This is a genomic window from Opitutia bacterium, from assembly GCA_016217545.1.
In the GTDB taxonomy this organism is placed as follows: Bacteria; Verrucomicrobiota; Verrucomicrobiia; order Opitutales; family Opitutaceae; genus Didemnitutus.
In genome coordinates this window covers 1-55,352 of the sequence record JACRHT010000011.1, presented here as the reverse complement: position 1 = coordinate 55,352, position 55,352 = coordinate 1, and the positions used below count along the sequence as shown (strand labels likewise).

Below are 55,352 nucleotides of genomic sequence, written 5' to 3'. Positions count from 1 at the left end.
CGCGCTGACGCAGATCGAGTTCAAGTTGATCGAGCAGTTGCGGGCCAGCCACGGCTGCGCGGTGCTGCGCGATGAATTGCTGAAGAAGGTTTGGGGCTACTCGTCCACGGCGGCGACCCGCACGGTCGACACGCACATCTGGCGCCTGCGGCAGAAGATCGGCGACGATTCCGGCAATCCGCGCTGGATCCGCACGGTCCCCGGCGGCTATCGCCTCGTCGACGCGACCGGGGCCGACGCGATCTGAGCGGCCGACGTCGCGGCTTGCGGCGGGGCGTGAGTGGGATTTGTTCAATCTCCACCGCCATGAAAAAATTCCTGCTGATCGCCCTCCTGCTCGTCGTCGTGCTCTATGTCGGCGCGATGTTCTTCCTCGGCTCCATCGTCAAGGCGGGCGTGAACGCCTTCGGGCCGCGGCTCACCCAGACGAAGGTGCAGTTGGCCAGCGCCTCCATCTCGCCCCTCACGGGCTCGGGCACGCTCCACGGCCTCGCGGTCGGCAATCCGAAGGGCTGGTCGGACAGCGATGCCTTCAAGCTCGGCAAGGTGCACGTCGACATCCAGCCGATGTCGCTGTTCGGCGACCACATCATCATCGAGGAAATCACGATCGACGGTCCGGAATTTCTCTACGAGACGAAGATCGTCTCGAGCAACATCAAGGACCTGCTGAAGAACATCGAGCAGTTCTCCGGCCGCAAGGACGCGAAGGAGCCGGTGGCGAAGGACGGCAAACCGATCAAATTTGAGATCAAGAAATTTCGCCTGACGAATGGCGTGGCGCGCCTCGGCGTGGGACCGGCGGCGGTGCCGGTGCCGCTCCCGCCGATCGCGATCGACAATCTCGGCACAGCCGAGGGCGGCATCACGCCGGATCAGGCGGCGGGCGCCGTCATGCGCTCGGTGTTGGGCGGCATCGTGAGCGGCACCGCGCAGGCGCTTGGCAATGTGGCCGGCACGGCGGGCGCGACTTCGTTGGAAAAAACGAAGGAGGCTGCGCAGAAGGCCGGCGAGGGAATCAAGAAACTGCTCGGCGGAAAGCCCTGAGCCGCGAGGGCGGCCTCGCGTGCACCGCAGCGCCGCAGCGTGGCTCAATGCGGCCGGTAGATGACGCGCGCGTAGACGGCTTTCTTCGGGTCGACGTTCTTGGTGCTCGTGGCGTTGAAGCCGGCCGGACAGACCACGGCAACGTGTCCGGCGGGGATGGGCTTGCCGGCGGGAGACGCCGGCTTTGCGTGGGCGGCGTGGGCGTGGGAAGAGTGGGAGAGAGACATTGCAGGCGTGGAGGAAGAGGCGAAGGCGGCGGGAAAACGGATTGGAGATCAGCCGTCGATGAACGCCTCGGCGTGCGCCGGCTCGGTGTGGCGGGTGAGCTTCGCCGCGGTGTGGGCGGGGCGCTGGGCGCGGTGAGGCGCGCCGGCGGGTTTCGCGGCGGCGGAGTGTGAAGTCTGCGACTTCCCGTTGTCGCGAGCCTGGCCGCCGATCAGCTGGAGCAATTCGTGGACGAGGTGCTGGACCTCGGCGGACTGGGCGTTGAGCTCTTCGGCGGCGGCGGCGGATTCCTCGGCGGCGGAGGCGTTGCTTTGGGTGACCTTGTCCATCTGCGACACGGCGTGGTTCACTTGCACGATGCCCTGGCTTTGCTCGGAGGACGCGGAGGCGATCTCGCCGACGAGCGTGTCGACGCGGCGGGCGCGATCGACGATCTGCTGGAGCGAATCGGCGACTTTGCCGGAGATGCGGACGCCGTGTTCGCTCTTGTTGACGGAGTCCTCGATCTTGCCGGCGCTTTCCTTTGCGGCGGTGGCGGAGCGTTGGGCGAGGGCGCGGACTTCCTCGGCGACGACGGCGAAGCCGGCGCCGGCTTCGCCCGCGCGGGCGGCTTCGACGGCGGCGTTGAGCGCGAGGATGTTTGTCTGGAAGGCGATTTCGTCGATCGTCTTCACGATCTTCGCGATTTCGCCGGAGGAGAGTTTGATGGCGTCCATCGCGGACTTCATCTCGGTCATGTCGGCGGCGCCGGTGTCGGCGGCGGCGCGAGTCTGCGAGGAAAGGTCCTTGGCCTGGCCGGCGTTGTCGGCGTTGCGCTTCGTCATCGAGGACATTTCCTCGAGCGAAGCGGAGGTTTCCTCGAGGGAGGCGGCTTGTTCGCTGGCGCCCTCGGCGAGGGATTGGGAGGAGCTGGAGACCTGGCCGGCGGCGGCGGCGGTTTGTTCTGCGCCCGCGGCGAGACGCTCCGCAATGGAGTGCAGCGCGCGGTTGGTGGAGCGGGTGATGAACCACGCGATGCCGATCGCGGCGGCGATCGCGATGAGGATGCCGCCGACGAGGAATTTCTTTCCGCTCGCCGCGGTCTCGGTGATGTTGCGGACGCCGTTCGAGAGATTCGATTCGTTGAACGCGATGAGTTTCGCCAGTTGGGCTTCCATGTGCTCGAAGATCGGCTCAAGGCGTTCGTCGATCGTCTTGAGCGTCTCCTGCGCGCGGCCCGCATCGACCATCGTCATGATTTCGGCGGCGGCGGCGGAGAATTCGCGGTAGTCCTTCGTCAATTCGTCGAACATCGCCCGATCGTCCGCCGCGGTGATGGTGACGTCATAGGCGGCGAGCACCTTCTTCACTCGGCCGACCTGCTCGTTGTATTCCCCGGCGATCTTTGGGCGGTCGGGCGTGAAGATGTATTCGCGCAGCAGGCCGAGTTGGGTTTCGAACTCGGCGTTGATCTTCAAGATGGCGACCGTGCCGGGCACCGGGTCGGTGGCGAGGTAGGTGCCGGCGGACGACACCGCGAAGAAGCGGTTCAGCGAAATGGCGCCGAGAATCAGCGTGACTGCGATGACGGCGGCGAAGCCAAGGGAGATGCGTTGGGCGAGAGACAGAGATTTCATCAGGGATGCGACGGGCCGGCACGAGAACGTGCCCAAGCGTCGCTCCCGATCCTTGCGCGCCTGAAGCGAGCCCGAATCTGGCGGTCGTGCTGGGGCACACCGCAACGCTATCTCTCGGTCATCGGCCGCGCGGTGCGGAGCTTTAGGCGAAAGTCCGCCAGGTCAGACGGTTGGGAGGGCGGCCGGCGAGTGGGGCGAAGTGGCGGCGGACACGGTCGGTTCCGCGTGGGGAGCGTCCGGTTCGTCGGCGGGCTCGGAACGGAAACGCTGCCCGCCCATGAGCACGAAAAGCTGGCTCACGGTTTGGCGCAGAGTGGCCGCTTGGGAGTTGAGCTCCTCGGCACCGGCGGCGTTTTCCTCGGCGGTGGCGGCGTTGGCCTGGGTAACCTTGTCCATGAGCGTGACGGAGCTGTTCACTTCGACGATGCCTCGGCTTTGCTCGCGGGAGGAGGTGGCCATCTCGGCGACGAGTTCGTCGAGGCGGCGGATTTCGTCCTGGATGCGCGAGAAGCTGGTGGCGGCGGAGGTGGAGATGGCGACGCCTTGGTGGCTCTTGCCGCGCGAGGCGTCGATGCGCTCGGCGGTTTCGCGGGCGGCGACGGCGGAGCGTTGGGCGAGGGCGCGGACTTCCTCGGCGACGACGGCGAAGCCGGCGCCGGCTTCGCCCGCGCGGGCGGCTTCGACGGCGGCGTTGAGCGCGAGGATGTTCGTCTGGAAGGCGATCTCGTCGATCGTCTTGAGGATTTTCGTGATTTCGTCGCTCGCGCCCTGAATTTCGAGCATCGCCTCCTGCATGGATTTCATCTGGCCGGCGCCGGTGTCGGCGGCGGCGCGCGCGGCGGTGGCGGCGGCTTGGGCCTGTTGGGCGATCTCGGCGTTGCGCTTGGTGAGACTGGACATCTCCTCGAGGGCGGCGGCGGTTTCCTCGAGGGCGGCGGCTTGGGAGCTGGAGTCCTTGGCGAGCGATTCGGCGGAGCCGGAGAGTTGATGCGCGGCGGACGAGATCTCGGAGGTGCCGCCGCGGATTTGTTCGAGCGCGGCGAGGACGGGACGGCTCAGGGAGCGCGCGATGAGCAGCGCGGCGGCGGCGAGGACGGCGACGCTGATCGCGGCGACGATCCAGAGCGCCCGGCGCGTGGCGGAGATCTCGGCGTCGGCTTCGCTGATTTTGACGGCGGTGATGACGGACCAATGCAGGCCGGGGAAACCTAGGGCGCCGGTGGAGCCAGCGTAGCCGGCGACGTGTTCCTCCTCTTCGCCGGGCGGGACGAAGCGGGTGACGCCAGACTCGCCCTGGCTGGCGCGCCGGGCGGCTTCGATGCCTTGCGCGACGAGATTTTCGCGCAGCACGATCTGGCGATCGCGGCGGAATTCCCTCTCGCCGCTGCCGTGCGGATCGTAGAGGGCGAGGACGCGGCCCTCGCCGTCGAGGAGGCGCAGGTCGGCGGATTGGTAGCCGCGACGCTCGAGCTCGGCGTGGCCGGCGAGCAGGATCTCCTCCACGAAGGAGAAGTTGGCGCGGTTGTGCCAGAGACCGATGACTTTGCCGGTTTCGTCTTTGATCGGCGCGGTGAAGCCGAGCACGAAGCCGTCGTTGCCGTTGAGGCGCGCGACGTCGTCGTCGAACCACGGTCCCATGACGTGCGTGCCGTCGAGGGTGCGGCTCTTGAGAAAATCGCCGCGCAGAGCGGCAGCGAACCAAGGGTCGTCCTTGAAATTACGCTGGTAGAGCGGCGCGGTGTCGATGGGTTTGCCGGCGGGGTCGAGGTCGTTGACCGCGATGACGCGGCCCTCGAGGTCGACGGCGAGCGTGAGGGCGTAGAAGCCGTAGAGGCGCACGTAGCCGTTCATGGCGGCGGCGATGCTGTTGCGGGTGGCGCCGGGCTGGTGCCACTGCGAGCGGTCGCGCAGGGCGTGGTTGAGCGCGAAGGCTTGGACGTCGCCGTAGCGTTCGAAGAGATTGCGATCGATCATCGCAATCGCGTCGTGACTGAAGCCTTGGTGGGTGCGGCCAATCGCGCTGTTCAGCTTATCGACCGAGCGAAGGGCCGAAACGGAGATCGCAAGCAGGGGGAGCAAACCGACAACGACAAGACCGAGCAGGAGCTTCCCTTGGAAGCCCCGAGGACGGGACAGGAGCATGGAGTGTGAGTTGGTGGGGGGACCAAGCACCCGCGAAGGATGCGAATGTGTTCGCGCTCAATTTCGGCCGCCCGGGCGGACGGTTTAGGGAAATTCCCGATGCGCGCAGGAATTTATCCGCGCCCGCTCGGAGGTTCCGGTCGCGCTCAGGCGGAGATGCGGACGGTGTCGAGCGTTTGTTGCAGGCGGCGGCGGAGTTCGCCGAGGTCCTTGGAGCGGAAGCTGTGCTTCGTGCGCTCGAGGACGGCAATGGCTTCGGCGACGGATTCGCGGAGCGGGACGACGAGTGTTCCCGTGCGGGGAACGGTCGATTGCGCCTGCAGCTGCTGGGCGAGTCGCAGAAGGTGGTCCTGCAGCTGGTCGTCTTGCCCGCCGTCGTTGTTGCGGGCGGCGACGAGCAGCTGGGCCGTGGCGTGAGAGAGGTTGACCAGCGCGCGCTGTTGGCGGCGGTTGTCGACGATGCTGATCACGAGTTCGCGCAGCATGACCAAATTCAGCGGCTTTACGAGATAGCCGGCCACGGCGAGGTTGGCGGCGCTGAGCGTCGATTCCAGCTCGGGATTTCCGGTCATCATGATGACCGCGGGAGAAGTTTCTTGGGCGACGATCTGGCGAACCCAGCCGAGCTGTCGGTTGCCGGGCAGGTGGACGTCGCAGATGATGGCGTCAAACGTTCCGATCGAAAGGGCTTCGTCGGCCTCGGCGGTGGAACCGGCGGTCACGCAATGGGCTCCGCAATGCAGGCACCAGCCCTCGAGCATATCTCGAGTGAGCTGGTCGTCATCGACTATGAGGATACGCGAGGATTTCATGGCCCTTCGGACAGGTAAGGGATACCGTTACCCACCATCGGGAGAAATCGGACGAACTTTAGGGAAAACGTCCCCTCCTGCCCGGCCGGCTAGGCGACGGGAAAGCCGCAGTGGAAGGCCGTGCCCTTGCCGACTTCGGTCTCGAGCTGGACGTAGCCTCCGTGGCGCCGGACCAGGCGCAGGACGGTGGCGAGGCCGAGGCCGGTGCCTTGTCCCTTGGGCTTGGTGGTAAAAAACGGATCGAAGAGGCGGGCGCGAACCTCGGGCGGGATGCCGGTGCCGTGGTCGCGCACGGAGAGCACGACGTAGTCGCCGGCGCGGACGTCGGGGCCGAGGCCGGCGAGGTCGGCGGCGGTCAGCGTGCGTCGGGACACGCCGAGTTCCAGCGGGCCACCGTCGGGCATGGCGTCGCGGGCGTTCACGCACAGGTTCATCAGGATCTGGTGAATCTGGGTCGAATCGGCGCGGATGGCCGGCAGGTCCGGCTCGGCGGTGAAGCTGACCTCGAAGTGCCCGCCGAACGATTCCTTCACGAGCGTGGCGACCTCGCCGGCGACTTCCGCCGGGCTGGTGGTTTCGAGCGGGCCGTCGCTGCCGCGCGCGAAGTGGAGCAACTGACGGAGCATGCCGGCGCCGCGCTGGACGGCCTTCTTGATGTTGTCGAGGTGCCGGGGCACGAACTTGCCCGATGGATCGAGCTCGATCAGGCCGGCGCTGCCGCCGATCGCGGCGAGGACGTTGTTCATGTCGTGCACGACGCTGCCGGAGAGCTGGCCGAGCAGCTCGATGCGTTGCGAACGCAGCAGCTGCGCCTCGAGGCTCTTCTTCTCCGTGAGATCGCGGACGTGGTATTGCACGAGGGTGCGACGTTCCCACGGCACGAGCCCGGCGGTGACTTCGACGATGGTGGGCTCGGCCCGGCCGTGGAGGAGTTCCATTTCGGTCGGCCGCAATGTGGGGGCCGGGCCTGCGTCGTGGCGCAGCACCGCGGCGTTCTCGGCGGAGAAATACTCGAAGAAGTTCGGTTGCGCCGCGTGGGTCGGTTGCACGAGGTGCGTGAAGGCGGAATTGCGGAGGATGATCGTGCCGTCGAGTTCGGCGAGGACGATGCCTTCTTCCGAGTGCGTGATGGCCGCCTCGTAACGGGACGTTTCCTCGTAGAGGCGGCGGTAGCGATTGAGGCGCGAGATGGTGCGGAGGCGGATGCGCAGCTCGACGGCGTCGAAGGGTTTGGTGAGGAAGTCGTCCGCGCCGGCCTCGAGGCCTTGGAGTTTCGATTCGCGATCGTCGAGGGCGGTGAGGAGCAGGATGGGGACGGTGGCGAGTTCGGGGGTCGCGCGCAGGCGGCGGCAAACTTCGAAGCCGTCCATGTCGGGCATCATGACGTCGAGCACGATGGCGTCCGGGTGCTCCTTCTCGGCGAGCGCGAGGGTGCTGGCGCCGTCGTGCGCGGTGAGGACGCGATGGCCCTCGGGCTCGATGACGTTGCGGAGCAGCGCGAGCGCGCGCGGCTCATCGTCGACGACGAGGATGGTGGATTGGGGCTTCATGATTGGGCGGGCCGGGTGAGTGCCTCGGCGACGTGGCGGGCGAGTTCGCGCAGGTTGACGGGTTTGCTGAGATAGGAGGTGGCGCCGGCTTCGAGGCAGCGGGTGCGGTCCTCGGTCATCGCGAGGGCGGTGACGGTGATGATCGGAATGTCGGCAGTGCGCGGATCGGCGCGGAGCCGGCGGGTGGCGGTGAGGCCGTCCATCACGGGCATCTGGACGTCCATGAGGATGAGGTCGGGGCGGTCGGCGAGCGCGGCGGTGATCGCTTCCTGGCCGTTGCGGGCGAAGCTGAAGCGGCACGCGGCGAAGATCGGGCTGCGCTGGTAGATGAGGACGTTGGTGTCGTTGTCCTCGGCGATGAGCACGTGGGTGCCGGCCGGGGCGGCGTAGGCGGGCGAGGGGGCGAGCGTGGGAGCGCGCGGCACGGGCTTTTCGACGGCGCGCATGGGAAGGATGACGGAGAAGCAGCTGCCTTTGCCGGCGACGCTTTCGAGGGTGATGCGGCCGCCGTGCAATTCCGCCATGCGACGGGCGAGCACGAGGCCGAGGCCCGTGCCGCCGTGGCGGCGGTTGAGCGCGCCGTCGATTTGCTGGAAGGGTTGGAAGAGCCGGGCTTGCTGCTCGGGCGTGATGCCGATGCCGGTGTCGATGACGCGGAAATGAACCTCGGCCGGATCGGTGTGGGGCACGACTTCGAAGCGCACGCGGCCGCCGTCGGGCGTGAACTTCACGGCGTTCGAGAGCAGGTTGACGAGAATCTGTTTCAGGCGGCGGGGATCGGCGGCGATGGGCGCGAGGTCCGCCGGGCACTCGAATTCGAGGGTGTGCTGTTTGCGTTGCGCGGCGTTGCGGACGAAGCGGAGGCTGGCCTCGCAGGTGCTGCGCACCTCGGTCTCCTGGATGTCGAGGTCGAGTTTGCCGGCCTCGATCTTGGAGAGGTCGAGGATGTCGTTGATGAGGGAGAGGAGATGCCGGCCGCTTTCCTCGATCGCGGCGACGCTCTCGTGCTGCCGCGGGTTGAGGTCGCCGAGCGTGCGCTCGAGGAGGACCTCGGCCATGCCGAGGATGACGTTCAGCGGCGTGCGCAGTTCGTGGCTGGTGCTGGCGATGAACTCGCTCTTGGCGCGGTTGGCGGACTCGGCCTGCTGGCGGGCTTCCTCGAGCTGTTCGGTGCGCTGGCGGACCTTGTCGTCGAGGTGGAGCAGGACCTGGCGGAGCTGCTGGTGGGTCTTGCTTTGTTCGTCGAGCGAGACGGCGAGTTCGCGGTTGGCGCGGCTGAGCAAGAGCGCGGCCTCATGGGCGGCGAGGCCGAGTTCCGCGAGTTCGCGCGAGGCCGACAGATTCTCGGTCGGGAACGGCGCGACCGTTTCCTGACGCGCGAGCGCCTGGATGGAAACGACGAGCCGGTTGAGCGGTCCGGTTACGTCGGCGGCGGTGATGCGCGCGAGCAGCAAGGCGATGCCCACGGCCACGCCGGCCGCGACGAATGTCGCCAGGTAGTAGGCGGCGATGAGGCGCTGCGTGCTCCAAATCGGCTCCGTCAGGTAAACCTGCCAGTTGCAACCGGGCACGACCGCGCGGGCGACGACGTAGCGTTCCCGGCCGTGTTGGCTCGACGCCAGGTCGACCACGTAGGCTTGTTCGCCCGCGCGCCGACCGGCGACGACCACGGGGTCGTTCGTGAGATCGGTCAAGGCAGCGTGTGCGAGCACACCGCTGCCGGCGACGGCGCGCCCGGTGTGGTCGAGCAACAGGAGGCTGCGCCCGCGCAGATAGCCGGGCGGTGGTTTGAATTCCAGCAGCGCGCTGAGTTTCAGCGAACCTTCGAGGAGCAAGGTAGGCTGGCCGCGCGCGTCGAGCACGGGCGCGCTGACTGCGACGATCAGGTCGCCGCCGAAACCGCGTCCTTGAAATACCTCGCTCATGAACGGCCGCCCGTTGGTCATGGGCTCGCGGAAATAGGGCCGGTCCGTGATGAAGATGCCGCGATGCGCGAGCGGTTCGCCCGATGCGCTGGTGGCGGGGGCGGCCGCGATGATCTCGCCGCGTGTGTCGGCGGCGAGGAGCGTGAGGAAGCCGCCGAATTCGCTCCGCAGCGTCTCGAGGCGTTGCGCGAGTTCCTCGGGTGTCGCGTTCGCGCTGGTCTGACGCACGGCGAGAGAGAGCGCGCGCCGGTGATCGGTGAGGTCGTTGCCGATGTCGCGGGCGGCCTCCTTGGCGTCGCGCGCGAGCGCGGTTTCCGCGACGTTGCGCAGTGTCTGGTCGAAATTGCGGCCGACGAGGATGGCGAGGACGGCGATCGTGAGGGCCACGATCACGCCGAATCGCTGGAAAAGCACGCGCTGCAACGGCAGGGCGGGTTCGTTCGTGATCGTGCCCAGCCAGCGGCGGCTCCACGGACTGTGGTAGACCGGCACGGCGATCATGATCATCAGCAGGCTGTTTGCGGGGTATTTCAGAACCACCGCCCAGTTGCTCGGGAACGGAAAATTCGACAGCACGAAGACGCCCACGGCGACCATCGGAATCCCGATGAACAGCCAATAGGCGGCGCTGGCGCGGAGCCTTCCTCGCAGTCGCGGCATCAGCCAGCTGACGAACAGAGGCTCCAGTCCAAAACAGAACAGTCCCCACGGGTGTCCCCACGAGAGCGGGGTCAGGCCGAACGCGATCGCCGCCGCCAGCGTGCCGGGCAGTCCGCCAAACGCATACGTCACGAGCAAGGGCAGCCAGCCGCCGAAGATGAGTTCGGTGCCGCCGAAGATCGGCAATCCGAATTGATTAATGCCCAGCCCCGCCATGCCCGCCACCAGCGAGCATAGCCACGGCATCACGCGGTTGCGGCGCACGAATGAATGAGGCAATGCTCCCTTATCGGCTGGCACGGACGGCAACTTGAGGCAAAGCGCCTCGCAGCGCAATCGATGTATCCAATGAGTCGTGCGGGCGGTGTAGCGGTCCGAGGCGGGCGGGGCGTTGACCGCGGAGAACGCGGCGCAACTCTGCCGCCATGAAAATCACCTACTATCTGGAAGTGACCTCGTCTTGGTGCCACTGGGTGGAGCCCACCTGGGCCGAGTTGAAGCGGCGCTATGCAGGCCAGGTGAAATTCGACTGGAAAATTGCCCTGATGGATGCGGCCGATTTTCCCGCGAGCCATGCGCAATACGATTGGTTTCTCGAGCGCTCCAGCGCCGTCATGGAGTCGCCGGTGGTGCTGAAATCCACTTACTACGAGTTGCCGGCTTCCGGCGGATATCCTGCGGCCTCCGCGGTCGCCGAGGCCGCGCGTGATCTCGGCGTGACGGGCGACGAGGTGCGCGTCGCGCTCTCGCAGGCGGCGTATCGCGAAGGGCGGCCTGTCGGCCGGCTCGACGTGGCGGTGGCGGTCGCCGCCGCCGCGAGCGGTCTCGACGCCGCGCGCCTTCACGCGCGGGCGCAGGCGCCCGAGGTCGCGGAGCGCATGCGGGCGACGACGGCGGAGTTCCACGCACTCGGCGTCTCGCAGCGGCCGGCTTTCGTGGTCGAGAGCGCGATCGGCGATCGAGCGGTGTTTTCCGGTGTCGTGCGACTCGCGCCATTCGTGGCGACGCTCGATGCGATGCTGGCCGACGCGGCGGCCTATGCGGAGTTCGGCCGGCGGCGGCCGGGGCCCCCTGTGTGATTCCGGGGCTCCCGTCCCGGGTAGGGCACGCAAGAATTGCATAGTCAATTTGCGCGGGGTGTTCACCAACCGATGCGAGGCGGCGCGCGCGCGTTTCAGCTACTCTCACACGGATGTTGAAATCACTGATCAATACCCCCCGCATTCTCGGCAGCGCCCTCGCGGCGCTCCTGATCACCGTTTCCGCCGCCGGTCAACAGACGGGCTGGAACGTTCGTGTTGGCGCCACCTACCTGAGTATGGCCGACAAGTCTGACGCCTTCTCGGCGCTCAGCATCAACTTCCCGGCCGACGCGGTCAGCGTGCAGAGCAAACTCATCCCGGAGTTCGACGTGAACTATGTGTTCAACGCGAATTGGTCCGCGCATGTGGTGCTCACGATCCCGCAGAAGCACGAGGTCAAGCTGGCCGGTGTCGGCAAGCTCGGCACGTTCTACCATCTGCCCCCGCACTTCATGGCGGTTTATCATTTCGGCGGCACCGAAGCCTTCAAGCCCTACGTGGGCGCCGGCGTGAACTTCACGCTGATCTGGAACACCAAGCTCACCGTCGCGAACGTGCCGCTGGCGCTCGAGCACAACAGCATCGGCCTCTCCGGACAGGTCGGCTTCGATTACGACCTCGGCAACGGCCACTATCTTAATGTCGACCTCAAGAAGACCGCGCTTCGCAGCGACGTGTCGGCCGGCGGTTCCCGCCTGACGACCGCCAAGCTCGATCCGTGGATCTTCTCGGTCGGCTACGGCTGGAAATTTTGACGGGAGGGAACCTTTGAGCGCAGTGTAACTGCGCACCAAACGACAGGGCGGGCAGCGTGGAGCCCGCCCTGTTCGTTTGGTGGGGTCGAGAGCGCGGGCCGGAGCGGTTTTCAATGCCGTGGCCGGCACGCCGAGGACCGGCGAGACCGCGCGGCCCGCCGTGAAGCTGCGAAGGAACGCACGCCCTGCGGCGACTCGAAGATGATGGGCTGAAACGCCAACCGCCACCGACTCCGCACATCGGTGCGGCGCGGGTGGCGGCGGAACGGAACGAAACTCAGAACTGTGGCAGTCCGCTCAGGCGGTCTGCACCTCGGCAACTTTGCGATAGCGCTCCGGCGGGATCTTGAAGCGATGGCCGGAGTCCAGGTCGGTGAAGATGTGCCACGGGCCGTGATCGGCACTGTGGACGAACACCTCGAGCAGTTGTCCCTTTTCGTAGGAGTATTCTTCCATGGCGAACTCGTGATCGGCGTGCTCGATCGCCTCTCCGAGTTCACCGCTGTGTGGTTCCGTGATCTCGATTTTCCAAGTCATGGTGGGCAAGCGGGGTTGAAGCTCTTGCGTCGATGACGGGGCGCTTGGTCCGCCGGGGCCGCGTTCTTTCGCACGATCCCGGTAAGCGTCTCGGGCGCGAGAGAGAGGTTGCGCAACTTCGCCGCCCGGTCAAGAGCCGTGCCTGCGCAGAACTTGGCTGAAGCGCGCTAGGCCTTGCCCGCAGCGGCGATTCAAGAGTGCGCCGGGTGAAGAATGGGTTCGTGGTCCTTGCGGAACGCGCGGATCGCGAGCAGCAGCGCGCACAGCACCAGCGCGGCGGCCTCGAAAAAGGCGATGCCCGGATGACGCGGCAGAAAATGGTTCGCGAGCCACGTGACGACCCCATCCGCGCGCGAGAAAATCCAGGGCAGATGCACGGCGCCGTCCTGCGAAATCGCCCAGCCAAAACTCCACGTCGCGACGAGCGGCGCGGGGATGCCGGCGAGGCTCTGCAGGCCGCCGAGCACACCTTGCACGGCGCCCTGCTCGTTCGCGGGGACGTGCTTGGTGATGTAGGACTGCAGCGCCGGCCCCGAGATGCCTGCGAGCGAGCCAACCACAATGATCGCGAAGATCATCCAGCCCTGGCTGGCAAAGCCGTAGCAAAGTTGCACGCAGCACGAAATGCAGAAGCCCACGACGACCGCGCGCGTATCGCCCAGCTTGGGCACGATCTTGCGCACCAGCGTCGCCTGCACGATGCCCATCAGCAGCCCCGAGAACATCAGCGAGAACCCAACCGTGCGCATGCTCCATTCATAGCGGTGGAGCGTGTAGAGCGTCCACGTGCTGAAGAGCATCATCTGGGCAAGCATCAGCAGGAAATAGCTCCACGCCAGCGCCAGCACGGCCGGCAGCTGCCGGAGCGCAAGCAGGGCACCGACGGGATTGGCGCGCGCCCAGGAGAAGGCGCGGCGATTCTCCGGCTTCAGCGATTCCGGCAACACGAAGAAGCCGAACACCCAGTTGGCCGCCGCGCAGCCCGCCGCGACCCAGAACGGCAGGCGGATATCGATGTCGCCCAGCACGCCGCCGAGCAGCGGCCCGATGATGAAACCGATGCCGAACGCGCCGCCCAGCATGCCGAACGCGCCCGCGCGTTTCTCCGGCGGCGTCACATCGACGATGTAGGCGTTGGCTGTGGCCATGATGCCCGCCGTGAGGCCGGCGATGACGCGCGCCACGAAGAGCCATGAGAGCGTCGGGGCGTTGGCCATGATGACGTAGTCGATCGCCGAGCCCGCGGTGGCGATGAGGATGATGCGGCGCCGCCCGAATCGGTCCGAGAGCGAGCCGAGAATCGGCGAGCCGATGAACTGCATCAGCGCATAGACCGCGACGATGACGCCGTAGGCGTGCGCGCCGGAGGTCTCGTTGCCGCCCTGCATCTTCACGATGAGCTGCGGCAGCACCGGAATGAGCAGCCCCATGCCCATGATCGCGAGGACCATGGTGATGAAGATGAAACTGATCGCCGGTGAGCGGGCGGACGTGGAGGTCATGCGGGCGCGAAGCTACGGTGCGGCCGCCCGGCGGCAAGCGGGCAATGATCAACCGACGCGCAACCCGGGCAAACGGAGCGGATCAGTGGTGCTCGCCGCGATAAACCTTTTCGCCGGCGGTGACGCGGATCGGCAGGCGGTTTTCTTTCGGTGGCAGCGGGCAGGTGGCGAACGGCGTGAACGCGCACGGTGGATTTTGCGCGCGGTTGAAATCGAGGACCACTTTTCCGTCCTTCGGCGCGTCCGCGTAGAGGAAACGCGAGGCCGCATACGTTTCGGTGCCACTCGTCTCGTCGGCGATGATGAAGAACAGCGGCTCGCCCGCGCCCTCGAGCACCGGGAGCAGCTCGTAGGTTTTGCCATCGCGCGTGAACACCGCTTTGCCGGGCACCGGCATCGCCGAGGTCTGGCCGAGCACATTGGTGATCGGAATCATCCGCGGCTGCTCGAACGCGATCCATTGCGCCTCGATGCGCCAGCTCGGATCGAGCTCGAAATAGTCGATGCCGAGGAAGCCCGTGCGGCGCTCGCTCGCGCTGTCGCGCACGCGGAGCCCGACCTTTTCGCCGCGTTTGATCACGAAGAAGCTGAGGCTGTCCGCCGAGACCAGCGAGGGCTTCGCCGCGCCGTAACGCAGCTCGATGGGGTGCGTGCCAGCAGCGACGCCGTCGACTTCCGTGCGCGACGCGGGTGCGGCGAGGAACGTGGCGCGTCCGTCGGCGGCGAGTCGCACGACGCCGAGATAGGGCGCACCGGCGGTGAGGCGCACGGTGTTGTCCTCGGCGGAGCCGACGGAGTTGTCGCCGACCTGCAGCCAATGCAGGCCGATCAACGACAGCCAGCTGTCCGGCGCGGTGAGTCGCTCCACGCGTTCGCGGCGCCATTGCGCGATCTCCTGCGGGTAATCGGCGCGCAGCGGCGCGGCGCCGAGAATCAAGGGCACGAGAAGGACGGTGAAAGGCAGACGCATTACGGCCATGATTTGCCGAGCGCCGCCGCTGGCTCAATCGGGAAATCCCGCGCGCCGCGCGACTACTTCAGCAGGTCGCGCAGGTCGGCGAGGTTGAGGCGGGCGGCGGCCGCGTCGCTCGCCTCGAACACGTCGGCGAGCAGCGCGCGCTTCGCGTCCTGCAACGCCATGACTTTCTCCTCGACCGTGCCGGCGCAGATCAGGCGGTAGCTCGTCACGACCTTGGTCTGGCCAATGCGGTGCGTGCGGTCGGTGGCCTGAGCCTCGGCGGCGGGGTTCCACCACGGGTCGTAGTGCACCACGACGTCGGCCGCGGTGAGGTTGAGACCGGTGCCGCCGGCTTTGAGCGAGATGAGGAAAACGGGGACGTCGTCGCTCGACTGAAACCGGTCGACCTCCGCCTGGCGCGCCTTCGCGCTCATCGAGCCGTCGAGGTAGCAATGCGCGACGCCTTGCGCCTCGAGCTCGGCGCGCAGCAGGGCGAGCAGCGAGGTGAATTGCGAGAAGACCAGCATGCGGTGGCCTTCGTCGATGGACTCCGCGAGCAGTTCGCGGAACGCGTCGAGTTTCGCGGAGTCGTCCGCGCCGAACGCCGGTTGCACGAGCCGCGGGTCGCAGCAGATCTGGCGGAGGCGCAGCAGCTGCGTGAGCGTGGCGAGGCGCAGGCGGTTTTCGGAGGCGCCGGAGGCGGCGAGATCGATGAGCTCGCGTTCGCTGTCCTCCTGCAGGCGGCGGTAGAGCTGCGATTGCGCGGAGCTCGGTTCGCACCAGATGACTTGCTCGATCTTCGGCGGGAGCTCGGGCGCGACGGCGGCTTTCGTGCGGCGCAGGATGTAGGGGGCGGTTTGCGCGCGCAGGCGCTCGTCGTGGAAGGCGCGCTCGTCGCGTTTCAGGCCGGGCGGCAGTTTCGGCACGAAGCCGGGCATGAGGAACTCGAAGAGCGAGCGGAGATCGTCGAGCGAGTTTTCGAGCGGCGTGCCGGTGAGCAGGAAGCGGCCGCGGCCGTGCAGCGCGCGGAGCGATTGCGCGGCCTGCGTGCGGCGGTTCTTCAGGTGCTGCGCCTCGTCGGCGAGCACGAGGTCGAAGTCGACGCTCTCGAACAGCGCCGTGTCGCGCGCGAGCGTGCCGTAGGAGGTGAGGATGAGGTCGAACGCGGCGAAGTCCTTTTCCGCGAGGCGTTGTGTGCCGTGGTGCACGAAGGTGCGGAGTTGCGGCGCGAAGCGCGCGGCTTCGCGGCGCCAGTTTTCCATCAACGAGGCGGGAACGACGACGAGGTGCGGACGCGCGGCACCGGCGCGCGACGCGGTTGCGGCGGAGAGCAAGGCGAGTGCCTGCGGGGTTTTGCCGAGGCCCATCTCGTCGGCGAGGATGCCGCCGAGTTGCTGCCGGTAGAGATGCCAGAGCCAGGCGACGCCGAGTTGTTGATAGGGACGCAGCGTGGCGGCGAACCACGACGGGATCGGGGCCGGCGCGAGCGTCGAGAGATTGTGCAACGCGCCGCTGCGCGCACGCCAGGTTTCGGGCGCGGCAAAGCCCGGGGCGATTTTCTCGAGGAGGTCGGAGACTTCCGCGACGCGCGCCCTTGGGATGCGGCGCTTGCCGAGGGGCGAGGCGGCGGGTTCCTGGGCGAGGGCGCGATGGGCCTGCTCGAGTTGTGCGAGTCGGGCGCGGTCGACGAGGTAGATGTTGCCGTTGTCCTCGATGTAGCCGCGACCGGTCGAGACGGCGGCGCGGATCTGGGCTTCGGGGGCGGCGCCGGCCTTGAGGCCGAGAGCGACGTCGTAGGCTTCGCCGGCTTCCGTGATTTCGGCCGCGATGGCGGCGGTTTTCAGGTGGGCGGTGTTGCGCTCGTAGTTGGGCGTGAACTCGGCCTGGAAGCGCTCGCGCAGCTCGGCGCCGTGCGTGGCGAGGAGGTTGAGGACTTTGTGCCGGTCACGGAGCCACCATTTGCGCGTGAGCGGATCGAGCACGAAGCGGTTGGTTTGGAGAAACTCGAGGGCGGGCGCGTGGAGGACCGATTCGCGCGCGGGCAGGGTGATGGCGAGGTAGTGCTCCGAGCCGTCGACTGTCATCGGCGCGAGCGGCTTCTTTTCGGTGGAGTCCGGAGGGCGGACTTTCGGCTTGGGCGGTGGCGGTGGTGGCGGCGCGGGCGCGGCGGGTTTTTCGGAGAGGTGCTCGCTCACCCCGGGCAGCGCGAGGCCGTTCCACGCCAGCGGGTCGTTCGGGCGGTCGAGGCGGAAGAAGACTTTCTCGCCGATGAGCGCGTTGACGAGTTCGCGGAGCTGCGCGCGGGTCAGTTGAACGAACGAGACCGGTTGGGGTGTGACGCCGATGCGCTGGAGAATCGCCAGCGCGGGAACGAATGCCGACGGCGGCTCCGCCTTCAGGTCGAGTTCCAGCCGCACCGGGATCGCGTCGCGTGGAGCGGCGCTGGGGAGATTCGGCGGCAGGAGAAGGCGGAGCATGGGCGGGCAATGGACCAAATTGCCCGCGGCGTGGGAAGCGCGATTCGGCGCACGTCCCGATTCGCAGGCATGTCATACCGCAGTGACGGCCGATGGTGCGGTTGCGGCCCGCCGATCAGGGCGGCGGGGAAGGAAGTTTCGCTCTGGGCGGGTAAACGAAGGACGTTCTTGCGTCGCGTTGCCGTGTCATATGGCATCGCGGCATGTCCAAGCTGACCCCTGAAGAATCCGCCCGTCTGCATCCCGAAACTCTCGCGCTCAGCCTCGGTTTCGATCCGTTCCTGAGTGAAGGCGCGGTGAAGCCGCCGGTGTTCCTCACGTCGACGTTCGCGTTCAAGAAGTCGGAGGACGGCAAGAAGTTCTTCGCGTGGATGCGCGGCGAGGGCGGTGCGCCGACGGGCAAGCACCAGGCGGGGCTGATCTACTCGCGTTTCAACAATCCCAACCTCGAGATCTTCGAGGATCGCATGGCGATGTGGGAAGGCATGCGCGGCGCGCTGAGTTTCTCGAGCGGCATGGCGGCGATCGCCACGGCGTTGCTCGCGACGCACAATCCGGGCGACGAGATGATCGTGTGCGCGCCGCTCTACGGCGGCACGGAGACGTTCATGCGCGGGTTCCTGACGAAGTTCGGCATCAAGTCGCATTTCATCCACGCGGGCATCACCGCCGTGGACGAGGCGAAGGCGCTGCTCGGGCCGAAGACGCGCTCGATCTTCGTCGAGACGCCGGCCAATCCGAACAACAAGCTCACCGATCTCGCCGCGATGCGCGAGGCGTCGGCCACGCACCGCACGGCCGACGGGCGTAGCGTGCTCATCATCGTCGACAACACGGTGGCGGGTCCGGTGTTTTGCCAGCCGGCGAAGTTCGGCGCGGACGTCGTGCTCTACTCGGCGACGAAATACATCGGCGGCCACTCGGACGTCGTTGGCGGCGTGGTGCTCGCCAATGATTTCGCGCTGCTCAAGGCCACGGCGGGTCTGCGCAACAGCCTCGGCGGCATGCCGAATCCGCACACCGCGTGGCTGCTCACGCGCTCGCTCGAAACGCTCAAGATCCGCGCCGAGGCGGCGGCCGCCAACGCGCAGAAGTGCGCGGAGTTTCTCGTCGCGCATCCGAAAGTGCGTGCCGTGGGTTTCCTCGGTTTGCTCAAGTCGAGCGATCCGGAATACGCGATCTACCGGAAACAGCAGACCGGCCCCGGTTCGCTGATCTCGCTCTTCGTGAAGGGCGGCGAGGCGGAGGCGTTCCGATTCCTCGACGCGCTGAAGGTCATCAAGCTCGCGGTCTCGCTCGGCTCCACCGAGTCGCTGGCGCAGCATCCGGCGGCGATGACGCACTCCGGTCTCACGCCCGAGGCGAAGAAGGCGAGCGGCGTGTCCGACGACTTGGTGCGCATCTCCATCGGCATCGAAAATGCCGACGACCTGATCTGGGATCTCGGACAGGCGCTCGACCAGATGTGAGCGCCGGTCAGGGCTCGACGATCACCGGCAGACCGACTTCGACCAGCGCGAGCAGCGTGCGCGCGTCCCAATTCGCGAGGCGGAAGCAGCCGTGCGATTCGGTGCGGCCGACTTTTTCCGGCTCCGGCGTCCCGTGGATGCCGTAGCCGGGGCGATCGAGTCCGATCCACGCGACGCCGACGGGATTGTTGGGACCGGGCGAGAGGATCAATTTGTGGTCGAGCGTCTGCGCTTCCGCCGACTCAGGGAAGACCGCGGGGTCGAACGTGTAGTTCGGATCGGGGATGATGACCTTGATCGTGAGCTGTCCGACGGGGCGCTTCTCCACCATCTTCGCGATCGAGACGGGAAAGTGCGCGATGAGCTTCCCGTCGGGGTCGGTCACCTCGAGTTCGCGTTCGGCGAGACGCACGTGGAGGAGGGCAGCGTGGCCTTCGAGGAGGACGGTGCCGATGTTCGGCACCTTGAGCACGGCGCCGGCCATGAGCTCATCCCAGTTCACGTCGGGGTTGAGCTGGCGGATCAGCTTCGGGTTGGAGCGGTGGCGCTCGGCGACGAGTTCGAGCGCGGTGGCGTAGCCGAGGCGTTCCATCTCGGACTTGCCGACCCAGGTGTCGGGCACCGGATGCAGCGAGGAGAGCTCCTCGGCGGTGAGCGTGTGTTCGCCGAGCGGCTCTTCGGTCAATTGCAGCGCCTCGCGCGTGAGCTGGTCAAGTTCGCCGGTTTCCTTGAGTTGCTGGCTGCGCTGGAACGCGCGCAACGCTCCGGCGGTTTGCGTGCCGCGCACGCCATCGATCGAGCCGCACGAGAAGCCGCGGCGATGCAGCTCGATTTGGGCTTCGAGCAAATTCGCCGGCGGGCGCGGCTCGAAGGCGGCGGCGGTTTCCTCGGCGGTCGATTCCTGCGCGGCCGGTTGATCCTGGGCAGACAGGGGGAGCGCGGCCGCGCTGGCGAGAAGCAGCGCGGCGAGGGAGGGACGGAGCGTTGAGAGGATTACCCGCACGGCGCGGAGGTTGAGGCGCGGCGCCGGGGCTGGCAAGCGGGCGGCAGCTTGCGAAACGGTGAAATGTGGCGACGGTCCGCCGGATGAAACGTTCCGCATCCGCCATCTGGCAAGGTTCCCTCAAGGAAGGCAAAGGCACGCTGTCCGCCCCGGGCGGGGCGTTGAAGAACACGGAGTATTCGTTCGGCTCGCGCTTCGCTTCCGGCGCCGGCACGAATCCCGAGGAACTGATCGCGGCGGCGCACGCCGGCTGTTTTGCGATGGCGCTGTCGGCCGCGTTGGGCGAGGCCGGCTTCACGCCGACGCAGCTCGACGCGAGCGCGGAGGTGAACTTCGACAACGTCCCGCCGAAGGGTTGGACGATCACGGCGTCGCGGCTGACTTTGAAGGCGCAGGTCCCCGGAATCGCGCCGGAGAAATTCCAGGAGGTCGCGGCGAAGGCGAAGGCCAATTGCCCGATCTCGCGCGTGTTGAACGCCGAAATCTCGCTCGACGCGACGCTCGTCTGACGACGCGGGTCAGCGCCGGGCGAGGTGGCGGCGCGATAGCAGGAGCAAGGCGAGCGCGAGCGTGGCGGCGACGGCCGGGCTGCCGCCGCCTCCGCGATTCGTGCCCGAGCTGCCGCCCGGGATGTTGCCGGTCGGCGCGGGCAAAGCCGCGGTGTTGGCGACCGGCGGGGGTGCCGGCCGCAAGGTGGGATCGAATTGAGTGGGAGTCATCGCCGCGACGATCGAGCGGAACAGGTTCAACGTCTCGGTGCTGACGCGCAGCGGGCCGCTGCGGGTGGATAGCAGGGTCGGCACGCGCGCCGGATCGAGGGCGAAGAGGCGCCGACCGATCACCATCGCCGCGAGCAGCGAACCCTCGGGTGTCGCGTGCAGGTCGTCGCTGTAGAGCGCAGGACGCGGGCGCGAGGAGAGCGCTTCGCTCCACGCCTCGCCGGCCGGAAAGACTTCGATGCCTGCGGCGGTGGCGGCGTTGCGATACGACAACGAGACCAACTCGAAGCCGTCGGTTTGGTTGACGAAGGGCCAGACCATGAAGAGGGCCGCTTCCGTCGCCTGCGAACGAGCGTAGGTCGTCCACGTCTGCGTCCATTGGCGGAGGTTGGCCTGGCTTTCCGGCAACGTGGATGGGCCTTGCTGGAGCACGACGAGGTCGTAGCGGCCGTCGCGCACCAGCGCGGCGCGGCCGGTGTTCCAATGATCCTCGAGCGCGAAGCCGCCCGGCGCGCTCGTGTCGGCGACGAGCGTGACATCGTGCAGTGCGGCGAGAGCCTGCACAATGCCGGGCACGTCGTTGCCGTCGGTCAGGCTGTTGCCGAGGAAGAGCACGCGCAACGTCGCGGCGCCGGCGGATGCGCCGCTGGTTGCAGTGACGAGGAGACAAATGGCGGCGGCGAATCGCGGCGACATCGCGGCGAGCAGCGGACGAAGCGGCCGGAAGCGGAAGCGTGATCCGACGAACCGCAAATTCGCGCGGTCGGGTCGCTCGGTTTCCGCGCCGGTTCAGGAAGAGGTCAGGTGCCAGAAGCCACAGAGCGGACACCGGTAGGCGCTCCGCCGGCGTTCCACGCCCGCGAGCAAGGCCGCGTCGAGCGCGTCCGCCTGCGTGCGATAGCGACGCTTGCGGGTGCACATGCGCTGGCGCTCCTCGGCTGTGGGACGTTTCACGCGGGTAAATTGGGAGACCCGCGCGGCCGCGGCAAGCCGCGGGCTCCTCCTTCCGGCTAGGCGGAGGCAACGGCTTGGGGTTTGCGGCGGCGGAAACGGGAGGCTGGAGTGACGCGCATGAACTTCACGCCTGCGAGCCCCGGCTCGGTGATGGTTTTCATCGGCATTTTGTTGGCCGTGGTCTGCGCGTTTCTCGTCGCGGCACGCCGCGCGTATGCCGCCGAGCGCGGCAGGTTTCTCGTGGTTGTCTTCGGGGCCGGCGCGTGGATCGGGCTGATGGCGGCCGCGGTGGCGAGCGGGCGGATGTGGGAACTGCCGTTGCACGGGCTGCCGTTTTTCTTTGGCGGCGTGCTGGCGGTATCGGTGGGCGCCGGATTCTCGCCGCTCGGGCGGCGCATGGCGGACGCGGTGCCGTTGGCGGCGTTGGTGGCGTTCCAGGGATTTCGTCTGCCGTTGGAACTGGTGCTGCATACGTGGGCGGGGCAGGGGACGATCCCGGCGACGATGACGTGGACCGGGCAGAACTGGGATGTGGTGACGGGCGCGGTTGCGTTGCTGGCGGCGCCGTTCGTCGCGCGGCGACGCGGCGTAGCGTGGGGTGTGAATTTGGTCGGCTGGGCGTTGTTGATTAACGTGGGCCGCGTCGCAGTGCTGTCGTCGCCGCTGCCGTTCGGCTGGGGGCAACAGCCGACGCTGCTGCTGGCGTTTCATCTGCCGTATGCGCTGATCGGGCCGGTGTGCGTGGGCGGCGCGCTGTTCGGACACGTGGTGCTGACGCGCGCGTTGTTGCGCGGCAAATAACCGGTGCGGCGCTCCGAACCGTCTCCTCGCGGCGGGCGCCGTTCGTCGGGGCGAAACCGGACTTGCGCGCGCGGCGGGGCGGGGCACGTTGCGCCGCATGCCCGCACACCGCACGCCCCCTTGGGAGAAGAAACGCTCGTCGGCGGCGCCGGCGGCGAAGGTGAAGCTGTCCGCTGAAAGCATCGAGTGGGCGCGAGCCCGCGCGCGGGCCGCGGGCCGGCGTTATCCGAACCTCGTCGACAACATGGCGGCGACGCGCCGCCAGTTGGAGGCGGAGCACCGCGCGAAGTTTCCGCGCGGCCTGCGCGGCGAGATCGAGGAGTGAGGAGCGGACGTGTTGGCGGGATTCTGGCTTGGCACGGAGCCGCGGGCGCAGACCGTGGGGCGATGGCCCTCGAGACCCCGCGCCTGAGCCTTCGCCGTTTTGAACCTGCCGACGCCGCGTTCGTCGTGTCGTTGCTGACCTCGCCGGACTGGCTGCGGTTCATCGGCGATCGCGGTGTGCGCACGGAGACCGATGCCCTCGTCTACATCGAGCGACTGACTTCGATGGGTTACGCGAAGAACGGCTTCGGGCTCTATCACGTGTCGCGGCGCAGCGACGGGACGCCCGTTGGCATGTGCGGCCTGCTCCGCCGTGACACCACCCCGGATGTCGAGATCGGCTTCGCGTTCCTCTCGGAACACGCGGGCCAGGGCTATGCCACCGAGGCGAGCGGCGCCGTCTTGGGCGAAGCGCGGGAGCAACACGGATTGCGGCGCATCGGCGCGGTCGTGATGCCCGAGAACCACGCGTCGATCCGCGTCCTGGAAAAACTGGGACTGAGGTTCGAGCGGCTCATCGTGACGGATCCGGCGCGCGATCCGTTGCAGTATTTCGCGCGCGAACTCGGCCCGGAGCGGTGATGGCGGTGGCCGTCGGCCGGCCCCGTTTTTACCGGAGGATTTCGCGGCCGCGAGGTTCATGATCTTGTCGCCGGCTTGGCGGCCTCCCAAACGGATGCGCGCAGGGGCAAGCCGGACTGGTTCTCGCCTCCCGGCAGACGGCTGATGGGCGCAAAAGTTCACAATAAAACCGCTTTCCAAGTCTCCGAACGGCTGCAAGCTGACCCTCATCCCCGGGCCATGGATCAAGAATCAACGATTTATCTGACGAACATCGTCATTGGAGTGATTCTGTCGGGATTGATGACCCACTACTGGCTGGTTCACAGCCGCACCGAAGCGATGAGAGCGTGGACGATCGCGGCTTGGACGATGGTCGCCGCGGACGTGTGCTTCGCGGCCCGGCCGCAGTCCTCGGAGGTTTTCGCGCGGTTCGTGCCGACACTCATGGTGACGATCGGGCAAACCGCTCTCGTGCTCGGGGCCAGCGCCACGGCGCGGCGCGCGCGTCCGTGGGGATTGCTCGGCGGCGTGCTGGTGCTCCACGCGGCGGCGTTGATCTATTTCATCTGGCTCGGGCAGAAGACGCCGTGGCGCATGTTCACCAACGGCGCCATCTGGGCGTCGCTCTCGCTGGCGGGCTTTTTCATCCTGCGCCAGGGGCCGGCGGTTTACTGGCGTTCGCTCGTGGCACCGGCGAACGCGTTCCTGCTTCACGCCGCATTTCACATCGCGCGCATGACGCTCGCCTTGCTCTCCGCCGCGGGCGGCTGGTCGCAGGTCGCGGATGCGCTCCAGATTATCGGCGATCTTGAGGTGAGTTTCTTCATGGTGGCGCTCTTCGTGGCGCTGCTCATCGCGGTGCTGCAACAGCGGCACGAAGAGCTGTCGAGCGCGCGCGCCGAGGTCGAGACGCTCTCCGGCTTGCTGCCGATCTGCGCCTGGTGCAAGAAGGTGCGCGACGACGACGGCTACTGGCAGCAAGTGGAGGAATTTTTCGAGAAGCGCGACCGCATCCGTTTCACGCATGGCATCTGCGCCGATTGCGCGAACGAACAGATGAAGGGCCAGCCGCTGCCGCCGGTCAGTCCGCACTGATTCCGTCGCGCGGCAGGGCGAGTCGCGCGGCGCCACGCCTTTACCCCCGCCACGATGACCACGCTCCTCAACCGCCGCCAGTGGCTCAAAGCCGCTGGCGCCACCCTCGCCGCGACGGCTCTTGCCTCGCGTTCGTCGCTCCTCGCCCAAACTCCCGCGGCTCCGCGCCGCTTCGTCGTGGCGCCCGGACTCGTCCGGCTCAACTACAACGAGAACCCGTTCGGCCCGGCCGCGTCCGCCAAGGCGGCGATGACGCACGCGGCGAACGAGCAGGCCTTCCGTTATGCCGACGCCGAGGAGCGCGAGCTGCTGGAACTCATCGCGCGCCGCGAGGGCTGCCGGCCGGAACAGATCGTGATGGGCGCCGGTTCCGGCGAGATCCTCGACGTGGCGGGATTTCATTTCGGATTCGACCACGGCGAAATCGTCGCGGCCGACCCGAGCTACATGCAGCTGGTGCTCGCGGCCGATCGCGTGGGCGGACGCGCCGTGCGGGTGCCGTTGAACGCGCGCTTCGAGCACGACCTGCCCGCGATGGCCGCGGCCGTGACCGAGCGGACGAAGTGCATCTACATCGTCAACCCGAACAACCCGACCGGCACCGTCTGCGACGCGGCGGAACTCAAGGCATTCGTGCGCGAGCAGTCGAAACGGACCACGGTGTTCATCGACGAGGCGTATCTCGAGCTGAGCGACGATTTCGCCGGCCGCACCTGCGCGCCGCTCGCGGTCGAGGGGCACAACGTGGTCGTGGCGCGAACGTTTTCGAAGATCTTCGGCTTGGCCGGCATGCGGCTCGGTTACGCGGTGATGTCGGAGAAACTGGCGACGTCGCTGAAGGCGCGCATGACCGGCAGCCTCAGCATCGTCACCATCGCGGCCGCGATCGCGTCGCTCAAGGACGCCGCCTACGTCGAGGCCACGCGGGCGAAGATCAAGGCCGGTCGCGACGCGCTCATTGCCGAGGTCACCGCGCTCGGACGGACGCACGCGGTGCCGCACGGGAATTTCGTGTTCTTCCGCACCGGCATGCCGGTGCAGGATTTCATCGCGAAGATGCGCCTCGAAGGCGTGGAGGTGGGCCGGCCATTCCCACCGTTGCTCGAGTGGGCGCGCATCAGCATCGGGTTACCCGAGGAGATGGAGAAATGCCACCGCGCGCTGCGGCGCGTGCTAGGCTGATGGCGGAGGACTGAGAACGAAGGACTGAGGACGGAGAACTGAGAACGGAGGACGGAAAGCTGATGACGAGCGCCATGGCGGCGCGGTGTATATCGGCGGTCTTCTGTCCTTAGTTCTCCGTATTCCGTCCTCCGACTCTCACGGTTCGCGCGTGGCCTGCCACGTGACGACCTGCCATTGGCCGTTGCGCCACAGGAAAGCGCCGCTGTTGCGCGAATACCACTGCGTGCCGTCGGGGTTTTTCACGAGCAGTCGGAAATTGAGCGCGGCGAACTCGCCGTAGGGGCGCACGCGGACTTCCTCCGCGCCGTAGCTCGTGCGCGGCGTGGCGGCGGTGGAGGATTTGGCGGCGGCGGCGACGCCGGCGACGATTTCGGCCTTCGTCTTCACCTCGCCTTTGCCGCTGGTGTAGATCAGGTCGTCCGCCCAGAAGCGCGCGTGCATCGCAGGATCGTCGACGCGCGAGAGGAATTCACTCAGCAGCGCCGTGATCTCGCGCTTGGTGGCGTCAGGTGCGGGGGCCTCGGTCGCGCGAGCGAGCGGGAGGAGCAGCGAAAAACCGAGGGCGAGACCGGCGAGGCGGCGCAGCAGGATTCGGAGCATGGCCGGACCTTACGCGCGGCGGTGGCGGGGGCAAGCGCGGCTCAGCGTGGCTGTTCGCGGTCGTTGTTGCGGTCCCAGCGTCCGCTGCGGGCGTCGCGATCGCCGCGGTCGGGACGGTCGTTGCGTTCGGTGCGGACGGGCGGATTCGCCGGTGCGTAGCTGCGCGTCATCGGTGCCGGCGGTTGGACGGGCGGGCCGACGGGAGACGATGTCATCGGTGCGGGTGGTTGCACGGGGGCGCCGACCGGCGAGGAGGTCATCGGGGTCGGATTCGTCATCGGTCCCGTGACGCCGAGGGGACGCGGCTCGGGGCGCGGGCCGCGATCGTGGCGCGGCGAATCACCGTCGGGGCGCGGAAAGCGGCGCGGCTCGCGGTTGCGATCGGGAGTCGGTTGAAAGCTGCGGCCCGGAGCCTGCGAGGAGACAACCGGTGCGGTCGGGACGTCGGGAGCGTTGGCGACGACGCTCGGGGCGGTGGCGACTTCCGTGCCGGCCTCGGGGCGGTGGCGCTCGGTGGGCGGGCGCGGGTCGCGCGGGTGGTCGCGATTGCGGCCGGGCGAGTCGCGGCGCGGCGCTTCGGAGGGCTTGTTCCAAACGGTCTGGCCGGCGCCGATCCAGCGGCGGTCGTTGTCGCGCGGGGAATCGCCGTCGCGGTTCCAGCGGCGCTCGTGGCGGGGCGGCGGAGTCCAGCGCGTCCAAGTGACGGACTCGCGCCGGCGGCGCCAGTCGGGTTGGTAATACCAGCTGGCCGGGCGGTGATTCACGCGCACGTAGCGGGAGCGCCAATCGCAGTCGTAGCTCAGCCAAGGGCCGACGCTGTAGGCGACGCCGAAGGAGAGCCAGCTGCTCGCGTAGTAGGTCGTGACGATCGGTCCGCAGAGCACGACGGGGTCGTAGCGCGGGATGTAGATGATGGTGGGGTTCGTCGGGACGATGGAGATCTCGTCGGATTCGATGATGACTTGTTGTTGGGCGTTGTCGGCGAGCAGGCCTTGGCTGCGCGCGCGGGCGCGGAGCGATTGGATGGCGTCCATCACGTCGTCGGGCTGTGCGGCGAAGCAGTCACCGAGACGGCGGGTCCACTCGAGGTTGCGGTCGAGGTATTCGACGACTTCGCGGTAACGCGTGAGCGCCTTGACGGTTTCGTCCCACGGTTGGTCGAGGACGGTCTCGGGTGAACCGCCGCCGGCGAGATAGCGGGCGGCGAGGACGACGTCGGACGGGTGGGTCGACGCCGGCAGGATCAACGCGACGAGCGGATCGGGATAGAGCGCGATGGGCGCGACGAGGGTTTCGATCTGATCGGACGGGAGGAGAATCGTCGCGTCCTCGGCGATGGCGCGATTCGTGCCGATGAGGGCGAGGATGCAGGTGGCCACTAGCAGGGGTGTTTTCATGGTAGGCCGGGTGGTTCCTGATCTGACGTGCGCCCATGTTGGTTTATTTGAAAAAACTGCGCGAGATCGCTGTTTCGGGAGTAGTTCCCGGCTTCATCGTGGTCGGCGGGCGCAGCAACCCGTGCGGAGCAGGCGCAATCGGGCGGGAGTAGGATTGGTCCCATGAACCTCTCCTACCACGTGGACGAACATCGTTATCCGCTGCGCATGCGCTGGTTTCTTGCGGCGGCGTGGCTGCTCATTCTGGCGAAATGCGCGACCGTCTGTTGGGCGATCGATCGATGGCACGTGCCGATCCGGCCGGCTTGGGTGGTGGTGCCGACGCTGATGATCGCGATCCTGGCGACTTGGATCTGGGTGTTCGCCCGCAAAGAGGACTGAATGTCGCGCAGCGCCAAGCGCAGCCTAGAGCGTGTCGCCGCTCGGGGCGCGCTCGATCCGGGCAGCGAAGCACCCGTGGCTCGCGAAGCGCGCGTGCAGGTAGGCCACGTCGTCGCGCGCGAGAAATTCGGCGAACTTGTCCAGCGAGGCCGCTGGCTCGACCAGCGTGGACTCGACGATGCAGTCGCGGTGGTCGTAAGCGCGCAACGCGAAGGTGCGGTTGAAATAGCCGGGCGGCAGCGCGCCGCGGAATGGCACCGGCGCCGGCGCGTCGGCGCTGACGTAGACGGGCCCGATCTCGGCGAACGGGCTCGGCAGCGCTATGGCTTGGTAGCTGCACAGGATGAGTCGCTCGCCGGGCGAGGCGCGCCGGAGCTGGTCCCGCATCGGCTCGCCGCCGGCGGCGAGCGTCACGGCAACAGTGCGGCCGAAATCGTCGCGCAACGTGGCCCGCACGCGTTCGACAAACGCGGCGGAGATCGGCGTGATCGCGAAGGATAGCAGGGTGGGCGGGGAGAGCGTGAACATGTCGCGACGTTGCCCGCGTGACTTGCCGCCGGCGGACGCGGAAAAACGGGCAAGGAATTCGCGCCCGCCATCAGCGGCGACTGGCGGCTTGCGTCGATGGCGGGGCAAGGCGAGCGTGCGGGCTTGAACACGAGTCCTGTTACCCCCGGCGTCGGTTCCGATCATGACCGTGCCTTCCTCGGTCATCCGCGCGGCCTCGGCTACATCGCCTTCGCGGAGGCGTGGGAGCGCTTCTCCTACTACGGCATGCAGACGCTGCTGGTGCTCTACATGACCCGGCAGCTGCTCCTGCCCGGTCGCGTGGAGGGCGTGGGCGGTTTCGCCAAATTCCGGGTCTGGCTGGAAAACACTTACGGCGGCGGCAGCGCGATGAGCGTGGTGGCGACGGCTTCGGCGATCTTCGGGTTGTATGCGGGCCTCGTCTACCTGACGCCGATCGCGGGCGGGTTCATCGCGGATCGTTGGCTCGGCCGCACGCGCACAGTGACGATCGGCGCGTTGCTGATGGCGACGGGCCACTTTCTGATGGCGTTCGACTACACGTTCCTGCTGGCGCTGCTGTGCCTGCTCCTCGGCGTCGGCTGTTTCAAAGGCAACCTCGCGAGCCAGGTCGGAGCGCTTTATAAACCGGAGGACCTGCGCCGCGCGGACGCTTACCAAATCTATTACCTCTTCATCAATGGCGCGGTGATCGTCGCGCCGCTCGTGACGGGCACGTTGGGCGAAGTTTGGGGCTGGCACTACGGCTTCGGCGCGGCGGGCGTCGGCATGGTGATCGGGCTCGTGATCTATTTGGCCGGCCGCAAGTGGCTGCCGCCGGAAGAGCGCAAGACGCCGGCTGTCGCGCGCGCTGCGGAGCGCCGCACGATGACGCGCGATGATTGGATCGTGACGGCGGTGCTGATCGGGTTGCTGCCGGTGCTCGCGGCCGGTGCGGTCACGAACCAACAAATTTTTAACTCCTACCTCGTCTGGGTGCCCGAGCACGTGAGCCTCGTCTTCTTCGGCAAGACGATGCCGACGACCTGGCTCGTGACGCTCGATGCGATCGTCAGCGTGTCATCGCTCGTGGGCGCGGTGGCGTTCTGGCGCTGGTGGGCGAAGCGTTTCCCGGAGCCGAGCGAGGTGGTGAAGATCACGCTCGGGCTCGGCATCAGTGCGTGCGGCGCGCTGTGTCTGGCGGGCGCGGCGATGGCCGCGGCGGGCGGACAGAAGGCGAGCATCGGCTGGGTGCTGGGCTTCGAGGTGCTCAACAGCATCGGCTTCGCGAACGTGTTTCCGGTGGGCCTCGCGATGTATGCGCGCGCCGCGCCGAAGAGCGTCTCGGGCACGATCATGGGCGTGTATTACCTGCACCTCTTCGCCTGCAACAGTCTCGTCGGCTGGCTGGGCGGATTGCTCGAAAAGATGAGCGGCACCCAATTCTGGCTGCTGCACGCGGCGCTGGTCGGCGGCGCGTGCGTGGTGATGCTGCTCGCGGCGCGCACGGCCGGGCGGTTGCTCGATCCGCGGGGGACTGCCGCGGCCGCACCCTGACGCGGCGCAGGCGCGGTTACTTGTTTCGCTGGATCGGAAACTCGACCACCGAGTCGATGGGCCGGCCGTCCTTTACGGCGGGCAGGAACAGCCATTCCTCCGTTTCCGCCTGCAACTGATTTTCCGCCACGAGTTCGAGGGCCGGCGTGAATTCCGCGCTGAGCACGCGGCCTTTCTCGTTGATCCGGACGCGCGCTTGGATCGGGGTGTCGGGGAGCGTGCGATTGCGGCGTGGGTCGATTGAAACGAGATACGGGAGCGGCGCGCGTTGGCCCGCGGACGCGCCGAGCACATGCGCGGCCACCGCGAGCCGGTGCCGTCCGCGTGAGGGCCGGTTTTCCACGAGGTGGTTGAGAAGCGCCTCGAACTTCCGCAGCGGATTGTCGGGACCGAGATACTCGGCGCCGGCATAGGAGTGGAAGAGCAGGTTGTTTTCGCGCGTCAGAACCACGAGGCACGGGATGCCGTTTCCGCTCCACTGCTCGACGGCGGGGATGCTGGCGCCCAGCGGCACGACCGGCCACGGCATCGGCAGCTCGCGAACATAGGTAAGCTGTTCGGCGCTGTCGCGATCGTCGCTGACAAAAATGATTTCAAAACGATCCGGCGCGACGGCCTTGAGGGTGTGATAGGTTTTGAGCAGCTCGGGGCTGAAGCGGCGGCAGGGGCCGCACCAGTGCGCGCTGAAATAGATGAGGTAGAATTCCGGCTCTGGCCGCGAGCCGCGGTCGAACGGCACGAGCTTGCCGTCGCGGAGCACTTGGAGGCGCTTGCCGAGAGCTTTGGCCAGACGGCTGTCGGAGGTCGCCCACGGTTTGGGCGGGGTCTGCTTCGCCAAAAAAGTGGCGAGGTGGGCCAGCGAGGCATCGTCAAGACTGTCGATGTCCAGCGTGGTCGTGCCTCGCTTGCTCTTTAGGTGGACGATGTCGCCGTAGACGCCCGTGACCTCGGCATCGAAGGATTGTCCGAGTTGTGTCCGAAAGGTGACGGCGGCAGCAATCGCGGGGGAGAGTGAGAGGAGGATTAACGCCAAGATGCGCATTGTGAACGGCCCGCCGGCCCAAGCGCGGCCAAACGAAATGAAGCGTGCGCAGGGAAACCAAGCAAGCTCCTGGCGTAGATGCACGGGGCGCCTGATCGCGGTGCGGCCGTGCCGGTCGTTCAGGGATCGGGGGAACACGTTCGGTTCGCCCGCTGCGACTCCTTCGCTTGTGGCCCGGCGAGAACGAAACGAGGCCGCGGATGTTCGTCACTTCGGCGTGGAGCGAGTTCGTGTTTCCACGGTGACGCGACCAATGCCGTGACGGCGCACGACATCGAGCAGGCTGATCGCCGTGCCCATCCGAGCCGTGTCATCGGCCGCGATGACCACGCCAGGGTCGCTCGCGGCTTTCATCCAGTTCGCGAGCCGTTGATCGAACGAGTCGAGGGCAAAAGGCCCTTCGGTGCCCCAGTAATAGCAGTCGTTGTCCGTCGCGGTGATGATGACGGCCGTCTGCTCCGGAGGCGGGCCCCATCAGTCTCCACCCGCGATGTCGTGTTCCACGAATTGACGAAGCGGAGTCGCGATGACCAAGAGCGCGACGAGCCCGAGAAAAACGAAGAGGATGTTCGTGAACGGTGCCGCGAAGAGTTGGCGCCGTGACGAGCCCCGAGTCCAGGACGGGCGAGTGAAGTGCATGGCAACGCGCCGCTCAGCCCAGCGGCGCGAGGAAGCGGCCGACGTTGGCGATGTGTTCTTCGAGCGGAATTCCGAGGTGCTGCACACCGAGCTCGATCACGCTGCGGTCGATCTTCGCGGCGAATGCGGGCTCCTTGAACTTCTTGCGGATCGAGGACGGCTTCATGTCCGCGTAGGGCACGGGGTTCATCTTCCGGTAGGCGTAGAACAGTCCGCAGAGTTCGTCCGTCGCGAGGAGAGCGGCGGCGAGCTTCGTCTGCGGGAGCGTCTTGAAGGCGTTGTAGCCGTAGGCGTGCGCTTCGACGGCGTGGAGCAGATCCGGCGGATAGTCCCACTCCTTGAACCATTGCAGCGACGGGCCGGGATGCTCCGCGGGGTGCTTTTCGAAATCGAGATCGTGCAGGAGCCCCGTGACGAACCACAGGTTGACCGGCTCGTTCAAGTGCACGGCGTAGCCTTCGAGCGCCGTGGCCACCATGACGGCGTGCGTGCGTTGATAGGCGTCCTGCACGTGCTGATGGAGCAGGCCGGTGGCGGCGTCGCGCGTCGGGAGCGGCATGGCGGAAACGTGCGTGAGCGCGCGTGTCGAAGCCAGACCGGATTTCTCGGCGGTGCGCTCAGTCGCGGCCGACGAGCGCGAGGTGCATGTTGCCGGGCGTGCGGAGCGAGGCGGCGCCGACGGCGAGGACGCGCGCGTCGACGACGGCGGGACCGGACAAGGCTTGCGCCTCGGCGGCCAACGCGGGCGTGAGCGACACGAGGCACACCAAGCGGCTGCGCGCTGGCACCGTCGGTGTGCCGGCGGTGACCATGAGGCCGGGCTGATTGCGCCGCGCCCAATCCTCGAGGCATGCCACCAGTGCGACGAAGGACAGCGTGCCGTGCGGACGCCAGTAGTCGAACTCCTCGGCGTAGGCGTCGCGGTGAACGACAAGCTGGTAGGCGCGGTGGAGGATTGCGCGGTATTCGGTCGGTTGCGCGGCCAACCGGGCGAGGTGGCGCGGGAGGCGTTCCGTGTAGGTGAGAGCGAGATCGGACTCGGCACGCAGCTCGGCGTCCGTGGGCGGACGACCGAACGCGTCGAACCAAGCGGCGCGCGCGGTGCGGGCGCGGGCGGAGGCGTCGCGCTGCAGCTGGTCGCGGAGGAGCTTCACTTGGTCCGCCAGCGGCGCATCGCTCGAGGGCGCGAGCTCGCTGGCCGGCAGGCGGCCGAACGCGATGAGTTGCGCGACGGCGCCGCGATCGGCGAATTCGGGGGTCGATGCTGCCGCCGCGATTCCGTGGGTCAGCAAGCCCGCGAAAAGGAGCATAAGGGGGCGGAGCAACAGCATGGCGCTCATGGAGCCGCGACTTGCCGTCTGGTCAACGGTGCGGTTGTGCTAGTGTTCGAGCAGCGCGACGCTGGTTTCGGCGCGCGCCCCGGATGTCTTTGCCTCAACCCCTCACCCCATGAAGCAGTCTTGCGTGCCGTTCCTGCGCGTTGCGTTGCTGGCGACGCTTTCCCTGGCGTTCCTTGCGAATGGAGGACGCGCGCAACCGTCGGGCGGTCCCTACGGCCCGCAGGAGGGGCGTTACGAAGTGCCGGCGCAGGGGCGCGTCATTTTCGTCGCGCCCGATGGCAGCGTCGCAGCCGATGGCGTCGCGCTCGAGCGGCCCACGACGCTCGCTGCGGCGATCGAACGCGTCGTGACGGGCGACACGGTGGTGTTGCGCGGCGGCACGTATCGCACGGGCGCACTGCTGCTCAGTCAGGGCGTGACGTTGCAGCCCTATGCTGACGAGCGGCCGGTGCTCAAGGGCACGGAGGTTGCGATGAACTGGGAGAAGGTGGCGGAGGGCCGCTGGCGCACGAAATGGACGAAGCTGTTTCCCGCCGCGCCAGCGGACTGGTGGCGGCGCGAGCGCCACGAGAAGCAGACGCCGCTCCATCGCTTCAACAACGACATGGTGTTCGTCGACGGCGAGCTGTTCGCCTCGGTCGGGAAAGCCGATGAACTCACGCCGGGAACGTTCTTCGTCGATTACGAAAACGCGTGGGTCTACGTCGGCACCGATCCGGCCGGCAGGACCGTCGAGATCACGGCGCACGACAGCGCCCTCATTCGCACGATGGGCGTGGCGCACGGCAAAGCGAACGACCGTCGCGGCGCTGCGATTCGCGGCCTGACCTTCACGCAATACGCCTACCGCGCTCTCGAAATCGAGGGCGTGGAGCCGAGCCGGAAGATGAGCCCCGACGAGTTCGGCAAGGAGGTGGTCGGCTCCGTGTTCGAGAACGTCACGATCTCGTTCTGCTCGCGCGTCGCGGGCTATTTTCACGGGGACGGGATCGTGTTCCGTCATTGCCTCATCGCCGATTGCGGCACGGAGGGCATCTACGTCGTCAATTCCGCGGACATCCGCATCGAGAAGACGATCGTCACGCGCACGAACAGCGCGGAGAAGATCACCGGCTACTTCGCGTCGGCGATCAAGATCTTCAACCAGAGCTATCGCGCGGTGGTGCGCGACAACCTGATCATCGACAACCCGAACGCGAGCGGAGTGTGGTGGGACGTCGGCAACGTCGACGGCCTGTTCGTGAACAACTGGGTCGAGCGCACGAACGACGGCTTCTTCTTCGAAATTTCGAAGGGCGCGATCTGCGCCGGCAATGTCTTCGTCGACTGCGATCGCGGCATCCATGTGCTCAACAGCTCGAACGTGCGCATCTACCAGAACACGCTTTGGAACAGCGTGGTGAAGATCGAGCGCACGGAGCGCAGCGCGGTGGGCGATCACTTCGGCTGGCATCCGAGCGCGGGGCCGGACGTCACGGCGCGCCACGGCCATGTGTTCCTCAACAACCTCCTCGCATCCGACGCGACCTTCCGCGGCCCGCTGCTGCTCGTCACGCAGAGCGAAAAGGTCCGCGACCGGTTGGGCGACTCGCAGCTAACCGCGCTCGACGGCAACGTCTACGTGCGCCGCAGCGCGACGAAGCCGCAGCCGCTGATCAGCTGGGCGCCGGTGCCGCCGAGGAACGACACGGTCGAGCTTTTCGCACTCGCCGATTTCCAGAAGCTGCAGCTCGCGTTCGAAACGAATACCCGGGCACTGGCGGACTTTCACGGCCCGCTTTTCACGAGTCCGGAGCTGAAGAACTTCAGTCTGCGCGCCGATTTCCCGCTGCGGGGCACGGGCGTGCCGCTGCCCGAGGAAGCGCGAGCCGCGTTGGGATGGGAGGCCGGATTGCCGCGCTTTCCCGGCGCATTGGTGCCGCGCTGACGGGCCGCCGGGCGCGGCGCCGTTTGCCCAGCGGCGTTCGCCACCGGTTTCTCCTCGCTCCTGACAGGACGCTGTCGGCGCGGCCTGCTAAGGTCGGCGCGTGCCCTTCGATTACGTCCACGCCCGCGCGGCGGCCCGCGTCCGCGAACGCCGCCGTCTTCCCGTCGCACTGTATGGTGCATCGGCGTCGGGTCCTGTCCGGAGGCGGGGCGGAATGCGCTTTCGCCGGCGCGGGCGCGGATTTCAGTGCCCGCTGAACGTCGTCGCGCCCCGTCCGATTTTTTCCTCCGTCTCCCCGCACCATGATCCACGACCTCAAGTTTGCCCTTCGCAGCCTGGCCAAGACACCCGGGACTTCGCTCGCCTTCATCCTCATTCTCGCGCTCGCCATCGGTGCCAACACGGCGGTGTTTTCCGTCGTGGAAGCGGTGCTGTTGCGTGAGCTGCCCTACGACCGCCCGCAGGAACTCGTCACGGTCCGATCCGGGGCCGCCAGCGAGGTCGGCTTGTTCAATCTCGCGGAGTTCTGCGAATACCGCGATCGCGCGCGCTCGTTTGCGGGCTTGGTCGCCTTGGGCTCGTTCAACACCAACCTGGTCGATGGGGGCGAGGCGCAGCTGGTGCAGGGTCTCCGCGTGTCGCCGGGTCTTTTCGACCTCCTCGGCGTCAAGCCGGTCCGCGGTCGCCTGCTGAACGCGGACGACGAGGCGGCGGGAGCGCCGAAGGTCGCGGTGGTGAGCCATGAGTTCTGGCAGGCGCGCTTCGGCGGGCGCGACGAGGCGATCGGTCGCGTGGTGCGGCTCAGCGGGGAACTGCGCACGATCGTCGGCGTTTTTCCCGCGGGGTTCGTGATGCCGCTGAACGGCTTCAACAAGGACGTCGTCGTGCCGCTGCAGCCCGAACTCGACGCGACGCGGCGCAATCACAACGGCGTGCATTCGCTCGTGGTCGTCGGGCGCCTGTTGCCCGCGGTGCGGCCGGAACAGGCGCTGGCCGATCTCGGTGGCGTGTTGGCCGCGTTGCGCCGGGAACTGCCCGGAACCTACGGCCGCTTCGGCGCGAATGTGCTGGTGCCGCTGGGGACCCAGATTTCGGGGGATGTGCGCCCGGTGCTCGGCACGCTGTGGGGGTTGGTGGCGTCGCTGCTTCTGCTCGCGTGCGCGAACCTCGCCGGCCTGCTGCTCGTGCGGGGCATCGGGCGGCGGCGCGAGCTGGCGATCCGTGCGGCGCTCGGGAGCTCGCGCTTCCAGCTGCTGCGGTTGCTCTTCGCGGAATGCCTCGTGCTCACGGTGGCGGGCGGCGCGGCCGGCGGGTTGCTCGCCCATGTCGGGCTGGCGAAGCTGCTGGCGTTGCTGCCGGCGGGCGTGCCCCGCGCGACGGAGATCGGTTTCAACGGCCCGGTGCTCGCGTTCACGCTGCTGGTGTCGCTGGCGGCCGGGACGCTGCCGGCGCTGCTGCCGTTGTGGTCGTTTTCGCGGACCGATTTGCGCGATGCGATCCAGACCTCGACGCGGGGCAGCACCGGAGGGCCGGGCCTGAATCGCTCGCGGCGCTGGCTGGTGACGGTGCAAATCGCGTTGGCCGTCGCCCTGCTGGCGTGCAGCGGGCTGTTTCTGCGCAGCTTCCTCGCCGTCGGACTCGAACGGCCGGGCGCCGATCCGGCGCGCACGCTCACCGCGCGTGTCTCGCAACCGGAGGTGGGTTACCCCGATCGCGAGGCGCTGTGGCGGTTCGAACGCGAGTTCCGCTCGCGACTTGCGGCCCTTCCCGGAGTCGAGGCGGTGGGCGCCACCTCGCTGCTGCCGCTGGCGCCCGGGCTCGCGACGACACGCTTCAAACGCGCGACGGACGAGGAGCGTGCAGGCGTGGAGCTGCCGAATGCGAACTATCGTCTCGTGACGCCGGGCTTCTTCGAGGCGCTGGGCGTGCGCTTGCGTTCCGGGCGGTTTCTGGCCGAGACCGACGACCTCGCTCATCCGCTCGTCGTCGTGATCGGAGCGACGCTGGCGCGAAAGCACTTCCCGGATCAGGAGGCGGTGGGCCAGGTGTTGGAGATCGAGGACCGGGCGGACGGGCGGCGGAAGTTCGAGATCGTGGGCGTCGTGGATGACGTGAAACAGGGGAAGCTCGACGACGAGCCGACGTTCGACCTCTACGTGCCCTTTCATCAGATGGAGCCGCCGGCCGTGCCGTGGATCCGGTTGCGCACCTACTGGCTGCTGCGCGGCTCGTTGCCGGCGTCGACGCTCGAGGCGGCGTTCCGCCGCGAGCTGAAGGCGATGGACGCGTCGATTCCCGTCGCTTCGGTGCTCACCCTGGAGCAGGTGGCGGATCGCTCGCTGTCCGTGCGGCGTTTCACGCTCGTGATCGTCGGCGTGCTGACCGGCACGGCGCTCCTGCTGACGATGGCGGGCATCTACTCGGTGATGGCTTACGGGGTCGCGCAACGAACCCGCGAGATCGGCGTGAGGATGGCGCTCGGCGCGGAAATCGGGACGATCCTGCGACAGGTGCTGGGCGAGGGGATGGGCCTGATGATGCGCGGTGCGGGGCTGGGCGTGCTGGTCGCGCTGGCACTGTCCCGCCTCATCGCGGCGCAACTCTACAAGACGAGCCCCCACGATCCGCTGACGCTGGCCGCAGCGGTCGCGCTCCTGTTGGTCGTGGGACTTTTCGCCTGTTGGATTCCCGCCCGGCGGGCGGCGAAGGTCAGTCCGCTGGTGGCCATGACCGCGGAATAGTCGCGCGGAAGCGGAACCGGCTTACGGCTGGGGGCCAGGAGCGGCCTGCCAGCCGCGGATTTTCGCGTCCGCTTCGTCGAGCAGGCGGCGGAGTTTGGCGAGGATGTCCTGCTCGTTCTCGATGCGATGAATCACCGTTTGCGACGTGCCGGTGGCGGCGGTTTTTTCGCGCAGCGCGAGGTCGCGCTCGAGCATGGCGGCGAATTCCTTGATCTCGCCCTGCAGGCGAGTGCGGCGCGCCTGCCAGCCGAGGATCTCGACGGTGCGGACGGTTTTGCCATTGACGGTCGCGCGCATCGCCGTGGCGCGATCGGCGGCTGCAGCCACCCCGCGGTCCATGCCGGCGAGTTGCAGCTCCTGGATGGCCACGTCGTAGGAGGCGAGCGCGTCGTTGCCGAAGCGCGCGGCGAGCTCGGCGCGGCCGCTGGCGAGTTCATCTTCCGAAGCGGCGTGGACGATCGTGCTGGCGAGATCGGTTTTGCCGCAGCCGGACAGGGAGAGCGCGCACAGTGCGAGCAGGAACAGGCGGATCATGGCGAAGGCGTAGCGGTTTTTCGCCGGAGAGAGAAGAGCGATGGTGCGTGGATGGACGCGCCGCAAATGGACAAAAGCTGCGCAGACGGCTGGGGGAGTTTTTCGTATCCTACCTCATCACCTCTCCGCTCGTGACGTCCCCCAACGCACGTCGAGATTTGGGTCACAGCTCAACGGACTCCACGGAACCCGGCGCAGGAGGCGTGTCCGTCCCATGACGACGCCGTCGCACGATATCCTCAAAGCGCCGAGTCCGGCCGAGGACAAGGAACGCGCGGCGCGCGCGCGCCTGTTCCGCATCTGCTACTGGTTCAGCACGGCGTGGATCCTGATCACGGTGGCCGGTAATTTTGTCGGCGGTTTCATTTCGACCTTCGCCGCCTACGCGTTGCTTGCGATGATCGGGCTCGGGACGATTCCGTATCAACTGGTGAAGCGGGGGCACCTGGACCTCGGAGCCATGCTGTGGCTGGGTGGTTCCCTCGTCGCCACGACGCTTGGATTGGCGATGATGGGAACGGTCCGCGCTCCCGTGCTCGGGTTCTATCTGATCATCGTTTTGTGCACTGGTTTGGTGTTCGGCGCGCGCGGCATGGTCGCTTCGGTCGTGGCGAGTTCGCTCGCCGTGGCCGGATTGATTTGGGCGGAGAATCGCGGGTGGTTGCCTGCGCCGGATTACCGGGTGACCGTCGCGCAGTGGATCACCGCCTCGGCGTTTTTCGCCTGCGTGGGTGGCTTGACGCTGGCGGCGACGCGGCAGATGCAGGCCTCGTTGGCGGAGGCGAAGACGGAAGTGGAGGAGCGCCGGCGCAAGGAGAGGGAGCTCGTCGAGGCAAATCGCCGGCTGGAGGAGGCGTTGAACAACGTGAAGACGCTCAAAGGCCTGCTGCCACTCTGTGCGTGGTGCCGCAAGGTGCGGTCGGACGAAGGATATTGGAGCGCGTTGGAGAGCTACGTCGCGAAGCACACCGACGCGACATTCACGCACGGCATTTGCCCCGATTGTCAGGCGAAGCTCGTGGGCGGGCCGGAGTGCAAGCGCGTGTAGGCGCCGGAACCTCGTGCGCCGCGGGCGAAGGTCGCCGGTGTTCCCGGCGCGCGGCGCGGCGGGGCTTTCGGAGGGTTGCCTTTCCGCCGCGGGTGTATCCCGTGGAGCGAATGAAAGTTGGTGCGAAAGTGGTCTGCGTGGACGACGTCTTCCCGGCGGCGATCAAGGAATTCTACATGGCGCTGCCCGTGAAGGGCGCGATCTACACGGTGCGCGAGGTCTCGCTCGGCCGCGAGAAGCTCGCGATCGTGAAGGACGGAAAGATCGTCCCCAACGGCGCCTCGGAGGAGAGCGTCACGGTGCGCATCCTCCTGCACGAACTCGTCAATCCGCTCGATCCCTTCAACGGCAACCGCGCGGAGTTGGGCTTCAACGCCGAGCGGTTTCGCGAGGTCGAGGAAGAGCACGCCGAGGAGCACCGCGAAGAGACGATCGCGATCGGCGCGACGGTGGAGTGAGGCCGGGGCCGCAGACCGATCGATCGCATTCGCAATGCCCGACTAGTCGCCGCCGCTGTCGAGCGTGACGAGGCAGACCAAGGCGGCGAGGACGATGAGTGCAGCGATCATGGGTGCCGGTTGCCTACCGAGGGCGATCCTGACCGGCCGCGCGGCACCGCGTAGCGGATCTCGACGAAGGTGTCGCCGAGTCGCTCGACCGAGAGCAGATGCAATGGCGGCGTGTGAACCGCGCGCGGCAGCAGCGGCTTGCCGGCGCCGAGAGTGACGGGCGCGATCTGGACGATCAATTCGTCCAGCAAGCCGGCGTCGAGGAATTGCCCGAGCAGCTCGCCGCCCCCGACGATCCAGATGTTCCGGTCGCCCGCGGCGGCGCGCATCGCGGCGTGAATTGGAGCGACGTCGCCTCGTGCGAAACGCACGTCGGCACCGGGCATGATCGGCAGGGCGCGGTGCGTGAAAACCCACGTGGGTTGCGCGTAGGGCCACGGCTGCGCCTCGGGCGTGTTCGGGCGCACGTGATGGCGGAGCAGCCATTCGTAGGTCGCGGCGCCCATTGCGAGCGCGCCGACTTCAGCGATGAACGCGGTGTAGGTCGTCGCCTCGTTGCCGAACTGCAGCAGCCAATCGATATTGTCGTCGGCTGTGGCGAGAAAGCCATCGAGGCTGGAGGCTCCGTAGAAAAGGGTCTTGGCGACGCGCATGACTGTTTGTCGCACGAACCGCTGACAGCGTAGTGTCAGGAGTCGCGCCCGTCTCATGAGTTTTTTCGCGCCGGTGCGATTGGCGATGAGTGGGTAGCCGTCGTTGCGCCGGTCGCCGCGATGGAAGCGCACGTGGTCCCGAACAAAATCGACGCGGGGACTCGTGGCGGCGCGGAACTAGTTCTGGCTGTCTGAGACTAAGGGAGACTATCCTCCAACCATGACGACCTGCCTGACCAATCTGCCTGGCGCGGTGCGGATGTTCTTCTTTTTCCTCGCGGCGACGCTGTGCGTGCATGGCGCGACGCAGTCCGATGCGGGCGGCGCGGAGAAAATCGTTTCGCCGCGCCCGACGACGCTCGAAGTCGAAGGGCGGCGTTTGTCCGGTCGTTTGGTTGTCGCGCCCGAGATCCTCACGGCGGACACGTCGGCCGATCTGGTCTACACCATCACCGCCGAGCCGCGCTTCGGGCGCGTGGGACTGGCGGGCGAGGGCGACGACACGGACCTGTTCGCCAACAAGACTTCGCGCTTCGGCTATTTTGCCTACGAGGCGAACGAGGATTTCACGGGCGAGGATTCGTTCACCTACAACGTGCGCAACACGACGTCCGGGCTCGTCTACGAGAACCGCGTCGTCATCCAGGTGCGCCCGCCGCCGCCGGTGCAGCTCGAGCAATTCACAGTGAAGGGTTCGCGCGAACGCACGCTGACGGCCGCGGCCGTCGCGCTCACCACGCGGCCGAACACGCCGGTCACGCAGAAGATTCCGAGTCACCAGGATTTCATGCGCGAGGCCGACCGTGCCGCCGTCGCGAATCCGAAAGTCGTGTATGCGCTCGACGCGAAAATCCACGCGCAGCACGGCACGGCCAAGCTCGACGCCCGCACCGGGGAATTGAGCTACGCGCCGAATCCCGGTTTTGTTGGCGAGGATCGTTTCAATTACTACACGACCGATGAGAACAACCCCGAACTCGGCGTGGAGAACTCGGTGATCGTGACGGTGGAGCCGGTTCGCATCCCGAAGCACAAGGTTGCGGATCGCAGCCGCAGTCGCGAAGTCGACCTCATCTTCGTGATCAACAGCTCGCGCTCGATGGCGCCGCATCAGCAGCGCATCGCGGAAAATCTCCGCCGTTTCCGCCGGCTGTTCGACGAGAAGAAGCTCGATTACCGCATCGGCGTGCTCACGACGGATTTCGTCAACGAAGGAGAGCGCAAAGCCAAGCGCGTCGACTCCGTGCAGTTCGACGCGACGGGCCAGCTCGTCCTGGATCGCAAACAACAGCCCAAGCGGACGTCGAAGGATGTCGCCAGCAACGGCCAGCTCGTGACGCTGCCGGCGCTCTCGCAGCCGTGGGTGACGCCGCAGACGCCGGACGCGGTTTTCGCGGAGCTCGTGAAGGTCGGCACGAACGGCGACGATAATCGCACCGCATTCACCGCCGTGTATAACTTCGTGGCGGACTACCAGGCCGGCCGGCACACGCTGCTGCGCCCGGAAGCGACGACGATCGTGGTCTATTTCATGGATGAGGAGGAAACGCGCATGGCCACCTGGCAGCCGCAGCGCGACGGCACGCGCAAGGCCGAGTGGGTCGAGAACGGAAAACTCCCCGAGCTGATCCAGGCCTTCAACGCGAAGCATCCCGACCAGCGGCAGACGCTCGACAGCTACATCAATTACTGGGTCGTGCGTCCCTTCATCATCGTGAAGGGTAATCAGCGCGGGAAAATCGAGATGCACGCCGTCGTCTCGTCCACCAATCTCTCGCATCGCCGTGCCGCGGAGCTCACGGGCGGCACGGTGCTGAACATCGACAGCGATTTCTCGGCGCCGCTGGCCGCACTCGGCGACCGCATCGCGGACACCGTGGCGGTGGCGCTCGATCCGGTCGACCCAGGTGCGACGCTCGCGAGAAAGAGCCTGCGGGTGTTCGTCGATGGCGAGCCTGTGTCAGCCGATGCGCAGAACGGTTTCGTCTACGACGAACTCTCGCACAGCGTCCGCTTCAACGGCGCGGCGAAGAAGAAAGCGTTCGCGGCCAAGATCGAGATCGACTACGAGGAGCACAAGTGAGCCGGCGCGGCCGCGGGCGGCTCTCGCCTGGCAGAGGCGGTTGCCCGCGACCGCCCTTTGCGATTTTGCCGCGCGCGCACGATAGGGCGCTTGAGGGCAAGCGCCCCTACCAAGGGATCGGAGCGGGAATGCGCGGCAAGAGTGCGCGTTGATTCCCGCCGCGAAGCTCAGGCCTGGCGGCGACGGCGCACGACGGCGGTGGCGATCAAGCCTGCCGCGCCGGCGAGCGCCGCGTAAGTGGAGGGCTCGGGGACCGCGGACACGTCACGGACCGAAGCGGCGGCGAGCATGCCGTAGAATCCGGTGGTGGATTGATAGGCGATGGTGAGGCTCGTGCTGGTGGCGGTGAAGGTGCCGCTCACGTAGGTCGGAGCAGACGCCGTGTTCCCCATGTCGACGGTGTTGGCGCCGGAGGTGTATTTCGTGGGCCAATCCGTGTCCCATGCGGGCGTGAAGAGTTGCACGGTGTAGGAGTGGCCGACGACGAGATTGTCGATCGTGAGCGATCGCGCCGAGCCGTCGGCGGGCGTGAACACGGCGGAGTTGACGAGATGATCGTAGGTGGCGTCTCCGCTGGAGAATCCCCCGAAGTCCGACACGTTGCCGGCAGATGTCGCGGAGAAGTTCGTGGCGTTGGCGAGCGTGTAGAACGTCACGCCATTGACGACGAGGTTCGACGAATACGCCGTGAACGCGCCGAACTCCGTGCCGGTGTTCACGACGTCGCTGCTCCCGGTGATGAGCTGTGGCGTGCCCCAGGTGAGAACGTTCTGCGCCAGCGCGTTTCGCGGCGCGGCGAGCGCGAGAATCAACCCGAGTGCGGAGATGAAAACACGCCGTGAAAGGCGGAAGGAGGTGTCCATGTGGCCCGAAATTGAACGGGCCAAGTTGGCGGCAGCGCCGGTGAGATCGAACGCAAAAGAGCGTATGACAATATCGTTCGCCGCCGGCGGAAAAATCCGCGCCGCGCTCGCGCTACGGTCGCAACTCGAGGCGGTTCTCGACCGACACCACACCGCGCGCGGCGGCGGCGAGTTGACTGGCGCGGGCCTTGTCGGCCGCGGTCGGGACGGTGCCGAGGATGAGGACCATGCCGTTCTGGGACCTGACCTGCGGATCGGAGATGACGAGCCCGCTGGCGGATTCGAGCGTGCTGCGCACGATCGCGCCGATCGAGGCATCGTCGACGCGCACGCTTTTGGTCGGTGCGGCGGTGGAGAGGATCAGGGCGGTGGCGAGTGTTTCCTGGGGAGCGATTTCGTGCAGGCGCTGGGCGATGAGCGCGCGAGCGGCGTCGTCATGGACCTCGCCCACGAGCTGCCAGCGGCCGCCGGCGAAGGCGATCTCGGTGCGGCTGACGTCGATGCCCGCCTGCATGGTGAGAAGCGAACGCAGCCGGATGGCGCGCCAGCGCTCCGTTGCCCGGCGGTCCGGTGAATCGACGAACAAGCGGTTGTCGACCTGCTTCACGTCGGGGAGGGCGGTGACGAAATAGGTCAGCAGGTCGCGCTCGCGCTCGTCGGCGACTTGCCCGCGCATTTCCACGAGTCCGTAGCGCACGTAGAGCTGGACCATGCTGCGGTCGATCAACACTTCGCGGAAAACGATCGAGCGGTTGATGGCGTCCTCGATGCCGCGGTCCTCCAGAATGCCCGCGCAAAGGGGCGAAGGCGTCGCGAGCAACGCAAGGAGGGAGACAAAACCGGCGCGAAGAAAAATCATCGCGAGCATCCCATCATGCCCGCGCGACAATCACGATGAGCAATCCGCCGCGTGCGACCGCGAGGCGGCTGGGCCAACGAGTTGGACGGTTAATCGCGGCGCGCATCCGGACATAGAGGAGAATTCGCTTGCGGAATCCGCGAATGTGCCGAATCAGAGGGACGTTCGATGTCGGGTCAGATGCACGGTCGTGACTGTGATTTGAGTCAGGCAACGAGTTTCAGGTTTCTGCGTTAGCGACTTCTACGAGATAGCAGGTCAGGCAACGACAGGACGGGACAGCGAGAGGCCCAAAGAGATGCCGGCAGCGGCGTTGGGCGTGAGCGTGACTGGTTTCGGCCGTGCGATGGACAACACCGTAAACCCTCAACCGCGGCTTCGGCCGCACCCATACACCATGAACCTTTCCCATCTTCTCCAACAACGCGAAGCCCTGCTGCGTCAGGCGCGGCTCGCGAATCTCGCCTTCGCGTTCGCGCGCTTGAGCGACTACGCCGCGCGCATCGAGCGCGCCGGGCTGCACGGTCCGGTGACGCTCCACGCGGCTGAGCCGGAGGCGGACCGTTTCTGGCCGACCCTCGTGCCGCACCGGGGCAACCAGTCGGTGATCGACGAGCATTTCCTCGACGAGGACATCGACGAACTCGACGAAATCCTGCTCTTCCTCGAGGACGAGGGCGTGGAAGTGGATTTCACGTTCGACCTCGAGGACCTGCCGCACCGCTACCTGCCGGCGCTGCGCCGCGAATTGGAGAAAGCCGGCGTCGCCCTGCCGGCGGACGCGCCGCGACCGGAGGATTCGAATCGCGAGACGGCGTGAGGCGCGTCGCCGACCCGGGCCGAGAATCACGCGCCCGGGTTGGCGAGGCAGGAATCGGGGAAGGCGCTTTGATGACGGAGCCAAACGTCGAGGCACTCGCTGTTGGTGAGCGCCTCGTGCAGGGCGGAGCCGAAGTCGTAGGAACGGTCGTCGTAGCCGGCGGCCTCCACGGCTTCATCGACGCCCTGCATCACGGCGAACATCCGCGCGCGCAGGGCGGGAATGTAGACTTGGGTGATGTCGATGGCCGGGTCGGTGAGCGAGGCGGCGCAGACGGCGGCGTCGCTGGTGTGGTGCGCGCGACAGGGTTGCGGCCGACCCTCGTAGATGGTGCACGAGCCGTCATGCAGCAGCGCGCAGGGTTGGCGGCTGGCATCGCGCTCGCCGACGGCGAACCCGCTCACGCGCGCGCGGTGCACGGCGAGAGCGGCGATGAGAGGCTCGACGGCGCCGGCTCCCAAATGGGTGAGAATGTGATCGGCCGCGAACAACACTTCGTGCGCCTGCACGTCGACGGGCACACGGCAGCAGGAGTCGCAGCCCGAGCGGCACGCAATGGAGGCGCGGACGTCCGCGGGGCTCTCGTTCAAGGCGCGATCCAGTTCATCCATGCCCCAACGCAGGGCCGCCATCAGTTGGTGGGGTGAACGCAGGCGGCGCAGGCGCGGTGTGAGCCCCGCGACGGTGCCGTCGAACAGCTCGACGCGTGGGTCGACGGGAGAACGAGGGGGCATGTGACGCCTAGCGTCGCAGGCGCGCGGCGGATAGCGATGCAATTACCGGAGATCCCGCGGCTCGCGCGCGTGAAGCGTCGCTCCCCCGGCCGGCTCGTCGGGGTAGGCGAGACAGGAGTCGGGAAAGGCGTTTTGCCGGCGCATCCAATTCAAGAGGCAGAGGCTGTTGGTGAGAGCCTCGTGCAGCGCGGAGCCGTAGTCGTAGCAGCGTTCGTCGTAGCCGGCGGACTCGAGCGCTTCGTCGACGCCGAGCATGACCGCGAACATGCGGGCGCGCAGGGCGGGGATGTAGGCTTTCTCGATCTCGACACCCGCCTCGTCGTTGTAGGCGGCGCACAGAGTCGCGTCGCTGCTGTGGTGCGTGCGGCAGGCCTGCGGGCGGCCGGCGTAGATCGAGCACGCGCCGTCGCGCAGCAGCGCGCACGGCTGGCGGATGAGATCGCGATCGCCGGGAGCCAGCGCGGCGATGTTGGCGCGGTGCACGGCGAGGCGTTCCAAGAGCGCCGCGAGGGCATCGGCCGGGAAGTGGAGCTGGATGTGGTTCGCGGCGAAGAAGACCTCATGCGCCTGCACGTCGATGGGCACGTGGCAGCACGCATCGCAGCCGGAGTGACACGCGACCTTGGCCAGCACGCTGCGGCGGGTCTCGGCGTAAGTGCGTTCGAGTTCCGCCATGCCCCAGCCGAGCGCTTCCATCATCTGCTCCGGGTGCCGCACGCGCTCGAGACGCTTCCCCATCTGCGCAATGGCGTGGTCGAAGAGTTCGAAGCGCTGGTCAACGGAAGTGCGGGCGGGCATGTGCTGCTTTGAGGTGTCGCAGGCCCCGCGCGAAAAGCGATATCAATGGCAGGGAGCGTTCAGCGCTCAGCTGTCAGCGGTCAGCCAAAGCGCGTTGTAGATGACGTGCGAACCGGGAGGAAGCGGCGGCGACGGCGCTGGTGGCCGACGCGACGAGCAGAGCGAGGAAGAAGCCCGCGGGGCGGTCGTCAGGATCGCCGCTGAGGAAGATGATGATCACTCCTCCGGCAACGAAGCCGAGGAGGATCAGCGCGCAACGCTGGATGGTGCGCAGGGCGTCCACGGTCGCGGAAGAGAAAGCGCCGGAGCGCCTGACTTCGCCGAAGAGCCTAAACGCGCGGTGGAGCGCCACGAAGAACGGCAGCGAACCGACGTAGACATAGGCGAGGAACGGGTCGTGGAAGTAGATCTGAAACGTCGTCGCGTGCGCGTTGCGTCCTTCGAGATGCGGCTCGCCGAGCAGGAAGGCCAGCGTAGCGACGCCCCACAGCACGATGAATATCTGGGCGAGCAGGGCGGTGTGGCGTTTCATGCCGGGTGCTTTCATGGGAGCCGACGGTGGCTCAGGCGAGTGAAGCCCGCGTGAAGCGGCGATGTGTTTCAGATGAAAACTGCCGCGACTTGGGTCAGTCGTTGCAGAGACGGCGACAGACGCGGGGCGCGTGCCGAGGCGGTGTGAGTTTTGGCGCTCGCGTCAGAGTTTTAGTTTCTCGGCGAAGTGAGCTTCGGCGGCCGCCACGGCGGCGGCGAGCTGGGCTTTGACGCCCTTTTGCTCGTCGGTCGTGAATTCCTTGCGCGAGGGATAACCGAGTTCCTTCGGTGTCCGCCAGAGATAGCGCTCGTCGAAGAGGACCTTACCGGTCGCGCGGTCGAGCAGGCGGACGGAGAAGAAAATTTGGAACTGATAGCGTCCCCAGTTCAACGGCAGGTAGGAGCACATCCAGCCGGCGTCAGTATCCAGAATGTAGCGGGCGGAGGTGGTCGAAGCCGCCGGCGCGAAGCCGCGTTTCTCGGCATCGAGCGCAACGCCCTCGCTGCCGAGCGCCGTGACTTGGTGTTTGGTGCGCAACCGCTCGAGCAGGCGGGTGCGGAGCAGTTCGTTGGGGAAGACGACTCCGGCCGCGCGCAGTTCATCATTCACGGCCTTGTCGCCCATGCCCGCGGACAACGCGCCGCCGATGGCGCCGCCCAGAATGCCGAAAGTTGCGTCGCTGGTGGAGTAGACGAACAGATCCACGGCGGGCCGATCCGTGTTCGCGATCGAGGCGCCCGGTAGCGCTGACTCGATTTGGGGCGCGAGGCCGACGGGACTATAGGTCGCGCAGCCGGAAAGCAGAGCGAGGGTTATCGCAAGAACGAGGGCGGAGAGGATTCTGGGCATAGCGAGAATGGGATACGACAACGCGTGGGACACGGGCAAGCCGCGGAATACCGTTGGCGGGAGCAAGACGTCGTATCCGCGCGTCGCGGAGCGTGGTGCTGCTCGCGCTAGTTGAAAATCATGGCGCAACCGACCGATGCAGCGAACGGTGTGGAGCGCTCAGGCGCGGATGGCCCAGCGGAGTTTGGCGGAGCTGCTGCGGGGGTTGGCGCGCTGCTCCTCGGGACTGGCGCGCACGACGTCTTCGTTCGTGGAGGAATAGATGCCGTTGCGCACGCCGTCGCGGAAGGCGTGTTTCACGCGGCGGTCTTCGCCGGAATGAAACGTGAGGATCGCCACGCGGCCGCCGGGGTTCAGCGCGGCGGGCAGATGACGGAGCAGGTTGTCGAGCGCGCTGAATTCGTCGTTCACCGCGATGCGCAGTGCTTGGAAAACGCGGCGGATGCAGCTGGTGACTACCTCCGGGTCGCGTGCGAGGTGGTGTGCGGCGAGGATTTCGCGGAGGGCGTCGGCGAGTTGCTGCGTGCGCGTGAACGGCGTCAGGGCGCGGCGCGTCGTGAGTTCGCGCGCGAGGACCGCCGCATGGGGTTCGTCGGCGTATTCCGTGAGCGCTTCGGTGAGATCGGCGGCGGAGACGCGCGCGAGCCATTCGGCGGCGCTCGGAGCACGTTGTGGGTTGAGGCGGAGGTCGAGCGGGCCGTCGGCCTTGAAGGTGAAACCGCGCGACGGGTCGTCGATCTGCATCGAGGAGACGCCGAGGTCGGCGAGGATCGCGTCGACGCCGGCGAGGCCGAGTTGCGCGAGCACCTTGGGCAGGCCCGCGAAATTGCTGCGGATGGGCGTGAAGACATCCTCGCCCCAACCGGCGGCGCGGAGGCGGGCGATGGTCTTGGGTTGCTCGATGGGATCGACGTCGAGGCCGATCAAGCGGCCGCGCGTCGCGGCGGCGGGCGGCGCGAGACGCGCCAGCATTTCCTGCGTGTGGCCGCCGTAGCCGAGCGTGCAGTCCACCGCGATCTCGCCGGGCTGGAGCGCGAGCACGGAAAGAATTTCGGCCACCATGATCGGACGATGCATGCCGGCGGGCGTCTTGCCGGAGGCGAGGACCTTGGCCACGTCGGCGGCATAGCGCGTCGGGTTGTGCTCCTTGTATTTATCCTCGAAGCGGCGCGGGTTCTTACCGGAGTAACGTGGACGGCGGCGGTGCGGCGCGGGAGCGGCGGACTCGGCGGAAGCGGGGGATTCGGGAGGGAGGTCGGACATTGATCGCGACCGATTGAGCACAGGTAAGGGTATGCGGTCGACTCTGCGTTCGGACTGGTTCCAGCAGACTCCGCCGGCGGACCTCATCCGCCGAACCGAACGCCGCGCTCCAGGGAGAATATTTTCGTGGCATGGCCCTTCTGGCCGGGTGGCTGCGCATTGCTGCCCAGCCCCTGAGGTCGACGACCGATCTCTCTTCACGCCCCCCAGCGATCCATTCCACGCACCCCGCTGCTCCGGGCCTTCGAGCAGGCGAGCCGTTCCCGGCACTCCGCGGCGTCCGATACCGCCACGCGGTCACGAGACCGACCCTTTCCCTCAGCCAACTGTCCTCCCGAAACCGTTACCCCCAACCCCCACCGTCATGTCTCAAACCTACAAAGGCAGCTTCGTCGTCGTTAACCAAACGAACAGCAACCTCGCCAACGTCTCCGTGCAGTTCTCCTCCAAGGTCAGCGTCGCCATCTCCAGCGCCGCGACCCTCAGCAAAGACACCGGCGACACCATCTACGGGCTCCCGCCGGTGCCGTTCGAAGGCACCACCGACAACACCGACAATTGGAAGCTGAGCTTCATTACCCTCGGAGCCGACGGCCAGCCCGCGGGTCTCTTCCTCGGCAACGTGAACTGCGATTTCGTGGCCGAAAACGACGGAGGCCTCGTGCGCGTCGAACTCTATCAATCGAGCTACGACATCATCATGCCGGTGAAAGGCAGCAAGCAGGGCGTGAAATACGAAGGCGCCCCGAGCTGACACCCGGCTGGCGGAGTCACAGCGTCGCGGGAGCGGACAGCCGGCTCGCCCGGACGTCGCCTGTCAGCGCGTCGCGACAAGCGTAGCTGACGCGCTCCGCAAGAAGGCCGCTGCCACCGATGCGGGTTGGAGCGGCATGGCCGGAGATTCGTCGCCGCACGCGAACGCTCGCGCCGCTCCCGATGCGAGCCGTGGCTCCCGCAGTGTCCCCCGTTTTCGAGCAACCAGCGCGCTCGAAGCCGGGGCTTGTCCGGTGCGCGTTCCTTCGTTCGTTAGAGAAGAGAACAACGGCAGTTGCTGCCGCCACTCCTGCCGTAACCCCCCCAACGATATCCTCATGTCCAAACTACGCGTGCATTGCTTCAGCGTGTCGATCGACGGCTTCGGCGCGGGGCCGAATCAGAGTCTCGAGCAACCGCTCGGGATCGGCGGGGAGAATTTGCATCGGTGGTTCTTCCCCACGCGGGTCTTTCAGCAGATGGTGGGCGGCGGGGAAGGCGCCGCCGGCGTGGACAACGATTTCGCGGAGCGGGGATTCGCCGGGATCGGCGCGTGGATTCTGGGACGGAACATGTTCGCGCCCTCACGCGGCGCGTGGACGGACGATCAATGGAGAGGCTGGTGGGGCGACAATCCGCCGTATCATGTCCCGGTTTTCGTCCTGACACACCACGCGCGTCCGCCGCTCGCGATGGCGGGCGGCACGACCTTTCATTTTGTCACGGGCGGAATCCACGACGCTCTGACGCGCGCGCGGGAAGCCGCGGGCGGGTTGGATGTGCGGGTCGGCGGCGGCGTCGCGACGGTGCGGCAATACCTTCAAGCCGGTTTGATCGACGAGCTGCACCTGGCGATCTCGCCGGTCGTGCTCGGCGGCGGCGAAAGCCTTTGGGCGGGCCTTGATCTGGTGCAACTCGGCTACAAGGTCACCCAGCATGTGACGACTTCCGCGGTCACCCACATCATCCTGACGCGGTGAGCGGAAAACGCGACCCCGTTGACGACTCCACCTGAATTCCACGCCATGAACACTCCTCAAGCGGCAGTTCGACAATTTTACGCGGCCCTCAATCGCGGCGATGTGCCGGGCGTCATGGGGCATTTCGGTCCCGAGATCGTGCGCGTCGAGTTCGAGGGGACTCCGACTGGCGGCACTTATCGTGGCTTGGCGGAGGTGCAGACGCACGTCGCGAAAGGGCGGGGGACCTGGGCGGAGGGTGCGTGCGAGCCGGAGGAATTGTTCGAGCACGGGGACAAGGTGGTCGCCTACGTCCACGTCCGCGTGCGCCTGAAGGACTCCGGGCAATGGGTGGAGGGGCGAATCGCGGACGGTTTCGCGTTTCGCGGCGGCAAGATGGTGGAGTTTCACTCGTTCGCGGAGCGTGGAGACGCCTTGAAATGGGCGGGCTTTCCGCGTTGAGCCTGGTGCTGCGGGTGGGCGGGTGAAATTGGCGTCGGGGATCGTCTCTGCGTCCTCTGTGCCGGAATGGACCGGAGGATCGGAGGGGTAAACGCGGAGGCCACGGAGGACACAGTGAATCCGGATCGTGCCAGGGTGGCGGTTGTGGGAGGGCCGCGGGACGCGTTGGCGTCTTGCGAAGTCGCACGGCGGGCCGGCGAAAATAGGGGAGACCCCTTGGCGGGTCGAAAAGCAGGTCGCCCTGCGGCGACGGAAGCTGGCAGGGCCGAGAAAGTCAGTCTCGCGGATGAAAAACTCAGTCTACGAGATTCGGAGGCCGAAGATGAAAATAGAAAAGCCAATCCCGGAAGTCGCAAAGCCGGTCGCGCATTTACAATAGTGAGTATTCGCGCTTCGCGGGCTGAATATTGAACTGTCGCGGCGAGCCGAGACAACCGGGGAATTGTCCTGATTGTTGAATGGCGCCGTCTCGGGTAATATCACCGGCGCGCAAAGGGCCCTCGGCGCACAGGAGTGGGGCCCTACAGGCTCCTGTTGAACCCCCAGATAGGAAAAACATGAGCGCAAACAGAGTGCGCATCGACCTCCCGACCAATGCGGAGGACAGGATCAACCTGGCGAAAGCCATCGCGGGGAAGCATGCCGAACTCGGCAATGCTTCGCCGCTCGGACAGTTGAAGTGGGACAAGATCACACCGGCCGTCACGGCGGCGGAGACGGCGCATCGCGAGTCGAAGCGCCTGCAGGCGCAGGCGGAAGCGGCCACGCAGACGCGCGACGCGGCGCTGGAGACGATCGTGACGTTCTTGCGGGCGTCGCGGGATGTTCTGAGCGGCGTGCACGCCGACGAGATGCGGAAGCTGGGCGACTACGGTTTCACCGTGAGCGCCACGGCGAGCCGCGCGGCGAAGGAAACGCCGGAAGAGCCGGCCAAAGCGACCGGCTGAACCACCAACCCACAGGTGAAGCATGTCCGACAAGAAATATCCCTGCTACGTGATGAAGAAAGACGCGGGAGGAAAGTGGTATTGGATTTACTACGCGTCGAACTACGAGCCGCTCGCCCGCAGCAGTGAAAGCTACGGGACGAAGGCCGACTGTGAGCATTCGATCGCCCTTGTGAAGAACTCCGGCACTGCGCCGGTGTATTCGGAGTAGCGGTCGAAATCCACGAACCCGCGCGAACGGTCGTGCGGGTTCGTTTCCGGGGTGGCTAGGGGGATTCGGGCTGAGTCGCTGCCGCGCTCCGGGCGGCATAGCGAGCTTCGGCTTTGGTCCGCGCGACATCGAAGACGTTGCGACCGAACCGTTGTTCGAGATCGCGACTCATCACCGCGTTGTAGGCGTCGGTGTAGCGCACCAAGTTGTCGTCCACCATGCAGCCGGCGACCGTCCGCAAGGTGACGCCGTAGTCTTCTTCGAGAACCGCCCGGTATTCCCCAATGGAAGCGACGGGCAGGCCGTAGGTGAGAAGGATGTGGTTGCCGCGGCGGAGCGCTTCCTCGGCGTCGCGTGCACCGTCGCTGTGCTCGCCGGGCCACCACGGGGTAGGTCGGGGGATTCTGCAGACGATCGCTGCGTCGTTCGTGCTGTTCCAATAGGCGTAGTAGCCAGCGAAAGCCGTGAGGCAGAGCAGTGGAGCGAAAAAATAGAGGCGGCGCATGTCCTCTACGACGGATCAGCCGGCGCCTTCTTAGCGGATTTCGCGTTCGAGCTTCTTCAAGCGGCGACTGGTGGTCCTAACGCGCGCGAAGCCGGCGGCCAAGATACCGAGGCCGGCGGCGACGAACTTCCATTGAGACGTGGGTGCGGCGACTACACGGCTTTCCACCAATATCGCGATGCCACACAGCGCCAATCCGGTGACCACCCTCAGGCGTCCGACATTGCGCTCGCCGCGGGCGTTGATGACCGCCCTCATGTGGTCCGAGACCTTGCGTCCCGCGATGTGGCATTGGTTGCAGACTTCCGGGAGGGTAACGAACTCACCCAAACTGAATTTCGCCTCGCAGCACTGACAGTGCCGATACATTGAGAGACTCGGTTTGTGACGGCGGCGTCAGTCAAGGGTCAAACCATGCCCCGTCTGCTCGTCTACCCTACCTTAAGATGGGCGACCTGACTTTGGATCTTCGGAGATTCCGAAATTATGCCAAAAGGATGATGCAAGTTCGCGCCATCCGGTCATAACGCGGAGAACGCTTTGAGTTTCCTTTTCACGGAGAACAATGCCGTGTTGCTCGAATGTGAATTCTACTTCCAAGGAGTTTGTTAGAATGCGTTTTAGCATTCTAGCGCATTCCTGTGGGGAACGAACCACGATCACGCCACGCGCAACACCGTCGTAGAGCCCTACCTGCAATCCGAGAGGATGGAATTCGCGAAACGTTTGAGCGCGCTTCTCGAGTTTCCGTTTTCTCTCGAGATCGTTGTTTTCGGTCGGGACGAAGACGATGACTGGTTTCCCTTGGCAAAGCGTAGCGGCTAGCTCCGAGTCTTTACCGAAAGTGTCACCATCCTGTGCGCAATAGATAGTTACTTTGGCGCATCGCACCAAAAGGCACTCGATGATGCCCTTATCGATTCTGCTGTCGCAGTAGCAAAGTGTAGGATCAAAATAGCGAAGGTTTAGCGGACGAATGTCGTGATCTGAAAAAGTTGCATCGACAAAAGAATACATTTCTAAATACTCCTTGTCGTCGCGCATAGAGGTCGCAACATAAACGTCAATCATCTCTACGTTACGAAGATAGTGCATCTGGTTTCTCTTGGCGGTCTCCTTGAGCAGTTCGACCTTTTTGATCGTTTCATCGACTTCCTTTCTGAGGCGTGCTAGTTCGGCTTTGTTTTTTTCCAGCGAGACCGATTCGAATAACTCTAGATCGTGCAGCTCTTTCATCCCGCCCATGAGTTGTTCACGCTCTTTGTCAGCAAGCTTCTTCAGTATTCGCGATGTGACTTCCGATGCGTTTAGAGCGGCGTATTCCTGGGCGTTCTGCTCTAATTCATGTATCACCTTATCAGCGATACTAAGTAACTTTCTTTGCTGATAGGGGCGTTCGCCAGAAACATATCCTAAGTATCCGCGATCGCTGGGAGGAATGTCTTCAATGACCGCCCATTCTAGGCGATCCCGAAATTCCGCTACGTTAAATTGATGCGATGCGATGAATCCGGCGATGTCGTCTGATTCATTTAGTATCAAATACCCTCTGCGGATGTCGCCGAAATGCCACAGGCAATCTTTTGCGAGACGCAGCAAGCTCGCTTTGAGCGATTCTGCGTCTTCGATTTTATCTCCAAAATAGTGCCTAAAAAAAGCCGCTCGCGTTGGCGGCAAGTGAAAGGAACTCAGGATGATGTTGAATCGCTCCCGATCGACTACTTTGTCTTTCGAGCGAAAGATCAGTTTAAGTGTTTCTTTTAGGTCAGCAGGGAAGGCGTGTGGCTTCAGAATAGGCAACGTTTGCCGGATTGTCTGCTCGAATACCTCGGGGCTGAGTGGTGTTTTCATGGGGCTTAAAATCGATCACGGCGACTTTCGGTCACCTTCGGCCCACAGACAGCAGACTATTATTTTGGCCGTTATGCGAGGTTCTATTTTTAAGCGATGATCTCGAGAAGCCGCCTTCTCCTTCGCCTTATTCTCAAGGTGCGTGCGTCGGGGGCGCGTAGAAAATCACATGAAAAGACACCCCGCAGGGTGCATTTGATACTCAAGCAGCGACTCGGAATCACTGGCACGCTTGGCACATGTCGCCATTGCGCTTGGCCTTGATGAAGTAGGCGTTCCCTGCCTTCGCCCAGTCGGGTCTGTGGACTCTTGCTGCGCTAGGAATGGTGACCCTCACGAAAGCCAAAAACAAAAGGCACCCCGTAGGGTGCCTTCGAATAGGAAGGGGACAAGGGCGGTTGAGGGCAACCGCCTCTACCTTTACTGGCAAGCCTCGCACTTGCCGCTGACCTGCTCCCCTCCCGCTGAAGTGGTTTGAGTGAGAAATCCGGGTGTAATACCAAACCGACACCCGACATGAAGAAGCACCACACCGAGGAGCAGATCCTCGGGATCTTGAAGGAAGCGGAGCTGGGCAAACCGTTGC

The 55,352-nt window shown here is 66.3% G+C and carries 56 protein-coding genes (1 of these 56 running past the window's edge); 24 read left to right on the top strand and 32 right to left on the bottom strand.

Annotation, left to right across the window (positions count from 1 at the left end):
* Positions 1-247: the final stretch of a response regulator transcription factor gene (locus HZA32_05990; GenBank protein ID MBI5423619.1), read on the top strand. The gene continues 449 nt to the left of window position 1, outside the view; 247 of the gene's 696 nt are visible here — the last part of the coding sequence; its start codon lies off the left edge, out of view; its stop codon occupies positions 245-247.
* A gap of 59 nt (positions 248-306) precedes the next feature.
* Positions 307-1,047 (top strand): hypothetical protein, encoded by a 741-nt coding sequence (locus tag HZA32_05985; GenBank protein ID MBI5423618.1) that lies wholly within the window; start codon positions 307-309, stop codon positions 1,045-1,047.
* Positions 1,048-1,091: 44 nt separating this feature from the next.
* On the opposite strand, the gene HZA32_05980 is transcribed toward HZA32_05985, so the two are convergent.
* The 6 genes from HZA32_05980 to HZA32_05955 all read right to left on the bottom strand — a co-directional run bounded on the left by HZA32_05980 (position 1,092) and on the right by HZA32_05955 (position 10,241).
* Positions 1,092-1,274 (bottom strand): hypothetical protein, encoded by a 183-nt coding sequence (locus HZA32_05980; protein ID MBI5423617.1) that lies wholly within the window; start codon positions 1,272-1,274, stop codon positions 1,092-1,094.
* 48 nt (positions 1,275-1,322) lie between these two features.
* Entirely contained in the window at positions 1,323-2,507 is a 1,185-nt protein-coding gene (locus HZA32_05975) for a hypothetical protein (protein MBI5423616.1), read from the bottom strand.
* Positions 2,508-3,050: 543 nt separating this feature from the next.
* Positions 3,051-4,862 carry a methyl-accepting chemotaxis protein gene (locus HZA32_05970; protein MBI5423615.1) on the bottom strand — a complete coding sequence of 604 codons (1,812 nt, stop codon included), beginning with the start codon at positions 4,860-4,862 and terminating at the stop codon, positions 3,051-3,053.
* Positions 4,863-5,176: 314 nt separating this feature from the next.
* Complete coding sequence (locus HZA32_05965; protein ID MBI5423614.1) at positions 5,177-5,842, bottom strand: response regulator; 666 nt, start codon at positions 5,840-5,842, stop codon at positions 5,177-5,179.
* An 89-nt stretch (positions 5,843-5,931) separates the two neighbouring features.
* A complete protein-coding gene (locus tag HZA32_05960) occupies positions 5,932-7,392 on the bottom strand; it encodes a response regulator (protein ID MBI5423613.1) in 1,461 nt (486 codons plus the stop codon).
* The gene (locus HZA32_05955; protein MBI5423612.1) at positions 7,389-10,241 is read right to left on the bottom strand and encodes a response regulator; all 2,853 of its coding nucleotides are present in this window, start codon (positions 10,239-10,241) and stop codon (positions 7,389-7,391) included. The genes HZA32_05960 and HZA32_05955 overlap by 4 nt, the downstream gene beginning before the upstream one ends.
* 161 nt (positions 10,242-10,402) lie before the next feature.
* Between HZA32_05955 and HZA32_05950 the strand changes: the two genes are divergently transcribed.
* The gene (locus HZA32_05950; protein MBI5423611.1) at positions 10,403-11,056 is read left to right on the top strand and encodes a DsbA family protein; all 654 of its coding nucleotides are present in this window, start codon (positions 10,403-10,405) and stop codon (positions 11,054-11,056) included.
* A 113-nt stretch (positions 11,057-11,169) separates the two neighbouring features.
* On the top strand, positions 11,170-11,814 hold the full coding sequence (locus tag HZA32_05945) for an OmpW family protein (protein ID MBI5423610.1): 645 nt from the start codon (positions 11,170-11,172) through the stop codon (positions 11,812-11,814).
* Positions 11,815-12,111: 297 nt separating this feature from the next.
* Here the strand turns inward: HZA32_05945 and HZA32_05940 are convergent, their stop codons facing one another.
* The 4 genes from HZA32_05940 to HZA32_05925 all read right to left on the bottom strand — a co-directional run bounded on the left by HZA32_05940 (position 12,112) and on the right by HZA32_05925 (position 17,288).
* Positions 12,112-12,351: a hypothetical protein gene (locus HZA32_05940; protein ID MBI5423609.1), complete on the bottom strand. Its 240-nt coding sequence runs from the start codon at positions 12,349-12,351 to the stop codon at positions 12,112-12,114.
* A 191-nt stretch (positions 12,352-12,542) separates the two neighbouring features.
* Positions 12,543-13,853, bottom strand: coding sequence for a TCR/Tet family MFS transporter (locus HZA32_05935; GenBank protein ID MBI5423608.1), 1,311 nt, complete (start codon positions 13,851-13,853; stop codon positions 12,543-12,545).
* Positions 13,854-13,935: 82 nt separating this feature from the next.
* A complete protein-coding gene (locus HZA32_05930) occupies positions 13,936-14,823 on the bottom strand; it encodes a DUF1684 domain-containing protein (protein ID MBI5423607.1) in 888 nt (295 codons plus the stop codon).
* Between the two features lie 62 nt (positions 14,824-14,885).
* Positions 14,886-17,288, bottom strand: coding sequence for a DEAD/DEAH box helicase (locus tag HZA32_05925; protein ID MBI5423606.1), 2,403 nt, complete (start codon positions 17,286-17,288; stop codon positions 14,886-14,888).
* Positions 17,289-17,491: 203 nt separating this feature from the next.
* Here HZA32_05925 and HZA32_05920 point away from each other — a divergent pair, with 203 nt between their 5' ends.
* Complete coding sequence (locus HZA32_05920) at positions 17,492-18,757, top strand: cystathionine gamma-synthase family protein (protein MBI5423605.1); 1,266 nt, start codon at positions 17,492-17,494, stop codon at positions 18,755-18,757.
* 7 nt (positions 18,758-18,764) lie between these two features.
* Here HZA32_05920 and HZA32_05915 read toward each other — a convergent pair whose 3' ends face one another.
* The gene (locus HZA32_05915; GenBank protein MBI5423604.1) at positions 18,765-19,859 is read right to left on the bottom strand and encodes a murein L,D-transpeptidase; all 1,095 of its coding nucleotides are present in this window, start codon (positions 19,857-19,859) and stop codon (positions 18,765-18,767) included.
* Here HZA32_05915 and HZA32_05910 point away from each other — a divergent pair.
* Positions 19,844-20,269: an OsmC family protein gene (locus tag HZA32_05910; protein ID MBI5423603.1), complete on the top strand. Its 426-nt coding sequence runs from the start codon at positions 19,844-19,846 to the stop codon at positions 20,267-20,269. The genes HZA32_05915 and HZA32_05910 overlap by 16 nt on opposite strands.
* Before the next feature lie 9 nt (positions 20,270-20,278).
* Here the strand turns inward: HZA32_05910 and HZA32_05905 are convergent, their stop codons facing one another.
* Together HZA32_05905 and HZA32_05900 are read right to left on the bottom strand one after the other, a co-directional pair.
* Positions 20,279-21,175, bottom strand: a complete 897-nt coding sequence (locus HZA32_05905) for an SGNH/GDSL hydrolase family protein (GenBank protein MBI5423602.1) — start codon at positions 21,173-21,175, stop codon at positions 20,279-20,281.
* Between the two features lie 93 nt (positions 21,176-21,268).
* A complete protein-coding gene (locus HZA32_05900) occupies positions 21,269-21,433 on the bottom strand; it encodes a hypothetical protein (protein MBI5423601.1) in 165 nt (54 codons plus the stop codon).
* Positions 21,434-21,550: 117 nt separating this feature from the next.
* On the opposite strand from HZA32_05900, the gene HZA32_05895 reads away from it, so the two are divergent.
* The 5 genes from HZA32_05895 (at position 21,551) to HZA32_05875 (ending at position 25,399) form a co-directional block, all read left to right on the top strand.
* Positions 21,551-22,234: a hypothetical protein gene (locus HZA32_05895; protein ID MBI5423600.1), complete on the top strand. Its 684-nt coding sequence runs from the start codon at positions 21,551-21,553 to the stop codon at positions 22,232-22,234.
* Between the two features lie 97 nt (positions 22,235-22,331).
* The gene (locus HZA32_05890) at positions 22,332-22,559 is read left to right on the top strand and encodes a hypothetical protein (GenBank protein ID MBI5423599.1); all 228 of its coding nucleotides are present in this window, start codon (positions 22,332-22,334) and stop codon (positions 22,557-22,559) included.
* A 62-nt stretch (positions 22,560-22,621) separates the two neighbouring features.
* Positions 22,622-23,140, top strand: a complete 519-nt coding sequence (locus tag HZA32_05885; GenBank protein MBI5423598.1) for a GNAT family N-acetyltransferase — start codon at positions 22,622-22,624, stop codon at positions 23,138-23,140.
* Positions 23,141-23,359: 219 nt separating this feature from the next.
* Entirely contained in the window at positions 23,360-24,217 is an 858-nt protein-coding gene (locus tag HZA32_05880) for a hypothetical protein (protein ID MBI5423597.1), read from the top strand.
* Between the two features lie 54 nt (positions 24,218-24,271).
* The gene (locus HZA32_05875; protein MBI5423596.1) at positions 24,272-25,399 is read left to right on the top strand and encodes a histidinol-phosphate aminotransferase family protein; all 1,128 of its coding nucleotides are present in this window, start codon (positions 24,272-24,274) and stop codon (positions 25,397-25,399) included.
* A gap of 138 nt (positions 25,400-25,537) precedes the next feature.
* Here the strand turns inward: HZA32_05875 and HZA32_05870 are convergent, their stop codons facing one another.
* Positions 25,538-26,002, bottom strand: coding sequence for a nuclear transport factor 2 family protein (locus HZA32_05870; GenBank protein MBI5423595.1), 465 nt, complete (start codon positions 26,000-26,002; stop codon positions 25,538-25,540).
* Positions 26,003-26,043: 41 nt separating this feature from the next.
* The gene (locus HZA32_05865; protein MBI5423594.1) at positions 26,044-27,399 is read right to left on the bottom strand and encodes a DUF3300 domain-containing protein; all 1,356 of its coding nucleotides are present in this window, start codon (positions 27,397-27,399) and stop codon (positions 26,044-26,046) included.
* Between the two features lie 162 nt (positions 27,400-27,561).
* Here HZA32_05865 and HZA32_05860 point away from each other — a divergent pair, with 162 nt between their 5' ends.
* Complete coding sequence (locus HZA32_05860) at positions 27,562-27,780, top strand: hypothetical protein (GenBank protein MBI5423593.1); 219 nt, start codon at positions 27,562-27,564, stop codon at positions 27,778-27,780.
* Between the two features lie 24 nt (positions 27,781-27,804).
* Here the strand turns inward: HZA32_05860 and HZA32_05855 are convergent, their stop codons facing one another.
* On the bottom strand, positions 27,805-28,308 hold the full coding sequence (locus HZA32_05855) for a DUF1203 domain-containing protein (protein ID MBI5423592.1): 504 nt from the start codon (positions 28,306-28,308) through the stop codon (positions 27,805-27,807).
* Between the two features lie 96 nt (positions 28,309-28,404).
* Between HZA32_05855 and HZA32_05850 the strand changes: the two genes are divergently transcribed.
* The gene (locus HZA32_05850; protein MBI5423591.1) at positions 28,405-29,844 is read left to right on the top strand and encodes a peptide MFS transporter; all 1,440 of its coding nucleotides are present in this window, start codon (positions 28,405-28,407) and stop codon (positions 29,842-29,844) included.
* A 16-nt stretch (positions 29,845-29,860) separates the two neighbouring features.
* On the opposite strand, the gene HZA32_05845 is transcribed toward HZA32_05850, so the two are convergent.
* From HZA32_05845 to HZA32_05830, 4 genes are all read right to left on the bottom strand, one after another.
* A complete protein-coding gene (locus HZA32_05845) occupies positions 29,861-30,877 on the bottom strand; it encodes a hypothetical protein (GenBank protein MBI5423590.1) in 1,017 nt (338 codons plus the stop codon).
* 216 nt (positions 30,878-31,093) lie between these two features.
* Positions 31,094-31,330 carry a hypothetical protein gene (locus HZA32_05840; protein MBI5423589.1) on the bottom strand — a complete coding sequence of 79 codons (237 nt, stop codon included), beginning with the start codon at positions 31,328-31,330 and terminating at the stop codon, positions 31,094-31,096.
* A 208-nt stretch (positions 31,331-31,538) separates the two neighbouring features.
* The gene (locus HZA32_05835) at positions 31,539-32,084 is read right to left on the bottom strand and encodes an HD domain-containing protein (protein MBI5423588.1); all 546 of its coding nucleotides are present in this window, start codon (positions 32,082-32,084) and stop codon (positions 31,539-31,541) included.
* 58 nt (positions 32,085-32,142) lie between these two features.
* Complete coding sequence (locus tag HZA32_05830; GenBank protein ID MBI5423587.1) at positions 32,143-32,865, bottom strand: hypothetical protein; 723 nt, start codon at positions 32,863-32,865, stop codon at positions 32,143-32,145.
* A 109-nt stretch (positions 32,866-32,974) separates the two neighbouring features.
* On the opposite strand from HZA32_05830, the gene HZA32_05825 reads away from it, so the two are divergent.
* Both HZA32_05825 and HZA32_05820 read left to right on the top strand, forming a co-directional pair.
* Entirely contained in the window at positions 32,975-34,792 is a 1,818-nt protein-coding gene (locus tag HZA32_05825; GenBank protein MBI5423586.1) for a right-handed parallel beta-helix repeat-containing protein, read from the top strand.
* 302 nt (positions 34,793-35,094) lie between these two features.
* A complete protein-coding gene (locus HZA32_05820) occupies positions 35,095-37,533 on the top strand; it encodes an ABC transporter permease (GenBank protein MBI5423585.1) in 2,439 nt (812 codons plus the stop codon).
* 21 nt (positions 37,534-37,554) lie between these two features.
* Here HZA32_05820 and HZA32_05815 read toward each other — a convergent pair whose 3' ends face one another.
* Complete coding sequence (locus HZA32_05815; protein ID MBI5423584.1) at positions 37,555-38,067, bottom strand: hypothetical protein; 513 nt, start codon at positions 38,065-38,067, stop codon at positions 37,555-37,557.
* Positions 38,068-38,281: 214 nt separating this feature from the next.
* Here HZA32_05815 and HZA32_05810 point away from each other — a divergent pair, with 214 nt between their 5' ends.
* Together HZA32_05810 and HZA32_05805 are read left to right on the top strand one after the other, a co-directional pair.
* A complete protein-coding gene (locus HZA32_05810; protein ID MBI5423583.1) occupies positions 38,282-39,115 on the top strand; it encodes a hypothetical protein in 834 nt (277 codons plus the stop codon).
* 110 nt (positions 39,116-39,225) lie between these two features.
* Positions 39,226-39,573 carry a hypothetical protein gene (locus tag HZA32_05805; protein MBI5423582.1) on the top strand — a complete coding sequence of 116 codons (348 nt, stop codon included), beginning with the start codon at positions 39,226-39,228 and terminating at the stop codon, positions 39,571-39,573.
* Positions 39,574-39,680: 107 nt separating this feature from the next.
* On the opposite strand, the gene HZA32_05800 is transcribed toward HZA32_05805, so the two are convergent.
* Entirely contained in the window at positions 39,681-40,277 is a 597-nt protein-coding gene (locus tag HZA32_05800; GenBank protein MBI5423581.1) for a dihydrofolate reductase family protein, read from the bottom strand.
* Positions 40,278-40,497: 220 nt separating this feature from the next.
* On the opposite strand from HZA32_05800, the gene HZA32_05795 reads away from it, so the two are divergent.
* Positions 40,498-42,360 carry an Ig-like domain-containing protein gene (locus HZA32_05795; protein ID MBI5423580.1) on the top strand — a complete coding sequence of 621 codons (1,863 nt, stop codon included), beginning with the start codon at positions 40,498-40,500 and terminating at the stop codon, positions 42,358-42,360.
* 167 nt (positions 42,361-42,527) lie between these two features.
* Here the strand turns inward: HZA32_05795 and HZA32_05790 are convergent, their stop codons facing one another.
* Together HZA32_05790 and HZA32_05785 are read right to left on the bottom strand one after the other, a co-directional pair.
* Entirely contained in the window at positions 42,528-43,223 is a 696-nt protein-coding gene (locus HZA32_05790) for a PEP-CTERM sorting domain-containing protein (protein ID MBI5423579.1), read from the bottom strand.
* 112 nt (positions 43,224-43,335) lie between these two features.
* Entirely contained in the window at positions 43,336-44,082 is a 747-nt protein-coding gene (locus tag HZA32_05785; GenBank protein ID MBI5423578.1) for a BON domain-containing protein, read from the bottom strand.
* Positions 44,083-44,479: 397 nt separating this feature from the next.
* Here HZA32_05785 and HZA32_05780 point away from each other — a divergent pair, with 397 nt between their 5' ends.
* Positions 44,480-44,902: a hypothetical protein gene (locus HZA32_05780; protein MBI5423577.1), complete on the top strand. Its 423-nt coding sequence runs from the start codon at positions 44,480-44,482 to the stop codon at positions 44,900-44,902.
* 26 nt (positions 44,903-44,928) lie between these two features.
* Here HZA32_05780 and HZA32_05775 read toward each other — a convergent pair whose 3' ends face one another.
* The 5 genes from HZA32_05775 to rsmH all read right to left on the bottom strand — a co-directional run bounded on the left by HZA32_05775 (position 44,929) and on the right by rsmH (position 49,078).
* Positions 44,929-45,636 (bottom strand): YkgJ family cysteine cluster protein, encoded by a 708-nt coding sequence (locus HZA32_05775; GenBank protein MBI5423576.1) that lies wholly within the window; start codon positions 45,634-45,636, stop codon positions 44,929-44,931.
* 42 nt (positions 45,637-45,678) lie between these two features.
* Positions 45,679-46,434, bottom strand: coding sequence for a YkgJ family cysteine cluster protein (locus HZA32_05770; protein MBI5423575.1), 756 nt, complete (start codon positions 46,432-46,434; stop codon positions 45,679-45,681).
* Between the two features lie 73 nt (positions 46,435-46,507).
* Entirely contained in the window at positions 46,508-46,966 is a 459-nt protein-coding gene (locus tag HZA32_05765) for a DUF2975 domain-containing protein (protein MBI5423574.1), read from the bottom strand.
* A gap of 162 nt (positions 46,967-47,128) precedes the next feature.
* Positions 47,129-47,815: a hypothetical protein gene (locus HZA32_05760; GenBank protein ID MBI5423573.1), complete on the bottom strand. Its 687-nt coding sequence runs from the start codon at positions 47,813-47,815 to the stop codon at positions 47,129-47,131.
* Between the two features lie 159 nt (positions 47,816-47,974).
* Complete coding sequence (rsmH, locus tag HZA32_05755) at positions 47,975-49,078, bottom strand: 16S rRNA (cytosine(1402)-N(4))-methyltransferase RsmH (protein ID MBI5423572.1); 1,104 nt, start codon at positions 49,076-49,078, stop codon at positions 47,975-47,977.
* Between the two features lie 364 nt (positions 49,079-49,442).
* On the opposite strand from rsmH, the gene HZA32_05750 reads away from it, so the two are divergent.
* The 5 genes from HZA32_05750 (at position 49,443) to HZA32_05730 (ending at position 52,410) form a co-directional block, all read left to right on the top strand.
* Positions 49,443-49,832: a hypothetical protein gene (locus tag HZA32_05750; GenBank protein ID MBI5423571.1), complete on the top strand. Its 390-nt coding sequence runs from the start codon at positions 49,443-49,445 to the stop codon at positions 49,830-49,832.
* 337 nt (positions 49,833-50,169) lie between these two features.
* The gene (locus HZA32_05745; GenBank protein MBI5423570.1) at positions 50,170-50,811 is read left to right on the top strand and encodes a dihydrofolate reductase; all 642 of its coding nucleotides are present in this window, start codon (positions 50,170-50,172) and stop codon (positions 50,809-50,811) included.
* A 45-nt stretch (positions 50,812-50,856) separates the two neighbouring features.
* Complete coding sequence (locus tag HZA32_05740; GenBank protein ID MBI5423569.1) at positions 50,857-51,252, top strand: nuclear transport factor 2 family protein; 396 nt, start codon at positions 50,857-50,859, stop codon at positions 51,250-51,252.
* A 557-nt stretch (positions 51,253-51,809) separates the two neighbouring features.
* Positions 51,810-52,199: a hypothetical protein gene (locus HZA32_05735; protein ID MBI5423568.1), complete on the top strand. Its 390-nt coding sequence runs from the start codon at positions 51,810-51,812 to the stop codon at positions 52,197-52,199.
* Between the two features lie 52 nt (positions 52,200-52,251).
* Complete coding sequence (locus HZA32_05730) at positions 52,252-52,410, top strand: YegP family protein (protein ID MBI5423567.1); 159 nt, start codon at positions 52,252-52,254, stop codon at positions 52,408-52,410.
* 55 nt (positions 52,411-52,465) lie between these two features.
* Here HZA32_05730 and HZA32_05725 read toward each other — a convergent pair whose 3' ends face one another.
* From HZA32_05725 to HZA32_05715, 3 genes are all read right to left on the bottom strand, one after another.
* Positions 52,466-52,915, bottom strand: coding sequence for a hypothetical protein (locus HZA32_05725; protein MBI5423566.1), 450 nt, complete (start codon positions 52,913-52,915; stop codon positions 52,466-52,468).
* Between the two features lie 30 nt (positions 52,916-52,945).
* Positions 52,946-53,173, bottom strand: a complete 228-nt coding sequence (locus HZA32_05720) for a hypothetical protein (protein ID MBI5423565.1) — start codon at positions 53,171-53,173, stop codon at positions 52,946-52,948.
* A gap of 183 nt (positions 53,174-53,356) precedes the next feature.
* Positions 53,357-54,766 (bottom strand): hypothetical protein, encoded by a 1,410-nt coding sequence (locus HZA32_05715; GenBank protein MBI5423564.1) that lies wholly within the window; start codon positions 54,764-54,766, stop codon positions 53,357-53,359.
* Between the last annotated feature and the right edge of the window lie 586 nt (positions 54,767-55,352).

Bases quoted from the DNA above. Each gene is read 5' to 3' on its own strand.
- HZA32_05985 (MBI5423618.1), top strand. From the start codon at position 307: ATGAAAAAATTCCTGCTGATCGCCCTCCTGCTCGTCGTCGTGCTCTAT.
- HZA32_05980 (MBI5423617.1), bottom strand. From the start codon at position 1,274: ATGTCTCTCTCCCACTCTTCCCACGCCCACGCCGCCCACGCAAAGCCG.
- HZA32_05975 (MBI5423616.1), bottom strand. From the start codon at position 2,507: ATGACGATGGTCGATGCGGGCCGCGCGCAGGAGACGCTCAAGACGATC.
- HZA32_05970 (MBI5423615.1), bottom strand. From the start codon at position 4,862: ATGATCGATCGCAATCTCTTCGAACGCTACGGCGACGTCCAAGCCTTC.
- HZA32_05965 (MBI5423614.1), bottom strand. From the start codon at position 5,842: ATGAAATCCTCGCGTATCCTCATAGTCGATGACGACCAGCTCACTCGA.
- HZA32_05960 (MBI5423613.1), bottom strand. From the start codon at position 7,392: ATGAAGCCCCAATCCACCATCCTCGTCGTCGACGATGAGCCGCGCGCG.
- HZA32_05950 (MBI5423611.1), top strand. From the start codon at position 10,403: ATGAAAATCACCTACTATCTGGAAGTGACCTCGTCTTGGTGCCACTGG.
- HZA32_05945 (MBI5423610.1), top strand. From the start codon at position 11,170: ATGTTGAAATCACTGATCAATACCCCCCGCATTCTCGGCAGCGCCCTC.
- HZA32_05940 (MBI5423609.1), bottom strand. From the start codon at position 12,351: ATGACTTGGAAAATCGAGATCACGGAACCACACAGCGGTGAACTCGGA.
- HZA32_05935 (MBI5423608.1), bottom strand. From the start codon at position 13,853: ATGACCTCCACGTCCGCCCGCTCACCGGCGATCAGTTTCATCTTCATC.
- HZA32_05930 (MBI5423607.1), bottom strand. From the start codon at position 14,823: ATGCGTCTGCCTTTCACCGTCCTTCTCGTGCCCTTGATTCTCGGCGCC.
- HZA32_05925 (MBI5423606.1), bottom strand. From the start codon at position 17,288: ATGCTCCGCCTTCTCCTGCCGCCGAATCTCCCCAGCGCCGCTCCACGC.
- HZA32_05920 (MBI5423605.1), top strand. From the start codon at position 17,492: ATGTCCAAGCTGACCCCTGAAGAATCCGCCCGTCTGCATCCCGAAACT.
- HZA32_05910 (MBI5423603.1), top strand. From the start codon at position 19,844: ATGAAACGTTCCGCATCCGCCATCTGGCAAGGTTCCCTCAAGGAAGGC.
- HZA32_05915 (MBI5423604.1), bottom strand. From the start codon at position 19,859: ATGCGGAACGTTTCATCCGGCGGACCGTCGCCACATTTCACCGTTTCG.
- HZA32_05905 (MBI5423602.1), bottom strand. From the start codon at position 21,175: ATGTCGCCGCGATTCGCCGCCGCCATTTGTCTCCTCGTCACTGCAACC.
- HZA32_05895 (MBI5423600.1), top strand. From the start codon at position 21,551: ATGAACTTCACGCCTGCGAGCCCCGGCTCGGTGATGGTTTTCATCGGC.
- HZA32_05890 (MBI5423599.1), top strand. From the start codon at position 22,332: ATGCCCGCACACCGCACGCCCCCTTGGGAGAAGAAACGCTCGTCGGCG.
- HZA32_05885 (MBI5423598.1), top strand. From the start codon at position 22,622: ATGGCCCTCGAGACCCCGCGCCTGAGCCTTCGCCGTTTTGAACCTGCC.
- HZA32_05880 (MBI5423597.1), top strand. From the start codon at position 23,360: ATGGATCAAGAATCAACGATTTATCTGACGAACATCGTCATTGGAGTG.
- HZA32_05875 (MBI5423596.1), top strand. From the start codon at position 24,272: ATGACCACGCTCCTCAACCGCCGCCAGTGGCTCAAAGCCGCTGGCGCC.
- HZA32_05870 (MBI5423595.1), bottom strand. From the start codon at position 26,002: ATGCTCCGAATCCTGCTGCGCCGCCTCGCCGGTCTCGCCCTCGGTTTT.
- HZA32_05865 (MBI5423594.1), bottom strand. From the start codon at position 27,399: ATGAAAACACCCCTGCTAGTGGCCACCTGCATCCTCGCCCTCATCGGC.
- HZA32_05860 (MBI5423593.1), top strand. From the start codon at position 27,562: ATGAACCTCTCCTACCACGTGGACGAACATCGTTATCCGCTGCGCATG.
- HZA32_05855 (MBI5423592.1), bottom strand. From the start codon at position 28,308: ATGTTCACGCTCTCCCCGCCCACCCTGCTATCCTTCGCGATCACGCCG.
- HZA32_05850 (MBI5423591.1), top strand. From the start codon at position 28,405: ATGGCGGGGCAAGGCGAGCGTGCGGGCTTGAACACGAGTCCTGTTACC.
- HZA32_05835 (MBI5423588.1), bottom strand. From the start codon at position 32,084: ATGCCGCTCCCGACGCGCGACGCCGCCACCGGCCTGCTCCATCAGCAC.
- HZA32_05830 (MBI5423587.1), bottom strand. From the start codon at position 32,865: ATGAGCGCCATGCTGTTGCTCCGCCCCCTTATGCTCCTTTTCGCGGGC.
- HZA32_05825 (MBI5423586.1), top strand. From the start codon at position 32,975: ATGAAGCAGTCTTGCGTGCCGTTCCTGCGCGTTGCGTTGCTGGCGACG.
- HZA32_05820 (MBI5423585.1), top strand. From the start codon at position 35,095: ATGATCCACGACCTCAAGTTTGCCCTTCGCAGCCTGGCCAAGACACCC.
- HZA32_05815 (MBI5423584.1), bottom strand. From the start codon at position 38,067: ATGATCCGCCTGTTCCTGCTCGCACTGTGCGCGCTCTCCCTGTCCGGC.
- HZA32_05810 (MBI5423583.1), top strand. From the start codon at position 38,282: ATGACGACGCCGTCGCACGATATCCTCAAAGCGCCGAGTCCGGCCGAG.
- HZA32_05805 (MBI5423582.1), top strand. From the start codon at position 39,226: ATGAAAGTTGGTGCGAAAGTGGTCTGCGTGGACGACGTCTTCCCGGCG.
- HZA32_05800 (MBI5423581.1), bottom strand. From the start codon at position 40,277: ATGCGCGTCGCCAAGACCCTTTTCTACGGAGCCTCCAGCCTCGATGGC.
- HZA32_05795 (MBI5423580.1), top strand. From the start codon at position 40,498: ATGACGACCTGCCTGACCAATCTGCCTGGCGCGGTGCGGATGTTCTTC.
- HZA32_05790 (MBI5423579.1), bottom strand. From the start codon at position 43,223: ATGGACACCTCCTTCCGCCTTTCACGGCGTGTTTTCATCTCCGCACTC.
- HZA32_05785 (MBI5423578.1), bottom strand. From the start codon at position 44,082: ATGATTTTTCTTCGCGCCGGTTTTGTCTCCCTCCTTGCGTTGCTCGCG.
- HZA32_05780 (MBI5423577.1), top strand. From the start codon at position 44,480: ATGAACCTTTCCCATCTTCTCCAACAACGCGAAGCCCTGCTGCGTCAG.
- HZA32_05775 (MBI5423576.1), bottom strand. From the start codon at position 45,636: ATGCCCCCTCGTTCTCCCGTCGACCCACGCGTCGAGCTGTTCGACGGC.
- HZA32_05770 (MBI5423575.1), bottom strand. From the start codon at position 46,434: ATGCCCGCCCGCACTTCCGTTGACCAGCGCTTCGAACTCTTCGACCAC.
- HZA32_05765 (MBI5423574.1), bottom strand. From the start codon at position 46,966: ATGAAACGCCACACCGCCCTGCTCGCCCAGATATTCATCGTGCTGTGG.
- HZA32_05760 (MBI5423573.1), bottom strand. From the start codon at position 47,815: ATGCCCAGAATCCTCTCCGCCCTCGTTCTTGCGATAACCCTCGCTCTG.
- rsmH (MBI5423572.1), bottom strand. From the start codon at position 49,078: ATGTCCGACCTCCCTCCCGAATCCCCCGCTTCCGCCGAGTCCGCCGCT.
- HZA32_05750 (MBI5423571.1), top strand. From the start codon at position 49,443: ATGTCTCAAACCTACAAAGGCAGCTTCGTCGTCGTTAACCAAACGAAC.
- HZA32_05745 (MBI5423570.1), top strand. From the start codon at position 50,170: ATGTCCAAACTACGCGTGCATTGCTTCAGCGTGTCGATCGACGGCTTC.
- HZA32_05740 (MBI5423569.1), top strand. From the start codon at position 50,857: ATGAACACTCCTCAAGCGGCAGTTCGACAATTTTACGCGGCCCTCAAT.
- HZA32_05735 (MBI5423568.1), top strand. From the start codon at position 51,810: ATGAGCGCAAACAGAGTGCGCATCGACCTCCCGACCAATGCGGAGGAC.
- HZA32_05730 (MBI5423567.1), top strand. From the start codon at position 52,252: ATGAAGAAAGACGCGGGAGGAAAGTGGTATTGGATTTACTACGCGTCG.
- HZA32_05725 (MBI5423566.1), bottom strand. From the start codon at position 52,915: ATGCGCCGCCTCTATTTTTTCGCTCCACTGCTCTGCCTCACGGCTTTC.
- HZA32_05720 (MBI5423565.1), bottom strand. From the start codon at position 53,173: ATGAGGGCGGTCATCAACGCCCGCGGCGAGCGCAATGTCGGACGCCTG.
- HZA32_05715 (MBI5423564.1), bottom strand. From the start codon at position 54,766: ATGAAAACACCACTCAGCCCCGAGGTATTCGAGCAGACAATCCGGCAA.